The sequence below is a fragment of the Pseudomonas sp. N040 genome, from assembly GCF_015637705.1.
GTDB lineage: Bacteria > Pseudomonadota > Gammaproteobacteria > Pseudomonadales > Pseudomonadaceae > Aquipseudomonas.
Map to the genome: position 1 here is coordinate 1 of NZ_JADOBE010000001.1, position 57,671 is coordinate 57,671.

46 protein-coding genes, 2 tRNA genes and 3 rRNA genes (1 of these 51 running past the window's edge) are annotated in these 57,671 nt (G+C 62.7%); 23 read left to right on the plus strand and 28 right to left on the minus strand.

Features of this window, described 5'->3' with window-relative positions; all coding sequences use genetic code 11:
* Positions 1-65 precede the first annotated feature (65 nt).
* From rrf to tyrS, 6 genes are all read right to left on the minus strand, one after another.
* Positions 66-181: ribosomal RNA gene (gene rrf, locus ISX93_RS00005) — 5S ribosomal RNA — on the minus strand.
* Positions 182-323: 142 nt separating this feature from the next.
* Positions 324-3,216 (minus strand): 23S ribosomal RNA (locus ISX93_RS00010).
* Positions 3,217-3,458: 242 nt separating this feature from the next.
* Positions 3,459-3,534, minus strand: a tRNA-Ala gene (locus tag ISX93_RS00015).
* Positions 3,535-3,565: 31 nt separating this feature from the next.
* Positions 3,566-3,642 (minus strand) — tRNA-Ile (locus ISX93_RS00020).
* Between the two features lie 93 nt (positions 3,643-3,735).
* Positions 3,736-5,272, minus strand: a 16S ribosomal RNA gene (locus tag ISX93_RS00025).
* Together the 16S, 23S and 5S rRNA genes with 2 tRNA genes alongside form the textbook arrangement of a ribosomal RNA operon.
* A 547-nt stretch (positions 5,273-5,819) precedes the next feature.
* A complete protein-coding gene (gene tyrS, locus ISX93_RS00030) occupies positions 5,820-7,019 on the minus strand; it encodes a tyrosine--tRNA ligase (RefSeq protein WP_195776647.1) in 1,200 nt (399 codons plus the stop codon).
* A 179-nt stretch (positions 7,020-7,198) separates the two neighbouring features.
* On the opposite strand from tyrS, the gene ISX93_RS00035 reads away from it, so the two are divergent.
* On the plus strand, positions 7,199-8,629 hold the full coding sequence (locus tag ISX93_RS00035) for a peptidoglycan DD-metalloendopeptidase family protein (protein WP_195776648.1): 1,431 nt from the start codon (positions 7,199-7,201) through the stop codon (positions 8,627-8,629).
* A gap of 2 nt (positions 8,630-8,631) precedes the next feature.
* Positions 8,632-9,723: an anhydro-N-acetylmuramic acid kinase gene (locus ISX93_RS00040; RefSeq protein WP_195776649.1), complete on the plus strand. Its 1,092-nt coding sequence runs from the start codon at positions 8,632-8,634 to the stop codon at positions 9,721-9,723.
* A 19-nt stretch (positions 9,724-9,742) separates the two neighbouring features.
* On the opposite strand, the gene erpA is transcribed toward ISX93_RS00040, so the two are convergent.
* The 3 genes from erpA to ISX93_RS00055 all read right to left on the minus strand — a co-directional run bounded on the left by erpA (position 9,743) and on the right by ISX93_RS00055 (position 12,241).
* Positions 9,743-10,093 (minus strand): iron-sulfur cluster insertion protein ErpA, encoded by a 351-nt coding sequence (gene erpA / locus ISX93_RS00045; protein ID WP_195776650.1) that lies wholly within the window; start codon positions 10,091-10,093, stop codon positions 9,743-9,745.
* An 87-nt stretch (positions 10,094-10,180) separates the two neighbouring features.
* Positions 10,181-11,215 carry an N-acetyl-gamma-glutamyl-phosphate reductase gene (gene argC / locus ISX93_RS00050; RefSeq protein ID WP_195776651.1) on the minus strand — a complete coding sequence of 345 codons (1,035 nt, stop codon included), beginning with the start codon at positions 11,213-11,215 and terminating at the stop codon, positions 10,181-10,183.
* A gap of 189 nt (positions 11,216-11,404) precedes the next feature.
* Entirely contained in the window at positions 11,405-12,241 is an 837-nt protein-coding gene (locus ISX93_RS00055; protein ID WP_195776652.1) for a metal-dependent hydrolase, read from the minus strand.
* Between the two features lie 204 nt (positions 12,242-12,445).
* Here ISX93_RS00055 and hemJ point away from each other — a divergent pair, with 204 nt between their 5' ends.
* The 4 genes from hemJ (at position 12,446) to coq7 (ending at position 15,182) form a co-directional block, all read left to right on the plus strand.
* Positions 12,446-12,871, plus strand: a complete 426-nt coding sequence (gene hemJ / locus ISX93_RS00060; protein WP_195776653.1) for a protoporphyrinogen oxidase HemJ — start codon at positions 12,446-12,448, stop codon at positions 12,869-12,871.
* 118 nt (positions 12,872-12,989) lie between these two features.
* The gene (locus ISX93_RS00065) at positions 12,990-14,000 is read left to right on the plus strand and encodes a DUF805 domain-containing protein (RefSeq protein WP_195776654.1); all 1,011 of its coding nucleotides are present in this window, start codon (positions 12,990-12,992) and stop codon (positions 13,998-14,000) included.
* A gap of 130 nt (positions 14,001-14,130) precedes the next feature.
* Positions 14,131-14,469 carry a histidine triad nucleotide-binding protein gene (locus ISX93_RS00070; RefSeq protein WP_195776655.1) on the plus strand — a complete coding sequence of 113 codons (339 nt, stop codon included), beginning with the start codon at positions 14,131-14,133 and terminating at the stop codon, positions 14,467-14,469.
* 65 nt (positions 14,470-14,534) lie between these two features.
* Entirely contained in the window at positions 14,535-15,182 is a 648-nt protein-coding gene (gene coq7 / locus ISX93_RS00075; protein ID WP_195776656.1) for a 2-polyprenyl-3-methyl-6-methoxy-1,4-benzoquinone monooxygenase, read from the plus strand.
* A 16-nt stretch (positions 15,183-15,198) separates the two neighbouring features.
* On the opposite strand, the gene ISX93_RS00080 is transcribed toward coq7, so the two are convergent.
* A complete protein-coding gene (locus tag ISX93_RS00080; protein WP_195776657.1) occupies positions 15,199-15,687 on the minus strand; it encodes a DUF2505 domain-containing protein in 489 nt (162 codons plus the stop codon).
* Positions 15,688-15,714: 27 nt separating this feature from the next.
* On the minus strand, positions 15,715-16,137 hold the full coding sequence (locus ISX93_RS00085) for an OsmC family protein (protein WP_195776658.1): 423 nt from the start codon (positions 16,135-16,137) through the stop codon (positions 15,715-15,717).
* A 239-nt stretch (positions 16,138-16,376) separates the two neighbouring features.
* On the opposite strand from ISX93_RS00085, the gene crp reads away from it, so the two are divergent.
* A complete protein-coding gene (gene crp, locus ISX93_RS00090) occupies positions 16,377-17,021 on the plus strand; it encodes a cAMP-activated global transcriptional regulator CRP (protein ID WP_195776659.1) in 645 nt (214 codons plus the stop codon).
* Between the two features lie 205 nt (positions 17,022-17,226).
* Positions 17,227-19,278: a putative bifunctional diguanylate cyclase/phosphodiesterase gene (locus ISX93_RS00095; RefSeq protein WP_374987642.1), complete on the plus strand. Its 2,052-nt coding sequence runs from the start codon at positions 17,227-17,229 to the stop codon at positions 19,276-19,278.
* A gap of 36 nt (positions 19,279-19,314) precedes the next feature.
* Here the strand turns inward: ISX93_RS00095 and ISX93_RS00100 are convergent, their stop codons facing one another.
* Both ISX93_RS00100 and ISX93_RS00105 read right to left on the minus strand, forming a co-directional pair.
* Positions 19,315-20,214 carry a GIDE domain-containing protein gene (locus tag ISX93_RS00100; RefSeq protein WP_195776661.1) on the minus strand — a complete coding sequence of 300 codons (900 nt, stop codon included), beginning with the start codon at positions 20,212-20,214 and terminating at the stop codon, positions 19,315-19,317.
* Positions 20,215-20,217: 3 nt separating this feature from the next.
* The gene (locus ISX93_RS00105; RefSeq protein WP_195776662.1) at positions 20,218-20,790 is read right to left on the minus strand and encodes a LemA family protein; all 573 of its coding nucleotides are present in this window, start codon (positions 20,788-20,790) and stop codon (positions 20,218-20,220) included.
* 155 nt (positions 20,791-20,945) lie between these two features.
* Between ISX93_RS00105 and ISX93_RS00110 the strand changes: the two genes are divergently transcribed.
* The 6 genes from ISX93_RS00110 (at position 20,946) to ISX93_RS00135 (ending at position 30,599) form a co-directional block, all read left to right on the plus strand.
* Positions 20,946-22,256 (plus strand): imelysin family protein, encoded by a 1,311-nt coding sequence (locus ISX93_RS00110; RefSeq protein WP_195776663.1) that lies wholly within the window; start codon positions 20,946-20,948, stop codon positions 22,254-22,256.
* A 147-nt stretch (positions 22,257-22,403) separates the two neighbouring features.
* Complete coding sequence (locus ISX93_RS00115) at positions 22,404-23,822, plus strand: di-heme oxidoreductase family protein (RefSeq protein WP_195776664.1); 1,419 nt, start codon at positions 22,404-22,406, stop codon at positions 23,820-23,822.
* A 10-nt stretch (positions 23,823-23,832) separates the two neighbouring features.
* The gene (locus ISX93_RS00120) at positions 23,833-24,897 is read left to right on the plus strand and encodes an imelysin family protein (protein ID WP_195776665.1); all 1,065 of its coding nucleotides are present in this window, start codon (positions 23,833-23,835) and stop codon (positions 24,895-24,897) included.
* Between the two features lie 31 nt (positions 24,898-24,928).
* Complete coding sequence (locus tag ISX93_RS00125) at positions 24,929-26,023, plus strand: DUF1513 domain-containing protein (protein WP_195777169.1); 1,095 nt, start codon at positions 24,929-24,931, stop codon at positions 26,021-26,023.
* 364 nt (positions 26,024-26,387) lie between these two features.
* Positions 26,388-27,524 (plus strand): efflux RND transporter periplasmic adaptor subunit, encoded by a 1,137-nt coding sequence (locus ISX93_RS00130; RefSeq protein WP_195776666.1) that lies wholly within the window; start codon positions 26,388-26,390, stop codon positions 27,522-27,524.
* 27 nt (positions 27,525-27,551) lie between these two features.
* Positions 27,552-30,599 (plus strand): multidrug efflux RND transporter permease subunit, encoded by a 3,048-nt coding sequence (locus ISX93_RS00135; protein ID WP_195776667.1) that lies wholly within the window; start codon positions 27,552-27,554, stop codon positions 30,597-30,599.
* 17 nt (positions 30,600-30,616) lie between these two features.
* Here ISX93_RS00135 and trpC read toward each other — a convergent pair whose 3' ends face one another.
* The 15 genes from trpC to ISX93_RS00210 form a co-directional block, all read right to left on the minus strand.
* On the minus strand, positions 30,617-31,456 hold the full coding sequence (trpC, locus tag ISX93_RS00140) for an indole-3-glycerol phosphate synthase TrpC (RefSeq protein ID WP_195776668.1): 840 nt from the start codon (positions 31,454-31,456) through the stop codon (positions 30,617-30,619).
* Entirely contained in the window at positions 31,453-32,502 is a 1,050-nt protein-coding gene (gene trpD / locus ISX93_RS00145; RefSeq protein ID WP_195776669.1) for an anthranilate phosphoribosyltransferase, read from the minus strand. Before trpD ends, trpC begins: the two co-directional genes overlap by 4 nt.
* Complete coding sequence (locus ISX93_RS00150; protein ID WP_195776670.1) at positions 32,499-33,095, minus strand: aminodeoxychorismate/anthranilate synthase component II; 597 nt, start codon at positions 33,093-33,095, stop codon at positions 32,499-32,501. The genes trpD and ISX93_RS00150 overlap by 4 nt, the downstream gene beginning before the upstream one ends.
* Positions 33,076-34,596: an anthranilate synthase component I gene (trpE, locus tag ISX93_RS00155; RefSeq protein ID WP_195776671.1), complete on the minus strand. Its 1,521-nt coding sequence runs from the start codon at positions 34,594-34,596 to the stop codon at positions 33,076-33,078. Before trpE ends, ISX93_RS00150 begins: the two co-directional genes overlap by 20 nt.
* A 179-nt stretch (positions 34,597-34,775) precedes the next feature.
* Entirely contained in the window at positions 34,776-35,477 is a 702-nt protein-coding gene (locus tag ISX93_RS00160; RefSeq protein ID WP_195776672.1) for a phosphoglycolate phosphatase, read from the minus strand.
* Positions 35,474-36,148, minus strand: coding sequence for a ribulose-phosphate 3-epimerase (rpe, locus tag ISX93_RS00165; protein WP_195776673.1), 675 nt, complete (start codon positions 36,146-36,148; stop codon positions 35,474-35,476). Before rpe ends, ISX93_RS00160 begins: the two co-directional genes overlap by 4 nt.
* Before the next feature lie 173 nt (positions 36,149-36,321).
* The gene (locus ISX93_RS00170) at positions 36,322-37,152 is read right to left on the minus strand and encodes an ABC transporter permease (RefSeq protein ID WP_195776674.1); all 831 of its coding nucleotides are present in this window, start codon (positions 37,150-37,152) and stop codon (positions 36,322-36,324) included.
* 11 nt (positions 37,153-37,163) lie between these two features.
* On the minus strand, positions 37,164-38,411 hold the full coding sequence (locus ISX93_RS00175) for an ABC transporter permease (protein ID WP_195776675.1): 1,248 nt from the start codon (positions 38,409-38,411) through the stop codon (positions 37,164-37,166).
* A 154-nt stretch (positions 38,412-38,565) separates the two neighbouring features.
* The gene (locus ISX93_RS00180; RefSeq protein ID WP_195776676.1) at positions 38,566-39,597 is read right to left on the minus strand and encodes a polyamine ABC transporter substrate-binding protein; all 1,032 of its coding nucleotides are present in this window, start codon (positions 39,595-39,597) and stop codon (positions 38,566-38,568) included.
* Positions 39,598-39,635: 38 nt separating this feature from the next.
* Positions 39,636-40,748 (minus strand): ABC transporter ATP-binding protein, encoded by a 1,113-nt coding sequence (locus tag ISX93_RS00185; protein ID WP_195776677.1) that lies wholly within the window; start codon positions 40,746-40,748, stop codon positions 39,636-39,638.
* 244 nt (positions 40,749-40,992) lie between these two features.
* The gene (locus ISX93_RS00190; protein ID WP_195776678.1) at positions 40,993-41,622 is read right to left on the minus strand and encodes a response regulator; all 630 of its coding nucleotides are present in this window, start codon (positions 41,620-41,622) and stop codon (positions 40,993-40,995) included.
* Positions 41,623-41,638: 16 nt separating this feature from the next.
* Positions 41,639-44,041 carry a PAS domain-containing sensor histidine kinase gene (locus tag ISX93_RS00195; protein WP_308705262.1) on the minus strand — a complete coding sequence of 801 codons (2,403 nt, stop codon included), beginning with the start codon at positions 44,039-44,041 and terminating at the stop codon, positions 41,639-41,641.
* 91 nt (positions 44,042-44,132) lie between these two features.
* A complete protein-coding gene (locus ISX93_RS00200) occupies positions 44,133-44,897 on the minus strand; it encodes a DnaJ domain-containing protein (protein WP_195776680.1) in 765 nt (254 codons plus the stop codon).
* Positions 44,898-45,572, minus strand: a complete 675-nt coding sequence (gene murU, locus ISX93_RS00205; RefSeq protein WP_195776681.1) for an N-acetylmuramate alpha-1-phosphate uridylyltransferase MurU — start codon at positions 45,570-45,572, stop codon at positions 44,898-44,900. It lies immediately after the preceding gene.
* Entirely contained in the window at positions 45,569-46,594 is a 1,026-nt protein-coding gene (locus ISX93_RS00210; RefSeq protein WP_195776682.1) for an aminoglycoside phosphotransferase family protein, read from the minus strand. Before ISX93_RS00210 ends, murU begins: the two co-directional genes overlap by 4 nt.
* Before the next feature lie 129 nt (positions 46,595-46,723).
* Here ISX93_RS00210 and ISX93_RS00215 point away from each other — a divergent pair, with 129 nt between their 5' ends.
* The 9 genes from ISX93_RS00215 to ISX93_RS00255 form a co-directional block, all read left to right on the plus strand.
* Positions 46,724-49,399, plus strand: coding sequence for an LPS-assembly protein LptD (locus ISX93_RS00215; protein ID WP_195776683.1), 2,676 nt, complete (start codon positions 46,724-46,726; stop codon positions 49,397-49,399).
* The gene (locus ISX93_RS00220) at positions 49,380-50,672 is read left to right on the plus strand and encodes a peptidylprolyl isomerase (protein ID WP_195776684.1); all 1,293 of its coding nucleotides are present in this window, start codon (positions 49,380-49,382) and stop codon (positions 50,670-50,672) included. The genes ISX93_RS00215 and ISX93_RS00220 overlap by 20 nt, the downstream gene beginning before the upstream one ends.
* Positions 50,669-51,652 carry a 4-hydroxythreonine-4-phosphate dehydrogenase PdxA gene (gene pdxA, locus ISX93_RS00225; RefSeq protein ID WP_195776685.1) on the plus strand — a complete coding sequence of 328 codons (984 nt, stop codon included), beginning with the start codon at positions 50,669-50,671 and terminating at the stop codon, positions 51,650-51,652. Before ISX93_RS00220 ends, pdxA begins: the two co-directional genes overlap by 4 nt.
* A complete protein-coding gene (rsmA, locus tag ISX93_RS00230) occupies positions 51,649-52,440 on the plus strand; it encodes a 16S rRNA (adenine(1518)-N(6)/adenine(1519)-N(6))-dimethyltransferase RsmA (RefSeq protein ID WP_195776686.1) in 792 nt (263 codons plus the stop codon). Before pdxA ends, rsmA begins: the two co-directional genes overlap by 4 nt.
* Positions 52,441-52,546: 106 nt before the next feature.
* Complete coding sequence (gene apaG, locus ISX93_RS00235) at positions 52,547-52,927, plus strand: Co2+/Mg2+ efflux protein ApaG (protein WP_195776687.1); 381 nt, start codon at positions 52,547-52,549, stop codon at positions 52,925-52,927.
* Positions 52,928-52,939: 12 nt separating this feature from the next.
* The gene (locus ISX93_RS00240) at positions 52,940-53,764 is read left to right on the plus strand and encodes a symmetrical bis(5'-nucleosyl)-tetraphosphatase (RefSeq protein ID WP_195776688.1); all 825 of its coding nucleotides are present in this window, start codon (positions 52,940-52,942) and stop codon (positions 53,762-53,764) included.
* Positions 53,761-54,090 carry a thiosulfate sulfurtransferase GlpE gene (gene glpE / locus ISX93_RS00245; RefSeq protein WP_195776689.1) on the plus strand — a complete coding sequence of 110 codons (330 nt, stop codon included), beginning with the start codon at positions 53,761-53,763 and terminating at the stop codon, positions 54,088-54,090. Before ISX93_RS00240 ends, glpE begins: the two co-directional genes overlap by 4 nt.
* A gap of 74 nt (positions 54,091-54,164) precedes the next feature.
* Positions 54,165-55,436: a multifunctional CCA addition/repair protein gene (locus ISX93_RS00250; RefSeq protein ID WP_195776690.1), complete on the plus strand. Its 1,272-nt coding sequence runs from the start codon at positions 54,165-54,167 to the stop codon at positions 55,434-55,436.
* On the plus strand, positions 55,433-57,671 hold the 5' portion of the coding sequence (locus ISX93_RS00255) for a LuxR C-terminal-related transcriptional regulator (RefSeq protein WP_195776691.1). Its footprint extends 494 nt past the window's final position; the window shows 2,239 of its 2,733 coding nt (coding positions 1-2,239); the start codon lies at positions 55,433-55,435; the stop codon falls past the right edge of the window. The genes ISX93_RS00250 and ISX93_RS00255 overlap by 4 nt, the downstream gene beginning before the upstream one ends.

The following is a 57,671-nucleotide window of genomic DNA, read 5'->3' on the forward strand; positions in this document are numbered from 1 at the left end:
TATAACCCTATCCTGCAAAAGCAAACCCCCGACCCGCTTACGCGGATCGGGGGTTTGGGATAGGTGCTTGACGATGACCTACTCTCACATGGGGAAACCCCACACTACCATCGGCGATGCATCGTTTCACTTCTGAGTTCGGGATGGGATCAGGTGGTTCCAACGCTCTATGGTCGTCAAGCAATTTTGTTGCTGTCTCGGGGTTAGCCGCTACAGCGAATCGGGTATGTGATATCGGTTGGTAATGCGTGTTCTGGCAAACTTTCGGTTTGTTGTCGACTTCAACCATCGAGCACGCAAACTACAAATTGTTTGGGTGTTATATGGTCAAGCCTCACGGGCAATTAGTATTGGTTAGCTCAACGCCTCACAGCGCTTACACACCCAACCTATCAACGTCGTAGTCTTCGACGGCCCTTCAGGGAGCTCAAGGCTCCAGTGAGATCTCATCTTGAGGCAAGTTTCCCGCTTAGATGCTTTCAGCGGTTATCTTTTCCGAACATAGCTACCCGGCAATGCCACTGGCGTGACAACCGGAACACCAGAGGTTCGTCCACTCCGGTCCTCTCGTACTAGGAGCAGCCCCTCTCAAATCTCAAACGTCCACGGCAGATAGGGACCGAACTGTCTCACGACGTTCTAAACCCAGCTCGCGTACCACTTTAAATGGCGAACAGCCATACCCTTGGGACCGGCTTCAGCCCCAGGATGTGATGAGCCGACATCGAGGTGCCAAACACCGCCGTCGATATGAACTCTTGGGCGGTATCAGCCTGTTATCCCCGGAGTACCTTTTATCCGTTGAGCGATGGCCCTTCCATACAGAACCACCGGATCACTAAGACCTACTTTCGTACCTGCTCGACGTGTCTGTCTCGCAGTCAAGCGCGCTTTTGCCTTTATACTCTACGACCGATTTCCGACCGGTCTGAGCGCACCTTCGTACTCCTCCGTTACTCTTTAGGAGGAGACCGCCCCAGTCAAACTGCCCACCATACACTGTCCTCGATCCGGATAACGGACCAGAGTTAGAACCTCAAAGTTGCCAGGGTGGTATTTCAAGGTTGGCTCCACGCGAACTGGCGTCCACGCTTCAAAGCCTCCCACCTATCCTACACAAACAAGTTCAAAGTCCAGTGCAAAGCTACAGTAAAGGTTCACGGGGTCTTTCCGTCTAGCCGCGGATACACTGCATCTTCACAGCGATTTCAATTTCACTGAGTCTCGGGTGGAGACAGCGCCGCCATCGTTACGCCATTCGTGCAGGTCGGAACTTACCCGACAAGGAATTTCGCTACCTTAGGACCGTTATAGTTACGGCCGCCGTTTACCGGGGCTTCGATCAAGAGCTTCGCTTGCGCTAACCCCATCAATTAACCTTCCGGCACCGGGCAGGCGTCACACCCTATACGTCCACTTTCGTGTTTGCAGAGTGCTGTGTTTTTAATAAACAGTCGCAGCGGCCTGGTATCTTCGACCGGCATGGGCTTACGTAGTAAATACTTCACCCTCACCGGCGCACCTTCTCCCGAAGTTACGGTGCCATTTTGCCTAGTTCCTTCACCCGAGTTCTCTCAAGCGCCTTGGTATTCTCTACCCAACCACCTGTGTCGGTTTGGGGTACGGTTCCTAGTTACCTGAAGCTTAGAAGCTTTTCTTGGAAGCATGGCATCAACCACTTCGTCATCTAAAAGACAACTCGTCATCAGTTCTCGATCTTGAACGCCCGGATTTGCCTAAGCATTCGATCTACCACCTTAAACACGGACAACCAACGCCGTGCTGGCCTAGCCTTCTCCGTCCCTCCATCGCAGTAACTAGAAGTACAGGAATATTAACCTGTTTCCCATCGACTACGCTTTTCAGCCTCGCCTTAGGGACCGACTAACCCTGCGTCGATTAACGTTGCGCAGGAACCCTTGGTCTTTCGGCGTGGGTGTTTTTCACACCCATTGTCGTTACTCATGTCAGCATTCGCACTTCTGATACCTCCAGCCAGCTTCTCAACTGACCTTCACAGGCTTACAGAACGCTCCTCTACCGCATCACTTACGTGATACCCGTAGCTTCGGTGTATGGTTTGAGCCCCGTTACATCTTCCGCGCAGGCCGACTCGACTAGTGAGCTATTACGCTTTCTTTAAAGGGTGGCTGCTTCTAAGCCAACCTCCTAGCTGTCTAAGCCTTCCCACATCGTTTCCCACTTAACCATAACTTTGGGACCTTAGCTGACGGTCTGGGTTGTTTCCCTTTTCACGACGGACGTTAGCACCCGCCGTGTGTCTCCCATGCTCGGCACTTGCTGGTATTCGGAGTTTGCATCGGTTTGGTAAGTCGGGATGACCCCCTAGCCGAAACAGTGCTCTACCCCCAGCAGTGATACATGAGGCGCTACCTAAATAGCTTTCGAGGAGAACCAGCTATCTCCGAGCTTGATTAGCCTTTCACTCCGATCCACAGGTCATCCGCTAACTTTTCAACGGTAGTCGGTTCGGTCCTCCAGTTAGTGTTACCCAACCTTCAACCTGCCCATGGATAGATCGCCCGGTTTCGGGTCTATACCCAGCGACTAAAGCGCCCTATTAAGACTCGCTTTCGCTACGCCTCCCCTATTCGGTTAAGCTCGCCACTGAATATAAGTCGCTGACCCATTATACAAAAGGTACGCAGTCACCCAACAAAGTAGGCTCCCACTGCTTGTACGCATACGGTTTCAGGATCTATTTCACTCCCCTCTCCGGGGTTCTTTTCGCCTTTCCCTCACGGTACTAGTTCACTATCGGTCAGTCAGTAGTATTTAGCCTTGGAGGATGGTCCCCCCATATTCAGACAAAGTTTCTCGTGCTCCGTCCTACTCGATTTCACTTCTAAGACCTTTTCGCGTACAGGGCTATCACCCACTATGGCCGCACTTTCCAGAGCGTTCCGCTAAAATCAAAGAAGCTTAAGGGCTAGTCCCCGTTCGCTCGCCACTACTAAGGGAATCTCGGTTGATTTCTTTTCCTCAGGGTACTTAGATGTTTCAGTTCCCCTGGTTCGCCTCTTGCACCTATGTATTCAGTACAAGATAACCATCTTATGATGGCTGGGTTCCCCCATTCAGACACCTCCGGATCAAAGTCTGTTTGCCGACTCCCCGAAGCTTTTCGCAGGCTACCACGTCTTTCATCGCCTCTGACTGCCAAGGCATCCACCGTATGCGCTTCTTCACTTGACCATATAACCCCAAGCAATCTGGTTACTGTCTCGAACGTGAAGACGACATTCGCCGAAAATTTGCACTTGAGAACACGCAAATTTTACCTTGACTCAAACAATCACCAGTGAAAGAGATTGTTTGGTCACTTCTATCACATACCCAAATTTTTAAAGAACAGTTCTGGCGCAAAGACCAGAACTCAACATCTCAGCCTATCCAGGCAGATGCTCAGTTCTGAGCTTTCAGCGATTTCGAGTTAATGGTGGAGCCAAACGGGATCGAACCGTTGACCTCCTGCGTGCAAGGCAGGCGCTCTCCCAGCTGAGCTATGGCCCCATCTAATGATCTGGCCACGACCCTTGACAATTGGTGGGTCTGGGCAGATTCGAACTGCCGACCTCACCCTTATCAGGGGTGCGCTCTAACCAACTGAGCTACAGACCCAATCGTCTCTCTCGGGTCTATTAACCCAATCGCTTTTCGCAAGTGAATCAAGCAATTCGTGTGGGTGCTTATGAAGAAGCTGAAGTCTTCGATTAAGGAGGTGATCCAGCCGCAGGTTCCCCTACGGCTACCTTGTTACGACTTCACCCCAGTCATGAATCACTCCGTGGTAACCGTCCCCCTTGCGGTTAGACTAGCTACTTCTGGAGCAACCCACTCCCATGGTGTGACGGGCGGTGTGTACAAGGCCCGGGAACGTATTCACCGTGACATTCTGATTCACGATTACTAGCGATTCCGACTTCACGCAGTCGAGTTGCAGACTGCGATCCGGACTACGATCGGTTTTGTGGGATTAGCTCCACCTCGCGGCTTGGCAACCCTCTGTACCGACCATTGTAGCACGTGTGTAGCCCTGGCCGTAAGGGCCATGATGACTTGACGTCATCCCCACCTTCCTCCGGTTTGTCACCGGCAGTCTCCTTAGAGTGCCCACCATAACGTGCTGGTAACTAAGGACAAGGGTTGCGCTCGTTACGGGACTTAACCCAACATCTCACGACACGAGCTGACGACAGCCATGCAGCACCTGTGTTCGAGTTCCCGAAGGCACCAATCTATCTCTAGAAAGTTCTCGACATGTCAAGGCCAGGTAAGGTTCTTCGCGTTGCTTCGAATTAAACCACATGCTCCACCGCTTGTGCGGGCCCCCGTCAATTCATTTGAGTTTTAACCTTGCGGCCGTACTCCCCAGGCGGTCAACTTAATGCGTTAGCTGCGCCACTAAGTCCTCAAGGAACCCAACGGCTAGTTGACATCGTTTACGGCGTGGACTACCAGGGTATCTAATCCTGTTTGCTCCCCACGCTTTCGCACCTCAGTGTCAGTATCAGTCCAGGTGGTCGCCTTCGCCACTGGTGTTCCTTCCTATATCTACGCATTTCACCGCTACACAGGAAATTCCACCACCCTCTACCGTACTCTAGCTTTGCAGTTTTGGATGCAGTTCCCAGGTTGAGCCCGGGGATTTCACATCCAACTTACAAAACCACCTACGCGCGCTTTACGCCCAGTAATTCCGATTAACGCTTGCACCCTCTGTATTACCGCGGCTGCTGGCACAGAGTTAGCCGGTGCTTATTCTGTCGGTAACGTCAAATCAGCAACGTATTAAGCTACTGACCTTCCTCCCAACTTAAAGTGCTTTACAATCCGAAGACCTTCTTCACACACGCGGCATGGCTGGATCAGGCTTGCGCCCATTGTCCAATATTCCCCACTGCTGCCTCCCGTAGGAGTCTGGACCGTGTCTCAGTTCCAGTGTGACTGATCATCCTCTCAGACCAGTTACGGATCGTCGCCTTGGTGAGCCATTACCTCACCAACTAGCTAATCCGACCTAGGCTCATCTGATAGCGTGAGGTCCGAAGATCCCCCACTTTCTCCCGTAGGACGTATGCGGTATTAGCGTCCGTTTCCGAACGTTATCCCCCACTACCAGGCAGATTCCTAGGCATTACTCACCCGTCCGCCGCTCTCAAGAAAAGCAAGCTTTTCTCTACCGCTCGACTTGCATGTGTTAGGCCTGCCGCCAGCGTTCAATCTGAGCCATGATCAAACTCTTCAGTTCAATACTGATCGGGTTTTGAGAAAACCCTAAACTTGGCTCAGCAATCGCAAAAAACTCTCAAATTAACGAGTGTTACTTGTGATGCTGATAATCTTGCGATCCTCAGTCTTACTACACAAGCACCCACACGAATTGCTTGATTCAGTTGTTAAAGAGCGTTTGGCTGATTCGTTCGTCTCAACCAAGGCCGCGCATTCTACAGCAGCCTCTACTTCCGTCAAGCCTATTTCAAAGAATTTTTCGTTTCTTCTCAACCGCTTGCGCTACTAACACCAACACTGCATGCCGGTAGCGGGAGGCGAATTCTACAGCACTCAAAATCGCTGTCAACCACCCCCGTAAATCTCTTTGGCCATCTCCAGCCAAAGCACCGGCAAGCTCAAACCTCAACCTTGCCTGTCCGGCGAATTCTACTCAAATTCACCGCCCGCGCAACCCTTACCATCATCTAACCCTTTGTTTATAAAAGCGTTTATGATGATGCGGCACCGGAAGAGGTGCGAATTATAGGCCGCAAACTTTCATCGTCAACGCTTTTCTGAAACTTTTACTCGGCCCTCAGCGATATCCGCGCAAATGCCTTCTTGCCTGCCTGGCAGACGTGTACTGCACCGAGCTTGAATAAAAAGGTGCGCTCCACCACCACACCATCCACCTTGACACCACCCGAGCCCAGCAAATCGCGCGCAATCGCCGCATTCCTCACCAAACCTGCTTTGTTAAGCACCGAAGAGATAGGCATGTCCTCGGCAGACACCAGCTCAATTTCCGGCAAGTCATCTGGTAGCTGACCATCCTTCATGCGATTGCCCGCAGAACGGTGCGCCGTGACCGCAGCCTCTTCGCCATGGAAGCGCGCGACGATCTCCTCAGCCAGCTTGATCTTGATGTCACGGGGATTGGAGCCCGCCGCGACATCCGCCTTGAACCGCGCAATCTCCTCCACGGAGCAAAAACTGAGCAATTCGAAGTAACGCCACATCAATGCATCAGGCATCGAGACAAGCTTGTTGTACATGACACCCGGCGCTTCCTGGATACCTATATAGTTACCCAGCGACTTGGACATCTTCTTTACACCATCAAGACCTTCGAGCAACGGCATGGTCACAACACACTGAGACTCCTGGCCATAGGCACGCTGCAGCTCTCGCCCCATCAGCAAATTGAACTTCTGATCGGTACCACCCAACTCGACATCCGCCTTGAGCGCGACCGAGTCATAGCCCTGCACCAGCGGGTAGAGAAACTCATGGATCGCAATTGGCTGATTTCCTGCGTAACGCTTGCTGAAGTCATCGCGCTCAAGCATGCGCGCCACAGTGTACTGAGAAGCTAGCCGAATGAACTCGGCAGGACTTAGCTGATCCATCCAGGTCGAGTTGAATGCGACCTCCGTCTTGGCCGGATCGAGAATCTTGAACACCTGAGACTTGTATGTCTCCGCGTTCTCCAGAACCTGCTCGCGGGTCAGCGGTGGTCGCGTCGCACTCTTGCCACTTGGGTCACCAATCATTCCAGTGAAGTCACCAATCAGAAATACCACCTGATGACCCAACTCCTGAAACTGACGAAGTTTATTGATGAGCACGGTATGACCGAGATGCAGGTCCGGCGCGGTAGGGTCGAAGCCTGCCTTGATTCGCAGCGGCATGCCGCGCTTGAGCTTTTCTACCAGCTCCGCCTCAACCAGCACCTCATCAGCGCCGCGCTTGATCAGCGCCAGCTGCTCACTTACCGACATCATCACAGTTTTCAACCAAGCAAAATAAAAGGGAACCAACCATACAAGATCGGGGACTAATTTCAAAATTCGCGGAGCGGCCAGACAACCGATACAGCCTTGACGTCACTTTTGTGGTTGCCCGAAAGGGCTTTTGGTTATATTTTAAGCAGTTGGCCAACCCTTCACCCAATCGGTAGTTCATGACGCAATCAATAAAAAAAGCACCGATATACCCCAAGGCCCACCTCCTGGCCGCGAGCGGAATTGCTGCAATGCTGAGCCTTTCGCTGCTGGTCTTTCCATCAGGTGAAGTCGAAGCCAAGAAGACTTTCATGAACCTCGACCACGGCCGGGGCGAGTCCGCTACCGCAGATAAAACTCCGGGACTCCTGTCCTTTGGCGAGCCAGATGTAGACAGCTCATCTCCATTTCCGAGCGGAATATCACCGAACACACCTGCGTCCTCCATTGAGGCTGATACGCGCAGTGATAACCCCCTCAACCAGGCGCAAACGATAGCGCTTGAAGCCCGGAGCATTTCCGTCACAGCCGACAAGGGTGACACGCTCTCAACCATTTTCCAGCGCGCCGGCCTGACTCCGGAGACGCTTCACTCCGCGCTATCCAGCAGCAAGGAGGCGCGGCAATTAGCCCAGATCAAGGTCGGGCAAGTTTTTGAATTCGAGCTTTCCAGCAACGGCGACCTCGTGGAAGCTCGCTCCAAGCTCAACGAACTCGAGACCGTCAGCCTCAAGCGTACGCCCAAGGGGTTTACCTTCAAACGCGACACCATCAAGCCACTGGTCCGTAGCGTCTACTCGCACGGCGTCATCAACAGCTCGCTATTTGTTTCCGCAAAACGCGCCGGCCTTTCAAACAGCCTGCTGATGGACATGGCCAATGTATTCGGCTACGACATCGACTTTGCTCAGGACCTCGCCAAAGGCGACCAGTTTGAAGTTATCTACGAAGAGAAGGTCGTAAATGGCCGGATTGTCGGAACCGGAAACATTCTGGCCGCCCGCTTCACCAATCGCGGTAAAACCTATACGGCTGTTCGCTACACCAACAAGCAAGGCGTTTCGGGCTACTACAACGCCCAAGGCATGAGCATGCGCAAAGCCTTTCTGCGCACACCGGTAGACTTTGCTCGAATCAGCTCGCGCTTTTCCAATGGCCGCAAGCATCCGATTCTGAACAAGATCCGCGCCCACCAAGGTGTTGATTATGCTGCAGCCCGCGGTACGCCAATCAAAGCCGCAGGTGATGGCAAAGTAATCCTGGCCGGCCGCAAGGGGGGCTACGGGAATACCGTGATCCTGCAACACGGCAGCAACTACAAAACCCTTTATGCACACATGCAGGGCTTCGCCAAAGGCATACGCAGCGGCTCCGCAGTCAAGCAAGGCCAGATTATTGGTTACATCGGCACCACCGGGCTGTCTACCGGCCCGCACCTGCACTACGAGTTCCAGGTCAACGGCCGTCATGTCGACCCGCTGGCGCAGAAGAAGTTGATGGCCGATCCGATTGCCAGCAGCGAAAAGGCCAAGTTTCTCCAGCTGAGCCAACCGCTTATGGCGCAAATGGATCAGGAAAAGGCCAGCACGCTGGCGCTGAACAAGCCTTAAACATGTACCGCTACCTGGGCGTGATGTCTGGCACCAGTCTCGATGGCGTTGATATCGCACTGATCGAGCAGACAGGGCAATCAAAATTGGTTGCCTCTCTCTACATACCCATGCCGGAAAAGCTCCGTGAAGAGATTCTCGCTCTGTGCAGCCCAGGAGCAGATGAACTAGCACGCAGTGCGCTGGCCGAAAATCGCTGGGCAAGGCTGGTTGCTGCCGGGATAAACCAGCTGCTGGCCCAAGAGAAACTTGCACCAGACGCAATTCGTGCTATTGGCAGCCACGGCCAAACGGTGCGGCATGACCCCGCGCGCGGCTTCAGCATCCAGATCGGCAATCCCGCTCTGCTTGCCGAACTAACCGGGATCCGCGTGGTAAGCGACTTCAGGCGCCGTGACATTGCCGCCGGCGGGCAAGGTGCGCCACTTGTACCGGCATTCCATGCAGCCCTGTTTGAACGCCAAGGGCACAGCCCGGCGGTGCTCAACATCGGCGGCTTCAGCAATCTCAGTCTGATCGAGCCAAGCCAGGCGGTTCGCGGGTTCGATTGCGGCCCTGGTAACGTACTGATGGACGCGTGGATTCAGCGCTGCCGCGGCATGGCCTATGACCGCAACGGTGACTGGGCTGCCAGCGGGACAGTGCATCAGGACCTGCTGCAGTCGCTACTGGCGGCTCCCTTCTTCAAGGCAACCGGCCCGAAAAGTACCGGACGCGAGCTTTTCAACCTGCCATGGCTTGAGCAGCATCTGGCACAAGTCACCGTTGCGAAAGAAGAGGATATTCAGGCCACGCTACTGGAATTAAGCGCCCTGACCATCACTCACGCACTGCTGGTCGCACGCCCCGAGACAGACGAACTACTGGTGTGTGGCGGAGGCGCGCACAATCGCGCCCTGATGAAGCGGCTTGGACAATTGCTGCCAGGCTGCACGGTCGAGACAACTGCGAGTCGCGGGCTGCCGCCGGACTGGATCGAAGCGATGGCTTTTGCCTGGCTGGCGCACTGCTGCCTTGAGAACATTCCCAGCAACAGTCCCAGCGTCACCGGAGCGCGTGGCCCCAGGATACTCGGTGCCATTTACCCCGCCTGAGACGGCGTTCGCCAAGCAGTCAGATGGAGAAGGACGATCCGCAACCGCAGGTGCTTGAGGCATTTGGATTGTTGATCACGAACCGCGACCCCTCGAGACCTTCCTGGTAGTCCACTTCAGCACCCGCCAGGTACTGGAAGCTCATGGAGTCGACAACCAGATTCACGCCGTCCCGCTCTACCACGGTGTCATCGTCAGCCAGCTCATCATCAAACGTGAAGCCGTACTGGAAACCCGAACAGCCGCCACCGGTGACGAAAACCCGCAGGCGCAACCGCGGATTACCCTCCTCCTCTACCAGCGACTTCACCTTGTTAGCCGCCGCAGCCGAAAACACCAGCGGCGTAGGGATGAAGGTTTCAACGGTCATGCTCAGCCTCTCCACGGATAACGCTTACAGATCAACGCGAGCATTATCCTCTTTTCCGACAAAACTGGTCAACTATTAATCGGGCCGTCACGGCAACAGCCCGGCATGTGCCAGCCCCAGTCGCTCATCCAGCCCAAACATGATGTTCATGTTCTGCACCGCCTGCCCCGAAGCCCCTTTGACCAGATTGTCGATAACCGACAGCACCACCACCAGATCGCCATCCTGCGGTCGGTGTACGGCAATCCGGCAAACATTGGCGCCGCGCACGCTACGCGTTTCTGGATGACTGCCTGCAGGCATTACATCCACGAAGGGCTCGTCGGCGTAGCGCTGTTCAAACAGTGCCTGCAGATCTACTGCGCGGTCTTTGACCATCGCATACAGGGTGGCATGAATGCCGCGAATCATCGGCGCCAGATGCGGCACAAAAGTCAGCCCGACCGCCTGACCGGCAGCGCGCTGCAAACCCTGGCTGATCTCTGGCAGATGCCGGTGCCCCTTGACCGCATAAGCCATCAGACTTTCGCTGGTCTCGCATAACAACGAACCAACCTTGGCGCCACGACCAGCGCCACTGACGCCTGAAGCGCAATTGGCAATCAACTGCCGGGGATCGGCCAGGCCAGCCTCCAGCAGGGGGATCAGCCCAAGTTGGGTGGCGGTCGGATAACAGCCTGGCACGGCGATCAGGCGCGCTCCGCGGATGGCTTCGCGATTGACCTCCGGCAAGCCATATACGGCTTCGCCCAGCAACTCTGGCGCACCATGCGGCTGGCCATACCATTTGGCCCACTCGACTGGATCTGTCAGACGGAAATCGGCCGACAGGTCGATCACACGAGTCCCTGCCTGCAGCAATTCGCCGGCTAACGCATGAGCGACCCCATGCGGCGTAGCAAAGAAAACCACATCGCACGCACCTAGCCTGGCTACATCCGGGACACTGAAGCTGAGCTGATCATAGTGCCCACGCAGGTTGGGGTACATGTCGGCCACCCGGACACCCGCCTCCGAGCGCGAAGTAATCACCAGCACTTCCGCCTGCGCGTGCTGCGCAAGCAGCCTGAGCAGCTCCACCCCGGTGTAACCGGTGCCACCGACAATACCGACCTTGATCATGAGCCCAACCTCAAGCGAATGCGGAAAAGGCGCCGATGATAAAGCCAGCCAGCGCTGTGGCCAACCAGACAATTGTCATGTCAGGGCAAGCACGCCCGATCCAGCCAGGCCAGAGTCACGCACTGATACAAAACGCTCGACTACCCCTGCTGCGGCGATCAAGCCAAGCCCTGGATGCCAGCGCCGGAATCAGCTAGCCGCGGCGAGATCCTCGTCGAAGTCGCGCCTGTACTGCTGCACCAGATGCATATTGTCATGCTGCCAGGGGTGAAAGCCGCTGCGGTAGAAGTCCATGTACACGCCGATCAACGGACGGAAAACCCCGCGACTGCCCCACAGCCAGCTGATCCCGTCGCGCCACAAACGCCAGTTCCACAACTGGCCATCGCGCTTGAGCATGTGCAGCAGGCCCCGAGTGGTATCCAGGGTAAAGAAGAAGGTGCTGCGCAACATTGCATTGCGCAGCAGTTTGCGATTGCCACAGACCTGCATATACATGTCGAAGGCCACCGCCTTGTGCTCGGTCTCCTCCAGCGCGTGCCAGCGCCACAGGCGCGCCATTTGCGGATCGGCACCCTCAAGCACCCGCGGATTGGTCAGAAGCACATCGGCAATGATGGCCGTAAAGTGCTCGACGGCGCAGGTCGACGCCAGCATCACCTCGGGAGAGAGGTGCTTTTTGACAAAACCGATGCGTCGTTTGACGCCGCGTTCCAGGTAATCGATGTCATAACCCATTTCGCGCAGGCGTTGGTTGTACGCCATATGCTCATGGCTGTGATGACCTTCCTGGCCAATGAACCCGCGGATCTGCTCGAGCAGGCGCGGATCCTTGATCTGATCGCGGTACAGCCTGACCGAATGAATGAAGAAACGTTCGCCCTCGGGAAACAGCACCGACATGGCATTGAACAGATGACTCTTGAACGGATCGCCACCATGCCAATGACGCGGCATCGGATCGGGCAGTGCCGCCTCCAGTTGACGTGGGCGGATCTCAAGCCCCTCAGGGGTGGTACTGGTCATGGCATGCTCTCTTGAATTAGATACACCAACGTGTGGCCGCGAGGCCCATTTTTCTGACTATGCGCCACGCTTGCGAGAATGGACAAGGTTGTCATCTGACAGATAAAACGTCATTTTCTGCCAGCTGTGGTTCAGGATAATCCTGCTGCCGGCACCCCAGCGAAACAATTCGCCCGCAACAGCCAACACTTCGGGAGCGCACCAATGACCTACCTATGGATCAAAGCACTGCACATCATTGCCATGGTCTGCTGGTTCGCCGGCCTGTTTTACCTGCCGCGACTGTTTGTCTATCACGCCATGAGCACGGACGAACCGAGCAAGCAACGCTTCTGCGTCATGGAACGCAAACTGTACCGCGGCATCATGCTGCCCTCCTTGGTGCTGACAGTACTGTTGGGCCTGTGGCTGCTGCACCTCAATCCTGCCTGGCTGAAGATGGGCTGGATGCACATGAAACTGGTGCTGGTGGTCATACTGATCGGCTATCACTTTGCCTGCGGCGCCCAACTCAAGCGTTTCGCCAGAAATGAAAATACCCTCAGCCATGTGTTTTTCCGCTGGTTCAATGAGGTGCCGGTTATCTTTCTGATCATCATTGTAATGCTGGTGGTGGTAAAGCCCTTCTGATCGTCGCGCCAGCCGCCCGGGCACTGGAGTGGCTGCATCGCGTTTGCATTGCGCGCCAGGCCGGTATTAGTCTGCCCATACCAGCAAGTCGAGCACCTGCACCGATAAGGACATCCGCATGACCGAATCCCGCTTCAAGGTTATCTTCACCGGCGAACCGCTACCGGGCTTTGCCCTGGAAACGGTGAAAGACAATCTGGCCACGCTGTTCAAGAGCGACGCGGACAGAATCAGTAGCCTGTTCACTGGCGGACCAGTTGCACTCAAGCGCGCACTGAGCGAAACCGAAGCCGACAAGTATCTGCACGCCCTCGGCAAGGCTGGCGCGCGGGTGCATAAGGAGCTCGAGGAAGCCACCGCGCTGGTCCTGATGGACAGCCCAGAGCCGACCGGCACTCCGCCGATGAGCGCAGCCCGGGCTGACGCCCAAATGATCTGCCCGAAATGCGGCCATGCACAGGCCCGCGCTGCCGAATGCGCCGCATGCGGCGTCATCATCGAAAAATTCATCGCGCGCCAGGCCCAGCAGGCGGCGGCAACACCGCCAGCCATGCTGGCAGCGGCAGACTCGCACCCGGTCTCACCCTACAACCCACCGCAATCGGCCGTGGGTGAACCGCAGCCCGAGCATGGCGAACTGTATGTATTCAGCGTCCGGGGCAGGATCGGCCGCCTGCGCTATCTGGCATGGTCGGTAACCCTGACCCTGCTGGCCGCTGGCGCATTGCTCCTCGCCGGATTCGGCTACACCATCACCCCCGGACTTGGCGTACTGCTGATAGCCGCCGTGATAATCGCGGCGCTCGTTGTAGGCGTGCAGATCAGCGTACAGCGCCTGCATGATATCGGCTGGTCTGGCTGGCTCTGCCTGCTGGCGCTGGTGCCTTACCTTGGCAGCCTGTTCAACCTGGTCATTCTGCTGATTCCCGGCTCCAAGGGCCCGAATCGATTTGGTCCGCCACCGCCCGAAAACTCTCGCGCAGTGAAAATTCTCGCCGTTCTCTCGATTCTGGTGCCCGTGGTCTTCGGCATCCTCGCCGCACTAGCCATTCCCCAGTACCAAAGCTACATGGAGCGCGCCCAGCAGGCCGAGCAGCAAGGTACGGCACAGCCAACAGCCGGCGAATAAGCCCGGCGAGGACATCCCGCGCCCCGACCTGCAGGGTACACGCGCCCAGGCAGAATCTTGCAACGGGCCCCGCTCCCAGCCCTGCGGGAGGTTAAACTGCAACCACTTACCATCCAGAGGAGTGCCTCCCGTGGACTGCCTGTTCTGCAAGATCGTTGCCGGCACGATACCGGCACGTAAACTTTATGAAGATGATCAGGTGATCGCCTTCCACGATATCGGCCCGCAAGCGCCAGCGCACTTTCTGGTCATTCCGAAGAAGCACATCGCCACGCTCAATGACCTCGGCGAGCATGACAAGGAACTGGCCGGGCATATCCTCTTCACCGCCCAGCGCCTGGCCAAGGAACTGGGCTGTGATGAAGGTTTTCGCGTAGTGATGAACTGCAACGAAATGGGTGGCCAGACGGTCTACCACATCCACATGCATGTGCTCGGCCAGCGCCAGATGCACTGGCCTCCGGGCTGATGCCGGTCAATGAACAAGACAGCCAGTTGCTTAAACTGCTCGCCATAACTTACCGGAGGTGGCCCATGGCAACCGAGCGACATTACTCCCCGGCTGACCGCCTGCTGCTGCAGGCAGACTCGGCGTTGCGCACACTGGTCCCGCAGAGTGCCCATCCCAACCGGCCGTCACCGGCGCAGGGCGAGAGCGAAACGTCGTTGAGCAAGAATGAAACCGCGCATATCGCCGGCCTGATGCGCATTAATCACACCGGCGAAGTCTGTGCCCAGGCGCTCTACCAGGGGCAGGCCCTGACGGCACGCCTGCCACGGATCCGCGCGGCCATGGAGCACGCCGCCGAGGAAGAAATCGACCATCTGGTCTGGTGCGAAAAGCGGATTCGCGAACTGGGCAGCCGACCAAGCATTCTCAATCCGCTGTTCTACGGCCTGTCGTTCGGGGTCGGTGCCGTGGCCGGCCTCATCAGCGACAAGGTGAGCCTCGGCTTTGTTGCCGCCACCGAAGACCAGGTGTGCAAGCATCTCGACGAACATCTGCAGGAAATTCCGGCCACGGACCATAAGTCCAGGGCCATCCTGCAGCAGATGCGCACTGACGAAGAACGGCATGCCAGTAGTGCACTCGAAGCCGGCGGCCTGCGCTTTCCTGCGCCGCTTAAATTCGGCATGAGCCTGCTGTCCAAGGTCATGACCAAGAGTACCTACCGCATCTGAGTACCGCCCGCGTCGCTTAGCGTCGCTTCAGGTAACCCTTGATGAACTCGTATTCGAGGTTGGCGGTCCGTTCGGCATCCCTGCCGACGAAGTCGGCGATCTTGCCGCCAATCAGTGGAATGCCGCACCTGGCCTCGATCTCCACACGATTGACGCAGCCCTTGCCCCTGGCCAGCAACTCCATGCTGACGTGCAGCTGCACGGGGGTCCCGCTGATCTCGACCTGCATGTCGTTGACGTAGGGCCCGCCGGCCTCGCCACGCCAACGCTCGGTTTGCACAACGCGCGTGGTTGGCTGCATGAACTTGCGCAGAAAGGCCGGCACATCGACCTGCACTTCACGCTCCACGCGAATCAGCACCTCTTCACCTGCGCTTATCTCCAGTATCGCGGCACTCAGTGCACCGGTTTCCAGATAGCGTTCAAGAATGAAATCGGGCTCCTGGAACAGCGCAAAAAGGCTGTCCACATCGACACTGTACTTGTGCTCGAAACTGACTTTCACAGATCACCCCTGCGCCACAAGCGCCTTTCAGGCCAACTCGATGATTTCGTAGTCATGGCTGATGGCCACGCCCGCCCGCCCCAGCATGATTGAAGCGGAGCAGTACTTCTCTGCAGACAACTCGACCGCACGCTTGACCTGCGCCTCTTTCAGGCCGCGGCCCTTGACCACAAAATGCAGATGGATCCTGGTGAACACCTTGGGATCTTCGCTGGCGCGTTCCGCCTCGAGAAACGCCTCGCAACTTTCCACTGGCTGCCTGGACTTTTTCAGAATGCTGACCACGTCGTAATTGGAACACCCACCGAGCCCGAGCAAGAGCATTTCCATGGGTCGCACGCCCAGGTTGCGGCCACCGCTTTCCGGCGGACCATCCATCACCACTGCATGCCCACTACCGGACTCGCCGATAAACAGGGCTTCACCTGCCCATTGAATGCGTGCTTTCATCACCCCGACTCCGTACTTGAAACAAAGGCTGCGAAGCTTATCACGGCACCCGGGACAATCCGGGCAACCGCTTGTTGGCAAATGCACTGCCACAAGTGTGGGCCATGCCGCATCATGACTGCACGCAGAATAGCCACTAACTGGTAAGCTCATGCCTGCTTGCTGGCAGACCCTGCCACGCACTCCATTAGAAAGAGCCTGCCTTGCACGGGCTCAAAATAACGCAGCGGGAAACGGGAATGGTTGCGATAACCCTTACGCCGAGAATCAAGAATCTCGACAAGATACTGGCGCATTGCCAACGCCGGCGCTACACAGCCAAAAGCACCATCATCTATGCCGGTGATTGCTGCGAAAGCCTGTTCTTCATTGTCAAAGGCTCGGTCACCATCCTGATCGAAGATGACGACGGCCGGGAAATGATCATTGGCTATCTCAACCCCGGAGACTTTTTTGGCGAGATGGGCCTGTTCGGCAAGGAAGGCCAGGCGCAGGAGCGCAGTGCCTGGGTTCGCGCCAAAACCGAATGCGAGGTAGCGGAAATAGGTTATGCCAAGTTCCGCGAACTCAGCCAGCAGGATCCGGACATTCTCTTCACGCTCGGCACGCAAATGGCTGAACGCCTGCGCAAGACCACCCGCAAGGTAGGTGACCTGGCCTTTCTGGATGTGACCGGGAGGGTTGCCCGCACCCTGCTGGACCTGTGCAAGCAGCCGGACGCAATGACCCATCCGGACGGCATGCAGATCAAGATCACCCGCCAGGAGATCGGCCGCATTGTCGGTTGCTCCCGCGAGATGGTCGGTCGCGTGCTGAAAGCCCTGGAAGAGCAGGGCCTGGTGCATGTGAAAGGCAAAACCATGGTGGTGTTCGGCACCCGCTGATCCTTCGCAGTGCAGCGCCGGCAGGCTTTGCCGGCTTGTTCATCGCTGCCCTGGCAGCAGCCCGTCGCGCCTTGCCTTAAGCCCGCCGCGGCACCCTGGATAAATCAAGTTGCGTGTAGCGGCACCGCTGTTTTGACGATTAGCCCTTGGATGCCGATACTGCACCCGAACTGGAGCCAAACAGACAAGGAACCTTCTATTGAAGATGGAGCGTAAGCACAGCCTGTCGATGAAACTGCTGCGTGTAGTGCTTCTGTCGGCACTGGCGATTGGCATAGTGCTCAGCCTTGGACAGATCATTTTTGATGTGGCCAAGACCCGCCAGTTGGTAGCCAGCGATGCGCAGCGCATTCTCGGCATGTTTCGCGATCCCTCGACCCAGGCGGTTTACAGCCTGGACCGGGAAATGGGCATGCAGGTTATCGAAGGCCTGTTCCAGCACGATTCCGTCAGCTATGCCCGCATCGGCAATCCCGATGAGCCGCCCCTGGCCGAAAAAAATCGCCCGTTACAGGATTCCGCCACCCGCTGGATAACCGATGGCCTGCTCGGCCAGAAGCAGACCTTCGGCATCGAGCTTTCCGGCCGCGGCCCCTACAGCGAGCATTTCGGCGACCTCACCATCACCCTCGACACCGCACCTTACGGTCGTGATTTTCTCAGCAACGCATTGGTCATTTTCACTTCCGGGATACTGCGCTCGCTGGCCATGGGCCTGTTGCTGTACCTGGTGTATTACCTGCTGCTGACCAAGCCGCTGAGCAAGATCGTCGAGCACCTGAGCAACATCAACCCGGATCGTCCAGGCGAACACAAGCTGCCGATGATCAAGGGGCATGACAAGAATGAACTGGGCCTGTGGATCAACACCGCCAATCAACTGCTGTCCTCGATAGAGCGCAACGCTGCCCTGCGTAACGAAGCGGAGAACAGTCTGCAGCGCATGGCCCAGTACGACTTTCTCACCGGCCTGCCGAACCGCAAGCAACTGCAGGATCAACTCGGCCAGATCCTTGTGGATGCCGGGCGCATGCATCACCGGGTCGCCGTATTGTGCGTGGGGCTGGATGACTTCAAGAGCATCAACGAGCAGTTTGGCTACCAGATCGGCGATTACCTGCTGCAAGCCCTGGCAGATCGCCTGCGCTGCCACAGCGGGCGGCTGGGTGCGCTGGCACGTTTGGGCGGCGATCAGTTTGCCCTGGTGCAACCGAATATCGAGCAGACCTACGAAGCCGCCGAACTGGCGCAACTGATCCTCGATGACCTGGAGAAAGCCTTCCCCCTGGAGCACCGCGAGGTACGCTTGCGGGCAACCATCGGCATCACCCTGTTCCCGGAGGATGGCGACACCTCCGAGAAGCTGCTGCAAAAAGCCGAACAGACCATGACCCTGGCCAAGAGCCGCTCGCGCAACCGCTACCAGTTCTTCATTGCCAGCCTGGACGCCGAAATGCGCCGCCGGCGCGAACTGGAGAAGCACCTGCGCGAAGCACTGCCGCGCAATGAACTGCATCTGGTCTACCAGCCGCAGATCGACTACCGCACCCAGCGGGTCGTCGGGGTCGAAGCCCTGATTCGCTGGGAGCATCCGGAACACGGCTTCATTTCACCCGACCTGTTCATCCCGCTGGCCGAACAGAACGGCAGCATCATCGTCATCGGCGAATGGGTACTTAGCCAGGCCTGCAAGCAATTGCGCGAGTGGCACGACCAGGGTTTCAGCGGCCTGCGCATGGCTGTCAACCTGTCTACGGTGCAGCTGCGTCACCCCGAACTGCCGCGAATCGTGAACAACCTGATGCAGATGTACCGGTTGCCGGCCAAATCCCTCGAAGTCGAAATAACCGAGACCGGCCTGATGGAGGATGTCAGCACCTCTTCGCAGAACCTGTTGAGCCTGCGCCATTCGGGCGCGCTGATCGCCATCGATGACTTCGGCACCGGCTACTCATCCCTGAGTTATCTGAAAAGCCTGCCACTGGACAAGATCAAGATCGACAAAAGCTTCGTCCAGCAGATTACCGAACACGATGACGATGCCACCATCGTGCGTGCGATCATCCAGCTGGCGAAGAACCTCAAGATGCAGGTGATCGCCGAAGGCGTGGAAAATGCCGAGCAGGAGGCCTACATCATCAATGAGGGCTGTGACGAGGGGCAGGGCTACTTCTACAGCAAGCCCTTGCCAGCGCATGAAATGGCGCTGTTCCTCAAGCGCTCGCGGATGTTGGCCGAGCATCCCAGCTCTGCCTGACAGGCCCTCATCCAGCCCGCAGGCCGCAGTCACCCGCTAGCCGAAATGGCTATTGAGCAGCCAGGCTGTCGCCAGCGCGCCGGCCAGGCAGCCGACCGCGCCGGCCGCCGCCTGCCAGCGAAAGCGACGCACCAGATCATCCTCGGCGCGGCTCGACAGGATGAACGGCTGCGCCTCGCCCGGCTTGAGCAACTGATGCTGCGCCGGGGCCAGACTGGCCTGGCGCTGGCGCCGCGTCGCCGCTATCCCCGCCGCCTGCCGGACCTGTTGCCACTCGGCCGCATCCAGCTGACCACTGGCATCCCGGTCAAAGCGCTGCAGTAACCCGGCAAAATCCTCCTTCCACTCACGCACCAGCGCACCTTGCGCACTGTGCGGGTCAAAAGCCTGTTGCCCGCCGCCGGTGGTGCGGAATTCACCAATCGCATACAGCGGCTCACCGGCATGCAGGCGCTCTTCGGTGTAGCGATAGTGCCGGCCTCCGGTCAGCAGCCCCAGCAGCAAGTTCCGCTGTTCGTCGCGCCGCGGATGCCGTTGATTGCCCGTCCAGACCTCCCGGGTCAGTGGCCGGACTTCGGCGCCCTGCGGATTGATCAGACACTTGCCCGTGGCGTCGGCCAGCTCCAGCCAGACCTCGCTGCTGCCACTCTCGAGCGCCCGCCAGTTGCGCCGCTTGCCATCACGCTCCTGCGCCTCGATCTTGAAGCGCCACCAGACACAGGGCTTGCCCGTCAGCGGGGCAAACACCGGCGTTTCCGGCAACGCCTGGAGAATCCCGAACAGCTCCGTATAGCCCTGCGCGGCAGAGCGGATTTTCGACGTCGGAGTATCCAGCAGGTAGTGCAGTTGCGTCAGCCGCTGCAGGCACCACCAGGCACCGCCGACGCTGGCGGCAGTACTCAAGGCCAGGCCGATGGCCAGCTCGGATGCATCCATGGTTTAACCAAACAACGCCTTGAGGTTGACGTCCGCCGTTTCCGCTTCGGAGAACTGCAGCAACTCGGCGGCCTTGAAACCGAACCAGCGCGCCAGCAGCACATCGGGGAACTGCTCGATGCGCACATTGTTCAGGTTGACCGCTTCGTTATACAGCTCGCGCCGGTCGGCAATGCCGTTCTCCAGCCCGCTGATGCGCTCCTGGAGGAACTGGAAGCCTTGATTGGCCTTCAGCTCGGGATAATTCTCGGCCAGCGCGAACAGCTGCCCGAGGCCCGCACGCAAACCGCTTTCGGCCTTGCCCAGCGCGCCGACATCGGCGCGTTCGCGCGCACTGGCCACCGCATTGCGCGCGGCAATCACCTGTTCCAGGGTACTGCGTTCATGCTGCATGTACTGCTTGCAGGTCTCGACCAGCTTGGGCAGTTCGTCGTGGCGCTGCTTGAGCAGCACATCGATATTCGACCAGGCCTTGCCGATGCCGTGCTTCAGGCGCACCAGTGCGTTGTAGATGATCACGGCATAGGCGCCGCACAGCAGCAGAACAACCAGAAACGCGACACTGACCAGGCTCATGAGGCTCATCCTTTCAGGTAGGTCCGGCCATTCTAGCGAGGCCGGGCAACTTGTGCGTCAGCTGATTTTTCAGCTTTCAAATAATAATGTTTCGCATTACTATTACCGGAAATGCAATACTGCCTGCTGCCCCCTCTTTGCCCTGGAGCACCCCGATGTCGCGTATCCCGTTCGCCGCCAGCCTGCTGGCCATCACCCTGATCCTGACCGGCTGTGGCGACGAGCAAGCCACCGCGCCCAAGACGCCGGCCGCCAGCCAGCCGGCAGCCAGCCACATCGACCCGCAGGCTGCCAAGGCGGTAGTCACGCACTACGCCGACCTGGCCCTGGCCGTCTTCAGTGACGCCCTGAGCACCGCCCAGGCCCTGCAGAGCGCCGTCAACACCCTGCTCGCCACACCGAACGACGCCACCCTGAACGCTGCCCGCGAGGCCTGGCTGGCCGCGCGCAAACCCTACATGCAGAGCGAAGTGTTCCGCTTCGGCAACCCGGTGGTGGATGACTGGGAAGGCCAGCTCAACGCCTGGCCGCTGGACGAAGGCCTGATCGACTACGTGGCGGCGGACTACCAGCATGCGCTGGGCAACCCCGGCGCCCAGGCCAACATCATCGCCAACCGCGAACTGCAGGTGGGCGAAGACACGATCGACACCCGCACCATCAACGCCGAACTGCTGGCCAGCCTGAATGAACTGGGCGGTTCCGAAGCCAATGTCGCCACCGGCTACCACGCCATCGAGTTCCTCCTCTGGGGCCAGGACCTCAACGGCAGCAACCCGGGCGCCGGCAACCGCCCGGCCAGCGACTTTGCCCAGGGTGCCACCTGCACCGGCGGCAACTGCGAACGCCGTGCCGAATTCCTCCAGGCAGCCACCAGCCTGCTGGTCAGCGACCTGCAGTACATGGTCGGCCAGTGGCAAGCCGGCCAGGCCGACAACTACCGCGCCAGCCTGGAAGCCGAACCGGCAGAGGCCGGGTTGCGCAAGATGCTGTTCGGCATGGGCAGCCTGTCACTGGGTGAACTGGCCGGCGAGCGCATGAAAGTCGCGCTGGAAGCCAACTCCACCGAAGACGAGCAGGACTGTTTCAGCGACAACACCCACAACTCGCACTTCTATGATGCCAAGGGTATCCGCAACGTCTACCTTGGCGAGTACCAGCGGGTCGACGGCAGCACCCTCAGCGGCCCAAGCCTGTCCAGCCTGGTGGCCAAGGCCGACGCCCAGACCGACAGCACCCTCAAGGCTGACCTCGCCGCCACCGAAGCCCGGCTGCAGGCCCTGGTCGACAGCGCCAGCAATGGCCAGCACTTCGACCAGCTGATCGCCGCCGACAACCGCGCCGGCCAGCAACTCGTGCGCGACGCCATCGGCGCCCTGGTCAAGCAGACCGCCGCCATCGAGCAGGCTTCGGCCAAGCTGGGCATCAACGAACTGCAACCGGACAGCGCCGACCACCAGTTCTAAACTGGTCGTAGGGTGGGCCTTGGCCCACCGCTGCCAACCTCTGGCCCGACCTGCTGCGTGGCTGCTTTTGGTGGGCTGAAGCCCACCCTACGCCCACCCTGCGCCACCCACGACCAACCTTCCTCCCGCCCAGCCGGCTTGAACCACATGTCCGCATTATTCCCGCTGCGCCCTGCCCTGCTGCTGCTGAGCCTCTGCGGTCTGGGCGGCTGCGGACCCGGGCCCTTCGACCGCGCCGAGCCGGGTGAGGCGCTCTCCGCCGGCACGGCGAGCGTCCGGCAGTTCGACCACAACGCCTTCTCCCAGCCCTCGGCCAACCTGACGCCAAGCCGGCGCCTTGCGTTCAGCGTGGGCAACAGCTTCTTCCGCAACCCGTGGGTGATCGCCCCCTCGACCACCACCGCGCGCGACGGCCTAGGCCCGCTGTTCAACACCAATGCCTGCCAGAACTGCCATATCAAGGATGGCCGCGGCCATCCGCCGGCGGCCAATGCCGCCAGCGCGGTGTCGATGCTGCTGCGCCTGTCGATTCCCGCTCAACCCGGGCAGGCCGCGCAACTGCAGCGCCACGGCGTGATCGCCGAACCGACCTATGGCAGCCAGCTGCAGGACATGGCCATCCCCGGCCTCGCCGCGGAAGGCAAGATCCGCCTCGACTGGGAGTACCGCAACATCCGCCTGGCCGACGGCAGCCAGGTCGAATTGCGCCAGCCGCGACTGCAGCTGAGCGCACTGGGCTACGGCACACTGCACCCGCAGACGCAGTTTTCCCTGCGCAGCGCCCCGCCGATGATCGGCCTCGGCCTGCTCGAAGCCATCCCCGCGGCCGACCTGCTGGCCCGGGCCGACCCCGACGATGCCGATGGCGACGGCATCAGCGGCCGTGCCAACCAGGTCTGGGACGAGGCCCGCGGCGAGCCCGCCCTCGGCCGCTTCGGCTGGAAAGCCGGACAACCCAGCCTGAACCAGCAGAACGCCCACGCCTTTGCCGGCGACATGGGCCTGAGCACCGCCCTGCTGCCGGCCGATGACTGCACCGCGGCGCAAGTCGCCTGCCGGCAGCTGCCCGCTGGCGGTCGCCCGGAGGTCAGCGACGAGATCCTCGCCAGCGTGTTGTTCTACAGCCGCAACCTGGCCGTACCGCTGCGCCGCGGGGTGAACAAGCCGCAGGTGCTGGCCGGCAAGGCGCTGTTCCACCAGGCCGGCTGTGCCGCCTGCCACGTACCGACCTTCACCACCGCCAGCCAGGCCGCCGAGCCGGAACTGGCCAACCAGCACATTCGCCCCTACAGCGATCTGCTGCTGCACGACATGGGCGCCGATCTGGCCGATAATCGACCGGAGTTCCAGGCGGACGGGCGCGAGTGGCGCACCCCTCCGCTGTGGGGGATAGGCCTGACCCGCACCGTCAGTGGCCATACCCAGTTCCTGCATGACGGGCGTGCACGCAACCTGCTCGAAGCCATTCTCTGGCACGGCGGCGAAGGCGAGTCAGCCCGGCAACAGGTGATCCACTTCGATGCCGGGCAGCGCGCGGCGCTGCTGGCCTTTCTCGATTCGCTGTGAGGATTTGCCCATGATCCGCATCACCCGACTGGCCCTCGGCGGCCTGGCCCTGCTGCTGGCTGGCTGCACCCCGCCAGACCCGCAACAGCAGGTCAGCGCAGCACTCGCGCAGCAGGTCCTGCTGCCCGCCTACCAGGTCTGGGCGCAGAGCAGCCGGCAACTGGCCGAAAGCGCCGCCAGCTTCTGCACCGGGCAGCAGGATCTCGCCCGGGCGCGCCAGGCGCTGCTGGCGACGCAAGATGCCTGGGCGACCCTGCAGCCACTCGCCCTGGGCCCGCTCGGCGAAGGCAACCGCGCCTGGCAGGTGCAGTTCTGGCCGGACAAGAAGAACCTGGTCGCGCGCCAGGTCGAAACCCTGCTCAAGGGCGACAGCCCTTTGACCCAGGGCGCGCTGGACCAGGCCAGCGTGGTGGTCCAGGGCCTGAGCGCCTACGAATATGTGCTGTTCGACCCGGCCATAGACCTGGCCGTGCCCGCCACCAGAGCGCGCTACTGCCCCCTGCTGACAGCGATCGGCCAGCACCAGCGGCAACTGGCGGACAGCGTGCTGGCGCAGTGGCAGGCCAATGAGGGGATGGCGGCCCAGCTGCAGGCGTTCCCGAATGCGCGCTATGCCCTGCCGGCCGAGGCCGTTGCCGACCTGTTGCGCACCCAGGTCACCGCCCTGGATGGCCTGAAGAAGAAACTGGCCACCCCGCTGGGCCGGCAGAACAACGCCCAGCCGCAACCCTACCAGGCGGAGAACTGGCGCAGCGACAGCTCGCTGCGCAATCTCTCCGCCAGCCTGCGGGCGGCCGACAGCCTCTGGCAGGGTCACGCCAACGATGGCCTGCGCCGGCTGCTGAACACCGAGCAGCAGGCGCTGGCCAGGCGCATCGATGCCGCCTATAGCACTACCCGCCAGCAGCTCGACGGCATGTCCGCATCCATGCATGAACTGCTCGCCACGGCTGCCGGCCGCCAGCAACTGGGGCGCCTCTACGAGCAGCTGGACCAGCTGCATCGCCTGCATGAGCGCGAACTGGCCAAGGCGCTGGGCGTACAACTGGGCTTCAACGCCCACGACGGCGATTGAGGGCCTGGCGATGACGCACAGCAACCCGCGCCTGCACCGGCGGACCTTTCTCGGCCTGGGCGCAAGCGTCCTCGCCGGCGCCGCCCTGGCCGGCTGGAAACTGGCCAGCAGCAACGGCCAGCCCGTGCTCCTGTCGGCGCGCGACGATGCCGCCGGCCGGCACTACGCCGTCGCCTACCGCCTGGACGGCCAGCCGCTGTTCGCCACCGCTGTCAGCCAGCGCTGCCACGACATCGTCAGCCACCCGCGGCTGCCGCTGGCGCTGTATGTCGCCCGCCGGCCCGGCACCCAGAGCTACCTGCTGGACCTGCGTGACGGGCGCCTCCTGCAGACCCTCGACAGCCCCGCCGACCGCCACTTCTACGGGCATGCGGTGTTCGACCGCCGCGGCGACTGGCTGTACAGCACGGAGAACGACACCCGCGATCCCGGCCGCGGGGTGATCGGCGTGTACCGCCTGGCTGGCCAGCGCCTGCAGCGCCACAGCGAACTGTCCAGCCACGGGATCGGCCCGCACCAGCTGGCCTGGCTGCCCGACGGCGACACTCTGGTGGTGGCCAACGGCGGCATCCGCACCGAAGCCGACAGCCGCACGCCGCTGAATGCCGATGCCATGGACTCCAGCCTGGTGTTGCTGGATCGCCGCGGCCAGTTGCTCGGCAAGGAGCGGTTGGCCCAGCGGCAGAACAGCATCCGCCATCTGGCGGTGGCGGCCGACGGCTGCATCGTCACCGCCCAGCAGTACCAGGGCGACCCGGCGGACGACGCGCCGCTGCTCGCGATCAAGCGGCCCGGGCAGGCCCTGCAGGCCTTCGCCGTCGGCGAAACGCAGCGCCTGGCCATGCAGCAGTACTGCGCCAGCGTGGCGGTCAACAGCCAGCTGCGCCTGATCGCCCTCAGCGCACCGCGCGGCAACCGCCTGTTCATCTGGGACATGGACAGCGCCCGGCTGCGCCTGGAGGAACCCCTGCCCGACTGTGCCGGGGTGGCCAGCAGCGCCCATGGCTTTGTCGCCAGTTCCGGTATCGGCGGCTGCCGTGCCTACGACTGCCGTGGCGCCAGCATCCACGGCCAGCCACTGGCACTGCCGGCCGGACGCTGGGACAACCACCTGCGGCTGACCTGAGACGCACCGCCGCACGGGCAAACCAGCAGCCACTTTGGCGCAACAGATTGTTGCAGGAATAGCTCACCGCAATCTTTTGCAACCCTGCCGCACTTTGGCATTGCCCGCCAGACCGGCACTATGCCGCGAACTGCCAAGGGTTGCGGCCTGTTCAGGGCTTTTCAGCAGGCGCGGGAGACGCGCCCTGTGACTGGCCGCGCAGGCCGTTTGCCCGGCGGTGCGGCGCATGCCGGCCATGCACGATGGCACTCGGACGTTTATCATCGGCGGCAGTTTCACGCAGTTGCCTGGTTGCCGGGCAACCGCCTGCACAAACACCCGACACCCTCATTTGCACTCCATCTGTTTGCCAAGGAACCGGATCATGTTGCGACGCCGCATGCTGATCATGCTGGGTACCACGCTGGCCATTGTGCTGGTACTCGGCTCGTACAAGGGCTACTCGATCTACCAGCAACTGCAGAAACTCGCGGCGCCGCCCAAGCCGGTGTATGTCTCCGCGCAGCCATCCACAAGCCAGCCCTGGCAGTCCAGACTGACCACCGTGGGCAGCCTGACCGCGTTCCAGGGCGTCGAACTGACCTCGGAAACCCGCGGCCTGGTCAAGCATGTGTACTTCGACTCCGGGCAGAAGGTCGTGCGCGGCCAGCCACTGGTGCAGCTCAACAACAGTGTCGAGCTGGCCTCGCTGGCCACCGCCGAGGCTTCGCTGGGCCTGGCCAAGCTGGAGTTCGAACGCGCCCGTGACCTGCTCAAGCGGCAGGCGCTGGCCAAAAGCCAGTTCGACCGTCTGGCCGCCGAGCTGGCCAAATCTGCCGCGCTGGTCGACCAACTGAAAGCCGTACTGGCGAAAAAGCTGATCCTTGCGCCCTTCTCCGGCACCATCGGCATCCGCAAGATCGACGTCGGCAGTCAGCTTTCCAACGGTGCACCGTTTGCCACCCTGCAAGACCTGAGCAAGCTGTACCTGGACTTCTACCTGCCGGAGCAGAACCTGCCCCTGCTGCAAGTCGGGCAAAAGGTCCTGACCAAGGTCTCGGCCTACCCTGACGAACTGTTCGAAGCCAGGATCGTGGCCCTCAACCCCAAGGTCGAGAGCAACACCCGCAATGTGCAGATCCGTGCCAGCCTGGACAACCCGGACGGCAAACTGCTGCCCGGCATGTTCGCCGGCCTGGCCGTGCTGCATGGCGAAGAGGCGGATGCAGTGGTGGTGGCGGAAACGGCCGTCACCTTTACCCTCTACGGCGACTCGGTGTTCGTGGTCGAGCCGAAACTCGGCGAGGATGGCAAGCCGCTGCTGGACCTGGACGGCCAGCCACAGCTGGTCGCCCGGCGGCGCAACGTGGAGAGCGGCGAGCGCCGTGACGGCGTGGTCGAAATCCGCAAGGGCCTCAAGGCTGGCGAGCAGGTCGTCACCAACGGCCAGCTGAAACTCGAAGACGGCATGCTGATCAAGCTGGTTGCCGACCCCGCCACGCTGAAGCCCGCCACCAACTGATTGCGGCCGCCCAAGGACAAACACACGATGGCCTTTACCGATCCCTTTATCCGCCGCCCGGTGCTGGCCACCGTGCTCAGCCTGCTGATCGTGCTGCTGGGTGCGCAAGCCTTCAACAAACTGGCCGTTCGCGAATTTCCGCAGATGGAAAATGCCCTCATCACGGTGACCACCGTGTACCCCGGGGCCAATGCCGAAACCATCCAGGGCTATATCACCCAGCCGATGCAGAGCAGCCTGGCGAGCGCCGAAGGCATTGACTTCATGACCTCCTCCAGCCGGCAGAATGTCTCGACCATCTCGGTCTATGCGCGCCTGGGCACCGATAGCGACAAACTGCTGACCGAACTGCTGGCCAAGGCCAATGAAGTCAAGAGTGGTATGCCGCCACAGGCTGAGGACCCGCTGCTGGAAAAAGAAAGCGATGGTCATGCGCTGATGTACCTGAGCTTCTCCAGCAAAGAACTGAGCATCCAGCAGATCACCGACTACCTGTACCGGGTGGTGCAGCCCAAGCTGGCAACCCTGCCCGGCATGGCCAAGGCCGAGGTCATGGGCAACATGGTGTTTGCCATGCGGGTCTGGCTCAACCCGGCGCGCCTGTCGGCCTATGGCATCACCGCCAATGACGTGAACAACGCCATCCGCCAGTACAACTACCTGTCCACCGCCGGCGAGATCGAAGGCCAGCTGGTGGTCACCAGCCTGAATGCGCAGACCGAGCTGAAGAGCCCCGAAGCCTTTGCCCGCATCCCGGTGAAGATCAGCGGCGACAGCCGGATCCTGCTGGGCGATATCGCACGGGTCGAGCTCGGGTCGGAAAGCTACGACATGGTCTCGTCGATGAACGGCATTCCGTCGGTCTACATCGGCATCAAGGGCACGCCCAGCGCCAACCCGCTGGAACTGATCAAGCACGTGCGCGAACAGCTACCCGAGATCGAGGCGCAGCTGCCGCAGAACCTGCAGCTGAACGTGGCCTACGATGGCACCAAATTCATCCAGGCTTCGATCGACGAAGTGCTCTATACCCTGGCTGAAGCGGTGCTGATCGTGATTGCCGTGGTGTTCCTGTTCCTCGGCTCGTTCCGCTCTGTGCTGATCCCGGTAATCACCATCCCGTTGTCGATGATCGGCGTGCTGTTCTTCATGCAGCTGATGGGCTATTCGATCAACCTGCTGACGCTGCTGGCCATGGTGCTCGCCATCGGACTGGTGGTGGATGACGCCATCGTGGTGGTGGAGAACATCCACCGGCATATCGACGAGGGCAAGACGCCCTTCGATGCAGCCATTCAGGGCGCCCGCGAGATTGCCGTACCGGTAATTTCCATGACCATCACCCTGGCCGCGGTGTATGCGCCGATCGGCTTCCTCAGCGGCCTGACCGGCGCGCTGTTCAAGGAGTTCGCGCTGACCCTGGCCGGCTCGGTGATCATCTCCGGGATCGTCGCCCTGACCCTGTCGCCGATGATGTGCGCCCAGCTGCTGCGCCCGATGAACGACAGCAGCGGCCTGGCGCACCGCCTCGACCTGCTCTTCGACAAGCTCAAGCATCGCTACCAGCGTGCGCTGCGCAGCAGCATGGAGACGCGCCCGGTGATCCTGCTGTTCGCCCTGTTGATCCTGCTGTTGATTCCGGCACTGCTGAGCTTCACCAAGAAGGAACTGGCGCCGGACGAAGACCAGAGCATGATCTACCTGTTCGCCAGCTCGCCACAGACCAACAACCTCGAATACCTGAATGCCAACACTGACCAGTTCCTTGAGGTATTCAAGTCCATTCCCGAATACCAGCGCTACTTCCTGGTCAACGGCTCGGGCGGGGTGCATTCGGCCTTTGGCGGCTTCGGCCTGAGCGCCTGGGGCGAGCGCACGCGCAGCCAGATGACCGTCCTGCCGGAACTGCAGGCAAAACTGAACCAGATCCCCGGGATCAAGGTCTTTGCCTTCAACCGGCCGTCACTCCCGGGGGCCGGCAGCGGCCTGCCGTTCCAGTTCATCATCACCGCGCCAGCCTCCTACGAAACCCTGCTGGATGTGGCCGAACGGGTCAAGGCCAAGGCGCAGGCAAGCAACAAGTTCGCTTTTGTCGACATCGACCTCGACTTCGACAAGCCGGAACTGGTGATCGACATCGACCGCGAGAAAGCCGCGCAGATGGGCGTCTCGATGCAGGATATCGGCCAGTTGCTGGCGACCCTGCTGGGTGAAAGCGAGATCAACCGCTTCACCCTCGAGGGCCGCAGCTACAAGGTCATCGCCCAGGCCGATCCGCAGTTCCGCGACAGCCCGAACTGGATCAACAACTTCTCGGTGCGCAACGCGCAGGGCCAGATGGTCTCGCTGGCCACGCTGGTCAAGGTGAGCGAGCGGGCCCGTCCGGGCCAGCTCAACCAGTTCCAGCAGCTCAACTCGGTGACCATCAAGGGCTTCCCGATTGTCAGCATGGGCGAGGCAGTCAACAGCGTGCTGGAAATCGCCAAGGCCGAATCACCCAAGGGCTTCACCTTCGACTATGCCGGTGCCTCGCGCCAGTTCATCAAGGAAAGCGGGGCATTGACGGCCACCTTCGCCCTGGCCCTGGCGGTGATCTACCTGCTGCTGGCAGCCCAGTTCGAAAGCTTCCGCGACCCGCTGGTGATCCTGGTGACGGTGCCGCTGTCGATCTGCGGCGCGCTGATTCCGCTGTTCCTCGGCTTCGCCACGCTGAACATCTACACCCAGGTCGGCCTGGTGACGCTGATCGGCCTGATCAGCAAGCACGGCATCCTGATCGTCGAGTTCGCCAACCACCTGCGCCTGGAGAAAGGCCTGAGTCCGCGCGAAGCGGTCGAAGAGGCGGCGGCGATTCGCCTGCGGCCGATCCTGATGACCACCGCGGCCATGGTCTTTGGCATGCTGCCACTGCTGATGGCCAGCGGTGCCGGCGCGGTCAGCCGCTTCGACATCGGCCTGGTGATCGCCACCGGCATGTCGGTCGGCACGCTGTTCACCCTGTTCGTCCTGCCGAGCATGTATACCCTGCTGGCCAAGCCGGCGCGGCGCAGCGCGACGAGCGCGAGCGGCAGCTGAAACTGACCGGCAGCGACTCAGTCCGGGTCGCTGCCGACGATGACCCGCCGGCTCAACTCGGGGAAGAACAGGCGCTGCAGTTCCAGGCCCGGTTCTTCGGCACGCATGAAGGCTTCGCCGACCAGGAAGGCATGCACCTCGCTGATCTCCATCAGCTCGACATCGGCGCGGTGCAGGATGCCGCTCTCGGTGATCACCAGGCGCTCCGGCGGAATCTGCGGCAGCAGGTCGAGGGTGGTATCCAGCGACACCTCGAAGGTGTGCAGGTTGCGGTTGTTGATGCCGATCAGCGGCGTATCCAGCAGCGCCAGCGCCCGTTCCAGCTCGGCGCCGTCGTGCACCTCGACCAGCACATCGAGGCCGAATGCCTTGGCGGTCGCGGCCAGCTCGGCCATGCGCCCGTCGTCCAGCGCCGCGACAATCAGCAGGATGCAGTCGGCACCCAGCGCGCGCGCCTCGACTATCTGGTAGGGGTCGACCATGAAGTCCTTGCGCAGCACCGGCAGCCGGCACGCCGCACGGGCCTGCTGCAGGTACTCGTCGGCGCCCTGGAAGAAGTCCACGTCGGTCAGCACCGACAGGCAGGTAGCCCCGCCCTGTTCGTAGCTGCGGGCAATCTCGGCCGGCACGAAGTCCTCGCGCAGCACGCCCTTGCTCGGCGAAGCCTTCTTGATTTCGGCGATCACCGCCGGCTCGCGCAGCGCCACCCGCGCCTGCAGGGCACGGGCAAAGCCGCGCGGGGCATCCGCGGCACGCGCCAGCCCTTCGAGCTCGCCGAGGCTGACCCGCGCACTGCGCTCGGCCACTTCGGTGAACTTGCGGGCGATGATGTTTTCCAGAATGGTCGGCAGGCTCACGCTTGATTCTCCTGACGGAAGACCGCGGTGAAGGCCGCCAGCTCGTCCATTTTTTCCCGTGCCAGGCCGGTATGCAGCGCATCGTGGGCCAGGCGCACACCCTCCACCAGGCTGCTCGCCAGATCGGCGGCATACAAGGCAGCGCCGGCATTCAGCACGATCATGTCGCCGGCCTTGCGGCCGAGTTCGGTCTTGCGCCGGCCGAGGGCATCGCGGATCAGCTCCAGCGAGGCCTGCGGCCCGCTGACATCCAGCCCGATCAGGGTCTGGCTGTGCAGGCCGAGGTCTTCCGGGCTGACCTCGTATTCGCGGATCTCGCCGCCCTGCAGCTCGGCCACGTGGGTTGGCGCCGCCAGGCTGAACTCATCCAGGCCGTCGCGCGAATGCACCACCAGCACATGCTCACTGCCGAGGCGCTTGAGCACTTCGGCCAGTGGCCGGCACAACGCCTGGTTGAACACGCCGACCACCTGATGGCGCACACCGGCCGGATTGGTCAGCGGGCCGAGCATGTTGAAGATCGTGCGCAGGCCCAGTTCGCGGCGCGGTACCGCGGCGTGCTTCATCGCCTTGTGATGCACCTGGGCGAACATGAAGCCCACCCCGACGCTGTCGATGCAGCGCGCCACCTGTTGCGGCGTCAGCTCCAGGTAGACCCCGGCCGCTTCCAGCAGGTCGGCGCTGCCGCTCTTGCCGGACACCGCGCGGTTGCCGTGCTTGGCCACCTTGCCGCCCGCCGCCGCCACCACGAAGGCAGCGGCCGTGGACACGTTGAAGATGTTCGCCCCGTCGCCACCGGTGCCGACCACGTCGACCACGTGCGCCAGGTCCGGCAACTCGACCTTGCTCGCCAGCTCGCGCATCACCGACACGGCGCCGACAATCTCGTCGATGCTCTCGCTCTTCATGCGCAGGCCCATCAGGAAGGCGGCAATCTGCGCCTCGCTGCACTGGCCGGTCATGATCTCGCGCATGACGTCCTGCATCTCCTCGGTGCTCAGGTCGAGCTGCGCCACCACCCGATTGAGGGCTTCCTTGATGTTCATCCGCGTACGCCCCCGCTCTGCTTGAGGAAGTTGGCAAACAGTTCATGGCCCTGCTCGGTCAGGATCGACTCGGGGTGGAACTGCACACCTTCGATATTCAGCGTCTTGTGCCGCAGGCCCATGATCTCGTCCACCGAACCATCGGCCAGCTGGGTCCAGGCGGTGATTTCCAGGCACGCCGGCAGGCTCTCGCGCCTGACCACCAGCGAATGGTAGCGGGTCACGGTCAGCGGATTGTTCAGGCCGGCGAAGACGCCCTGGTCATGGTGGAACACCGGGCTGGTCTTGCCGTGCATCACCTGGCGCGCGCGCACCACCTCGCCGCCAAAGGCCTGGCCGATGCTCTGGTGGCCGAGGCAGACACCGAGGATCGGCAGCTTGCCGGCGAAGTGGGCGATCACCGCCAGCGACACGCCGGCTTCGGTGGGCGTGCACGGGCCGGGGGAAATGACGATGCGCTCAGGCTGCAACGCCTCGATCTCGGCCACCGTCAGTTCGTCGTTGCGGATGACCTTGACCTCGGCGCCCAGCTCGGCCAGGTACTGCACCACGTTGTAGGTAAAGGAGTCGTAGTTATCGATCATTAACAGCATGGTGTTCTCCCTGAGCCAGGTTCTGCTGCGTGTGTTCGGCCAGCGCCACCGCACGGAACATGGCGCGGCGCTTGTTCAGGGTTTCTTCCCACTCCAGCGCCGGTACCGAGTCGGCGACGATGCCGCCACCGGCCTGTACGTGCAGCTCGCCGTTCTTGATCACCGCGGTACGGATCGCAATCGCCGTGTCCATGTTGCCGTTCCACGCCAGATAGCCCACCGCGCCGCCGTAGACGCCGCGCTTGACCGGCTCCAGCTCGTCGATGATTTCCATCGCGCGGATCTTCGGCGCGCCGGACAGGGTCCCGGCCGGCAGGATCGCGCGCAGCGCGTCCATCGCGCTGAGGCCCTGCTTCAACTGGCCGTTGACGTTGGAGACGATGTGCATGACGTTGGAATAGCGCTCGATCACCATCTGCTCGGTGACCTTCACCGTGCCGGTCTCGGAGACACGCCCGGCATCATTGCGCCCGAGGTCGATGAGCATCAGGTGTTCGGCGATTTCCTTGGCATCGGAGAGCAGATCCTGCTCCAGCGCCAGGTCGGCCTCCTCGGTGGCCCCGCGCGGACGGGTGCCGGCAATCGGGCGCACCGTGACCAGGCCATCCTCGACCCGCACCAGCACTTCCGGCGAGCTGCCGACCACGTGAAAGTCGCCGAAGTTGAAGAAGTACATGTATGGCGTCGGGTTGAAGCAGCGCAGCGCGCGGTACAGGTCGATCGGCGCGGCGGAAAAGTCGATGCTCATGCGCTGCGACGGCACCACCTGCATGCAGTCGCCGGCGAGGATGTACTGCTTGATGGTGTCGACCGCGCGCTCGTAGTCCTCGCGGGTGAAGCTGGAGCGGAAGGTCGGCTCGGCGCTGGCCTCCAGCGCGGTGAAATCGAGGCCGCGGCGCGGGGTGATCGGCTGGCGCAGCTGCTCGAGCAGCTCGGCCAGGCGCGCCTGGCCACGTTCATAGGCATCAGTTTCACTCGGGTCGGCCAGCACGATGGCGTGCAGCTTGCCGGCCAGGTTGTCGAACACCACCACCGCGTCGGAGACCATCAGCAGGATATCGGGGTTGCCCAGCGGATCAGGGTTCGGGCATTTGGCCAGCTTGCGCTCGACATAGCGCATGCAGTCATAGGCGAAGTAGCCGACCAGACCACCATTGAAGCGCGGCAACCCGGCAATCGGCGCCACCTGGTAGCGCTCCTTGAACGCCTCGACAAAGGCCAGCGGGTCGGCACACTCGTGCTGCTCGGTTTCCTGGCCATCGACGCTCACCGTCACCTGGTGCTCGCAGGCGCGCAGGATGGTGCGGCAGGGAAGGCCGATGATCGAGTAACGCCCCCACTTCTCGCCGCCCTGCACCGACTCGAGCAGGTAGGAGTAAGGTGCATCGGCAAGTTTCAGGTACAGCGACAGCGGCGTATCGAAATCCGCCAGGGTTTCAAAGGCAAGCGGAATGCGGTTGTAGCCTTCAGCGGCCAAACGCAGGAATTCTTCGCGGGTCATGATCAGCCTCGTGGCTTGAGGGTATTTCGGTCAGGTGCAAACAGGCCGGCGCTGCCGGCCAGGGCGAGATCAGGTGCGCCAGCGCCAGCGGGCCACGGCCTTGATCACGTTCATCCAGTGCTTGCGGATAGCCGCCACGATCAGATCTCTTGCGGGGATTGGGTTGAGTTGGCGCAACACTACCCGAGCCTCCAGGCCGAATCAACCAGCTGGCGCAGGTCCGCCAGCACCAGCCGGGGGTTTTCCTCGCTGATCGGCCGCCCGTGGTTGTAGCCATAGCTGACCGCCACACAGGGCACGCCGGCAGCGCGGGCGGCCAGCACGTCATTGCGCGAGTCGCCGATAAACAGCGCCTGCTCGGGGGGCACGGCCGCCTGCGCCAGCACCCAGTGGAGGGCCGCCGGATCGGGTTTCTGCAGCGGCAGGCTGTCGCCGCCGACCATCCAGCGGAAGTAGCCGGCCAGGCCCTTCTCGGCCAGCAGCGGGCCGACAAACTGGCTCGGCTTGTTGGTCACCAGGGCCATCGGCACCGCGTGCGCCTGCAGCCAGTCGAGGCATTCGCGCACGCCCGGATAGACGCGGCTGAGTGCGTGGTTGCCGGCATAGGCCTGGAGGAACAGCTGATGCGCCTGCCCGGCCAGTGCGTCAGCCACGGCGGCGTGCTCCAGCTGACCGGCCAGCGCCCGCCGGACCAGCACCATGGAGCCATTGCCGACCCATTCGCGCACCCTGGCCACGCCCGCGGGCGGACGCCCCAGCTGCATCAGCATGCAGTCCACCGCCGCCGCCAGGTCGGGAACCGAATCGAGCAGGGTGCCGTCCAGGTCGAACATCACCAGCCGCGGCAGCTGGCCGGCAAACAGGCTTTCGAGTGGGGTCACCCGCGCACCTGGGCCAGTTCGGCGCGCATGGCGTCGATCACGGCCTGGTAGTCCGGCTGGTTGAAGATCGCCGAACCGGCAACGAAGGTATCGGCACCCGCCTCGGCGATGGCACGGATGTTCTGCACATTCACCCCGCCGTCGATTTCCAGGCGAATGTCGCGCCCGGAGGCATCGATCAGGGCCCGCGCCTCGCGCAGCTTGTCGAGGGTGCCGGGGATGAACTGCTGGCCGCCGAAGCCCGGGTTGACGCTCATCAGCAGGATCATGTCGACCTTGTCCATCACGTGCCTGAGCACATCCAGCGGGGTCGCCGGGTTGAACACCAGGCCGGACTTGCAGCCACCGGCGCGGATCAGCTGCAGGGAGCGGTCGACATGCTCGGAGGCTTCCGGGTGGAAGGTGATGTAGCTGGCGCCGGCCTCAATGAAGTCGCCGATGATGCGATCCACCGGCTTGACCATCAGGTGCGCGTCGATCGGCGCAGTGATGCCGTACTTGCGCAGCGCCGTGCAGACCAGCGGGCCGATGGTCAGGTTGGGCACATAGTGATTGTCCATCACATCGAAGTGGACGATGTCGGCGCCGGCGGCGAGCACCTTGTCGACTTCCTCGCCGAGGCGGGCGAAGTCGGCGGACAGGATCGACGGGGCAATGGCAAACGGCTGCATGGCGTACCTCGGGGCAGATTCACGATGGCGCGCATTGTAGCCTGAGCGCCCCGCAAGGCGGTTGTCCATGTAGGTTGGGTTGAGCGCAGCGAAGCCCAACAGGGAGACAGCCAATGCCTGCTGCTGGGCTTCAGCGCTGCGCGGTTCAACCCAGCCTGCCGGCCTGCAGGGGGTTATTCGTGACTGGCCGAGGTGCGCATTTTCTCGCTGCGCCCGCGCAGCCACTCGAGGGTCAGCAGCAGGACGATGGAGAAGCCGATCAGCAGGGTGGCCGCCGCGGCGATGGTCGGCGACAGGTTCTCGCGGATGCCGCTGAACATCTGCCGTGGCAGGGTGGCCTGCTCCGGGCCGGCAAGGAACAGGGTGACCACCACCTCGTCGAACGAGGTGGCGAAGGCAAACAGCGCGCCGGAAATCACCCCCGGCGCGATCAGCGGCAGGGTCACCCGGAAGAACGCGGTCAGCGGCGACGCGCCCAGGCTGGCCGCGGCGCGCACCAAGTTGTAGTTGAAGCCCTGCAGGGTGGCCGACACGGTGATGATGACGAACGGCACGCCGAGCACCGCATGCACCACGATCAGCGAGATATAGCTGTTGCCCAAGCCCAGCGGGGCGAAGAACAGGTAGCTGGCCACGCCGACGATGACCACCGGCACCACCATCGGCGAGATCACCAGGCTCATCACCAGCGCCTTGCCGCGAAACTCGCCGCGGGTCAGGCCGATCGCCGCCAGGGTGCCGAACACCATGGCCAGCACGGTGGCGGCCGGGGCGACGATCAGGCTGTTCTTCAGCGAACGCATCCAGTCGGCCGAGGCGAAGAAGTCCTGGTACCAGTGCAGCGAGAAGCCCTGCAACGGATAGACCAGGAAGCTGCCCGAGTTGAACGACAGCGGCACGATCACCAGCACCGGCAGGATCAGGAACAGCAGCACCAAGCCACAGAGGCTGCGCAGGGTGTAGAACCACACACGTTCGACGGGGGACATATAGGGACTGAGCATGTGCTTTCTCCTTAACTCAGGCGCAGCCGGCTGGCGCCGACCAGCCAGCTGTAGACCACGTAGAGCACCAAGGTAGCGAGCAGCAGCAAGCCGCCCAGCGCGGTGGCCATGCCCCAGTTGATGCTGGTGTTGGTGTAGAAGGCGACGAAGTAGCTGACCATCTGGTCGGTCGGGCTGCCGAGCAGCGCCGGGGTGATGTAGTAGCCGATCGCCAGGATGAACACCAGCAGGCAGCCGGCCCCGACCCCGGCCAGGGTCTGCGGGAAATACACCCGCCAGAAGCTGGCGAAGGGGTGGCAGCCGAGCGAGATCGCCGCGCGCATGTAGCTCGGCGAAATACCCTTCATCACGCTGTAGATCGGCAGGATCATGAACGGCAGCATGATGTGCACCATCGCGATGTACACCCCGGTACGGTTGAACACCAGCTCCAGCGGCTTGTCGATCAGGCCCAGGCCGAGCAGCGCGCTGTTGATCAGGCCGCCGGACTGCAGCAGCACGATCCACGCCGCCACCCGCACCAGGATCGAGGTCCAGAACGGCAGCAGCACCAGGATCATCAGCAGGTTGCTCTGCCGCGATGGCAGGTTGGCCAGCAGGTAGGCCAGCGGATAGGCCAGCACCAGGCAGAAGGCGGTGATCACCAGGCCCATCCAGAAGGTGCGGGCAAAAATGTCCAGGTAGATCGCCTGATCCGGGGTGGCCGCGGCCAGCTCACCGAGGTCGTCGATGCGATGGTCCAGCGCGGCCAGCAGGTAGTAGGAAGTCAGGCTGCTGCTGTTGCGGCGGATGGTCTGCCAGTAGGCCGGGTCGCCCCAGCGCTCGTCGAGGCCTTCCAGCGCTTCCTTGTAGGAGGCCGGCTCGCTCTTGAACGGCAGCGCGCGGGCGGTTTTCGAGAGCAGGCTGCGGTAGCCGGCCAGCTCCATGTTCAGGCGCTTGGACAGATCGCCGAGTGTCTGATTCTTGCGTGCGGCAGTCAGGTCGAGGCTCAGCGCCTGGTACACCGGCTCGGCGGGCAGGGCCTTGCCATCCCACTGCGCAATGGCTTCCACCGTGCGCGGCAGGCTGCCAACCACCTCCGGGTTGCCCACGCTCTTGTACAGCAGGGCGACAATCGGCAGCACGAAGATCAGCGCCAGAAACAGCACCAGCGGCAGGATCAGCACCTGCGCCTTGAGCCGGTTGACCCGCTCGGCACGCGCCAGGCGCTGTTTCAGACTGGGTCCGGTGACCGTGGTGAGAGGCTCTGCGATAGCCATAGTGAACTCCGCTGGAATAAGGCCGCGCGGACGCGGCCAGGGGTAAAGCGTTAACTCCCCTCTCCCGCGGGCGGGAGAGGGCTGGGGGTGAGGGGGTAGTGAGCAGCCCCTCTCCCCCAGCCCTCTCCCCAGCGGGAAGAGGGAACTCCCGACCCTACTTGGCCGCCCAGGCGTTGAAGCGCTGCTCCAGCTGCTCGCCATAGTCAGCCCAGAACACCACGTCCATCGGTACCTGGTTGGCGATGTTTTCCGGGGTAGTCGGCATGTCCTTGAGCAGGGCCGGCGGCAGCAGTGCCACCGCCTGCTTGTTGGCCGGACCGTAGGCGATGTTTTCCGAATAGGTCTTCTGCTGTTGCGGCTGCACCGAGAAAGCGATGAATTTCTGTGCCTCGGCGAGGTCTTTCGCGCCCTTCGGAATGGCCCAGGAGTCGAAGTCGTAGATCCCGCCGTTCCACACCACCTTGAGGTTGCTTTCGTTCTGCACGGCAGCGATGCGGCCGTTGTAGGCCGAGCTCATCACCACGTCACCCGAGGCGAGGTACTGCGGCGGCTGCGCGCCGGCTTCCCACCACTGGATGCTCGGCTTGAGCTGGTCGAGTTTCTTGAACGCGCGGTCAACCCCTTCCGGCGTGGCCAGCACCGTGTAGACATCCTTGGGCGCCACGCCATCAGCCATCAGGGCGAATTCCAGGGTGTACTTGGCGCCCTTGCGCAGGCCGCGCTTGCCGGGGAATTTCTGCGTATCCCAGAAATCGGCCCAGCCGGTCGGTGCGCTGGCCAGCTTGTCGGCGTTATAGGCGAGCACTGTCGACCAGACGAAGAACCCGACGCCGCACGGCTGGATGGCACCCGGGATAAAGTCCGCAGGATTGCCGAACTGCGCCGGCTCGAGGGTTTCGAACAGGCCCTCGTCGCAACCGCGGGCCAGTTCCGGCGACTCCACCTCGACCAGACTCCACGACACGCTGTTGGTATCGACCATGGCTTTCACCTTGGCCATCTCGCCGTTGTATTCGCCGGCGATGACCTTGCCGTTGCCGGCCGCTTCCCAGGGCGCATAGAACGCCTTGGCCTGGGCATTCTTGTTCGCCCCGCCAAAGGACACCACGGTCAGGTCGGCAGCCATGCTTGACGCGGCAAAGGCCAGCCCCAGGGTCAGGGCGGTAAGCTTGAGTGAGCTTTTCATTTTGTTCTCTCCACAATGCAGGGTTGATAACGAACGGATCAGACAGCTTCGAGTAACGGATCGAGCGCGCGCACGTGCTCCACTTGCCAGCCGAGCGGCACCACATCACCCACCGCGAGCGCCGGGTCGAGCTCGGCGATCGGTTGCTTGACGAAGAAGTCGGCCTTGCCACACACCTCCAGGCGCACACGCACGTGGTCGCCGAGATAGATGAATTCCTCCACACGCCCGGAGAAACGGTTGCTGCAGCTTTCGCTGGCCGCGTTCAGGCGCACGCGTTCCGGACGGATCGACAGGGTCACCGGCTCGCCGGGCTGGCCGACATTCACCGCCAGCGCCTCGACCTTCTCGCCGCGGCCCAGCTCGACCACGCAACGCTCGCCGCTGTGGCTGAGCAGGCGGCCGCTGAGGCGATTGTTCTCGCCGATGAAGTTGGCCACGAAGGTGTTGCTCGGCTCCTCGTAGAGCACCCGTGGGGCGGCAATCTGCTGGATCTCGCCCTGGTGGAATACCGCCACGCGGTCGGACATGGTCAGCGCCTCGCCCTGGTCGTGGGTGACGTAGACCACGGTCACGCCCAGGCGCTGATGGATGTGCTTGATCTCCATCTGCATGTGTTCGCGCAGCTGCTTGTCCAGCGCCCCCAGCGGTTCGTCCATCAGCACCAGCTGCGGCTCGAACACCAGCGCCCGGGCCAGCGCCACGCGCTGCTGCTGGCCGCCGGAGAGCTGCGCCGGATAACGGTTGCGGAACTTGTCCAGCTGCACCATCGACAGCGCGCGCTTGACCCGCTCGCTGCAGTCGGTCTTGTTCATGCCGCGCACCGTCAGCGGGAAGGCCAGGTTCTCGGCCACCGTCATGTGCGGGAACAGCGCGTAGTTCTGGAACACCATGCCGATGTCGCGCTTGTGCGGTGGCACGTTGTTGATCGCCTTGCCGGCCAGGAGGATTTCCCCGGCGGTGGGGGTCTCGAAACCGGCCAGCATCATCAGGCTGGTGGTCTTGCCGGAACCGGACGGCCCCAGCAGGGTTAGGAACTCGCCCTTGCGGATCTCCAGGTTGAGATCCTTGACGATGAGGTTCTCACCGTCATAGCTCTTCTGTACGCCACGAAAGCTGACCAGCCCCTCGCTTGCTTGCGAATCGACCATGACCGTGCCCTTTGTCTAGTTGTCTGTCGTGACTAAAGACTAGGACTGCCAGCCGCCAGCGCAAATCGGCAGCTATGAGAGATTGCTATAAGCCGTGCGGACGACTGCGGGTAGGGATTGCCCTACAGGCAGGCTAAACCGTTACGCGCTGGCTGCACCCGCAGGCGGGACGTAGGGTGGGCTTCAGCCCACCAAGCCTTTTAGCTAGCCGCGGTGGGCTAAAGCCCACCCTACTGACAACCGCTCAGAGCAGCTTGTGCTCCATCGCGTAACGCACCAGGTCGGCCATCGAGCTGACATTCATCTTCTGCATCAGGCGCGCCTTGTGGGTGCTGATGGTCTTGTTGCTGAGCGCCAGCTGCTGGGCGATCTCGTTGACACTGGCACCCTGCACCAGGCGCTCGAACACCGAGAACTCGCGCTCGGAGAGCAGGGCATGCGCCGGCCGCGCATCGGTCAGGCCGACCTCGAAGACCATGCGGTCGGCCAGTTGCGGATCGATATAGCGCCCACCGCCGGCAACCTTGCGGATCGCCGCCAGCAGCAGGGCCGGATCGCTGTCCTTGGTGGCATAGCCGGCGGCGCCGACCTTCAGTGCGCGGGCGGCCATCTGCGCCTCGTCATGCATCGACAGCACCAGGATCGCCGGCGCATTGGCCAGCGCGCGGATCCGCGGGATCGCCTCCAGGCCGTTGACCCCGGGCATGGAAATGTCCAGCAGCACCACGTCGCAGGGCACCTGGCGCAGGGTCGCCAGCAGCTGCTCGCCATTGCTCGCCTCGCCGACCACCTGCAGGTCCTTGGCCAGGCCGATCAGTTGCTTGATACCTTCGCGGACGATGGTGTGGTCTTCGGCCACCAGTACTCGAATCACGCCGCTGCCTCCTCGTTCAATCCAATGGAATCCGCACGTTCAGGGTAGTCCCTTCACCGGGCCGGCTGTCCAGCTGCAGGCTGCCACCGAGCATCAGCACCCGTTCGCGCATGCCGACCAGGCCGAAGGAACTCGGCCGTCCGGGCGCGGGAATGAAGCCGCAGCCGTCGTCACTGACCGTCAGGCACAACCAGCCATCCTCGAGCACCAGGCGCACGTCCACCGTGTGTGCCTGCGCATGGCGCATGACGTTGGTCAGCGCCTCCTGCAGGATACGGAACAGCCCGATCGCCTTGACGTCCGCCAGCGGCGGCAGGTTGTCCGGCACCTGCACCAGGCAGGGAATCTGCGTGCGGCTCTCGAAGCGCTGCGCCTGCCACTCGATGGCCGAGCTGATGCCGGCATCCAGGATCGGCGGGCGCAGCGCGGTGGCCACGTCGCGCACCAGCTGGAACAGGTTGGCGATCAGCCGCTTCATGCTGTTCAGGCGTTCTTGCAAACCGGCATCCAGCGCACCGTAGGCCAGCTCGCACATCGAGGTTTCCAGCTTGAGCACGGTGAGCACCTGGCCCAGTTCGTCATGCACCTCGCGGGCGATACGCGCCTTTTCCTCTTCGCGCACGCTCTCCAGGTGCGCCGACAGCTCGCGCAGCTGTGCCCGCGACTCGCTCAGCGCCAGCTCGATGCGCTTGCTCTCGCTGATGTCCCAGACAATCCCGTCCCACACCACCAGGCCGTCCTCCAGCCGGCGGGCAATCGCCTTGATGTCCGCCCAGCGCTGCTCGCCTTCGCGGGTCAGGATGCGCCCCTGCCAGTGCCAGTCGCGGTCGGCTTCCAGTGCCGCGCGCTGGCTCTGGTTGTAACCCGGCAGGTCCTCCGCATGCACCAGGCTGCGGATACCGCGACCCGGCTCGAGCAGGCTGGTGGCGCTGTAGCCGACCAGCTTCTGGCTGCCCTCGCTGATAAAGGCGAACTCCACCGGGCCATCCGCCTGCTCACGCTCGAGGCGGAACACCAGCCCGGGCACATTGGCCGCGATGCCCTGCAGGCGCGCCTCGCTCTCCTGCAGCGCCGCCAGGGCGCGGCGCCGCTCGGTGACATCGGTGAGGTAGACCACCAGGTACTCGGCCTGGCGAAAGCGCAGGAAACTCAGCGACACGTCCGCCGGCAACAGGCTGCCATCGGCGCGCCGGCAGTTGCTTTCAAAACTCAGCGGTTCCTCGCCGCCGGCGCGGGCGCGCTTCCACAGCGCCAGCCAGCGGTCCATGTGCAGGCTCGGCTCGAACTCGCTGAGCGCACGCTCGACCACCGCGCCGGAGGGGTAGCCGAGCATCTGCTCGGCGGCCCGGTTGGCATAGCGCACGCGGCTGTCCCAGTTGACCCAGAGAATCCCCACCGTGCTCTGGTCGATGGAAAACTGGGTGATGCGCAGCGCCTGCTCGGCCGCCTCGCGCTGCTCGATGGCCTGGCGCGCATCGAGCAACCGGCGTTCCAGCAGCGAGCGCTGCCGGCGCAGCACATAGAGAATGCCCAACGTCACCAGCAGCAGGATCCCCAGCAGCAGGCTGAGGTTGATCCAGAAGCCGGGCGTGTCGCCCAGTTGCGTTCGTTCCAGCTTCAGCCAGCGCCCGCGCAATGCTTCCAGCTGGCGTGCCGACAGGCTGCGCAGGGCCGTATCAACCAGCGTCGACAGCTCTGGCCAGTCACGCCGCGAGGCGACGCGCAGCAACTGCGGCAAGCCGATGTCGGCAACCACCGTCAGCCCGCTGAACTCGCCTTCGCGGGACAGCCGGCTGAACTGCGCCTCGTCGATCACCACATAGCTCACCCGCTGCTCGAGCAGTTGGCGCAGCGCCTGGCGCTCACTGCTGACGCCGTGCAGTTCCAGGTTGCTGTAGGTGCTGCGCAGATAGCTGGCGACGGCGCTGGGCTGCAGCACCGCGAGCGGATCCTGGCGACCCAGCTGCTCCAGCTCGACCGCAGTGCCGCCATTGCGCGGCCCCACCAGCAATTGCGGGACACGCAGGTAGGGGTCCGAATACAGCCACAGGCGCAAGCCGGCCGGGGTCTGCAGCTGGCCGGGAGCCAGATCGACCTGGCCGTTGCGCACAGCGTTGTCGAGGGCGGCCTGGTCCGCGTACTGCTGCCAGACCAGCTCGACCTGCAGGGCAGCGGCCAGCCAGTTCATCAACTCGACATTGGCGCCGGTAAGCTGCTGCACGCGCCGGTCGAACTGTGCATAGGGGGCTTGCAGGATCACGCCGACCCGCAACTGGCGGTGCTCCGCCAGCCACTGGCGCTGCGCTGCATCGAGCGCCAGGGGCGTCGCCGCCACGGGCGCGCCCTGGGCGGGCAGCAGCACCAGCCACAAGCAGCCAAACAGGCAGACCAACCGCCACCAACGCTGGAATCCGGACACTGTGCAATCCTGGGGTCGGGAAAAGACACTCACCGGGCATACCTTACCCCAGCGCGCCCCCGCCGGTACAAGGCCGGTGCTCTGCGCGGGTTCAGCGCAAGCCGTGCCGCTCGCGGAGCAGTGCATAGGCGCTGTGCAGGTTGCGCGTCATCTCGGTGGCGCGGCGCACCAGCTCGGGGTCGGCGCCGGCCTGCTTGTCCGGATGGTGCCGGCTGAGCAGGCGCCGGTAGGCCTGCTTGATGGTCGCGGGGTCGCTGTCCGCGCTCACGCCGAGCAGGTTCAAGGCCGCCTGATAGGCCGTGTCAGCCGCCTGGGCGCGGCGTCCGCGCAGCGAGCCGAGCCCGATGGTCAGTGCCTCCAGCTCGGCCACCGACCAGCCCAGCCAGTCACCCCAGCGCATGATCAGTTCGCGCTGCGCGGCGCTCGCCCCGCCCGTGGCACCTGCCAGGCGCCAGCAGCTGAGCAGCAGGCTCTGTGCTTCGCCACGCTGGTTGCGCAGTCGGCCGAGCCGGCCGCGCAGGTCATCCGCGCCATCCCGGCCGCGGTTGAAGGCAGCCTCGGCCAGCCGCTGCGCGCGCGGGTCCAGGCCGAGCCGGCGCATTTCGTCGCGCGCCTGCCGAATCTGTGCCGGCTGCACCCGCCCCGTGCTCCGCGCCAGCCGCCCAAGCAGGACAAAGCGCAGCTCGTCGACACCCAGCGGCGACCGCCAGCGCAGCAGGTTGAGCAGTGCCGGCCAGTCCGGCAGGCGCAAGCGGCTGTCGAGCAGACGCCCGAGCAAGCCGCCGAGCAACGCCCCCGGAACGCTGGCCAGGGCAAAGCCCGCCAGGGCACCCAGCCAGGTTGCCGGCCAGATCATCTAGCGCACCGTCTCGCCCAGCAGGCGCTCGACCGCCTGCAGGCGTTCGTGGGTACCCACATCCACCCAGTGGCCGGCAAAGTATTCGCCGCTGACCTGTTCTGCAGCCATGGCCTGGCGCAGCAGGGGCGCGAGCTTGAAGGCGCCAGCCGAACAGCCGGCGAACAATTGCGGGTGCAGCACGGCAATCCCGCTGTAGGTCAGCTGCGGCACGCCGGCAACCGCCTCGCGGACCGCCCCGGCACTCAGGCCAAAGTCGCCCTGGGGATGGTGTTGCGGGTTATCCACCAGCACCAGATGGGCCAGGCCGGCCAGCTCCTGCGGCAGGCCGGCAAAGGCAAAGTCCGTCCAGATATCGCCATTCACCACCAGGAAGGGTTCTTCCCCGAGCAGCGGCAGGGCGCGAAAGATGCCACCGCCGGTTTCCAGCGGCTCGCCTTCGGCGGAATAGCGAATGCGCAGGTCAAACTGCCGGCCATCCCCCAGATAGTCCTCGATCTGCCGGCCCAGCCAGGCGTGGTTGATGACCACCTCGGCAAACCCGGCAGCCGCCAGCGCCCGCAGGTGGTAGACGATCAGCGGCACGCCCGCTACCGGCAGCAGCGGCTTGGGCGTGGTCAGTGTCAGCGGTCGCATGCGCTCGCCCTTGCCGGCAGCCAGGATCATCGCCTTCATGCCGGCAGCGGCTCTTGCAGCGGCAGGCTGGCGAGAAACGCGCCGAGTTCCGCCAGCTCGGGACGGCGGCGGACGACCGCCTCTATATAGGCAAAGAAGCGCGGCACATCGCCCAGGTACTTCGGCTTGCCATCGCGATGACAGATTCGCGCAAAGATGCCGATCACCTTGAGGTGACGCTGCACGCCCATCAGGTCGGAGGCGCGCAGGAACGCTTCGAAGTCGGCCGGCAGCGCAATGCCGGTGGCCCGTGCCTGCTCCCAGTAGTCGCGCAGCCAGGCGTCCACCCGCGCCAGCGGCCAGCTGAGAAAGGCATCCTTGAACAGGCAGGTGATGTCGTAGGTCACCGGGCCGTAAACCGCATCCTGAAAGTCCAGCACGCCGGGGTTGGGCTGGCTGAGCATCAGGTTGCGCGGCATGAAGTCGCGATGCACCAGCACCCGCGGCTGCGCCAGCGCACTCTCGACCAGGCAGTCGCAGATGCGCTGCCAGCTGGCCAGTTGGCCGGCATCCAGCTCGATGCCGAGTTCCTTGCGCACGTACCAGTCCGGAAACAGCTGCAGTTCGCGGCGCAGCAGCGCGTCGTCGTAGACCGGCAGGCCGGCGTCCAGTGGCAACCGCTGGAAGGCCAGCAATGCCTGGATGGCATCGGCGAACAGCGCATCGGCATTCTCGGCGTGGATGACGTCCAGGTAGGTTTGCCGGCCCAGGTCATCCAGCAGCAGGAAACCGCGCGACAGATCTTCTGCCAGCACACGCGGCACATGCACACCGGCCCGCGCCAGCAGGTCGGCGATCCGCACAAACGGCCGGCAATCCTCCTGCGGCGGCGGTGCATCCATCAGAATCAGGCTGTGGCTGCCGGCCTGCCAGCGAAAATAGCGCCTGAAGCTGGCATCGCTACTGGCCGGAGAAAACGCCCCCGGCGGGACTGCGCCCCAGCCGCGGGCGGCGAACAACGCCGGCAGGCATTGCCCCAGCCATTCTTCCAGTTGCTCGAAACGTTTGTCTTGATCAGGCATTCCGCTCTCCGACGAGTCTATCCCTTGTGCAGGTCATGCTTTATTATCCAGCATCTTTTTCAGCCCTTCGAGCGCTTTGCGACTGTCGCGCAGCCCTGGAAGAGCGCGCAGGATGGCCGGAATAACAAGATGGCAGCAAAACTCCCCGTTTTCCGTAAAAAATTCCCTCTCTTGGTGACTGGCGGCCTGCTGGCGCTGCCCCTGCTGCCCGCACCTGTCGGGGCGGCCGAGCAGTTTGCCTGCCAGGCCGCGGCCAGCGGTGGCTGGGCCTGTGCGCCTACCAGCAGCAATGCCAGCCTGCCAGCGCGCCCGCAGAAGAAACAGGATGTTGCCGCTGCACCGGCAAAAGCCGGCAGCAGCTCCGCTGAAACCGTTACGACGATTGCCACCGGCGAGTCGCTGCGCGGCGGCCAGAGCCCGGCTGACTTCAGCCGCCTCGACTGGGTACCCAGGAGCCAGCTAAGCCCGGAGCAACTGGCGGAGGTGGGCCCTTACTGCAGCGGCGGCTACGTCGAGCCCAAGCGCCCGGGAATGAATGACGACACCCCGATGAGCCAGGCGCCGATGTTTGTCTCGGCGAAAGCCTCGCGCTATGCGGAGCAGGAGCAGGTGGCCACCCTCGCCGGTGACGTGGTGCTGCGCCAGGCCAACATCCAGGCCGAAGCCGATGAAGCCAACCTGTACCAGGCGGAGAATCGCGGCGAACTGAAGGGCGATGTGCGCCTGCGCAGCAATGGCATGCTGGTGGTCGGCGACCAGGCCGAGATCCAGCTGGACAGCGGCGCCGCCAAGATTGAAGACGCCGAGTACGTGATGCACGCAGCGCATGCGCGCGGCTCGGCCAAGTACGTGAAACGCGGCGAAGATGCCGTCATCCGCCTCAAGGATGGCACCTACACCACCTGCCCGCCGGGCAGCAATGCCTGGCAGGTCAAGGGCAACAACATCAAGCTGGACCCGGCCACCGGGATGGGCACCGCAACCAACGCCACGCTGCGGATCAAGGACATTCCGGTGTTCTATACGCCGTACATCCAGTTCCCGATCGACGACCGCCGCCAGTCCGGCTTCCTGGCGCCAACTGCCGGCTACAGCAACTCGGACGGCGTCACCCTGATGACGCCTTACTACTTCAACCTGGCACCAAACTACGATGCCACGCTCTACCCACGCCTGATGAGCCAGCGTGGCCTGATGATGTCCGGTGAGGGCCGTTACCTGACACAGAGCAGCGAAGGCAAGGTCTCGGGCTCCTACCTGGACGATCAGGATGACGAGAACAAGGGCCAGCCGAAGTACGAAAAAACCCGCACCCTGGCCTCCTGGCAGCACACCCAGGGCCTGGATGAGCGCCTGCTCGGCCAAATCGACTACACCGACATCAGTGATCCCTACTATTTCCAGGATCTGGGCACCGACCTGGACGTCACCAGCCAGACCTACGTCAACCAGCAGGGCCAGCTGACCTGGCGCGGCGACAGCTATACCGCAAGGTTCAACGCCCAGTCCTATGAGCTGGCGTCGGTCACCGACATCACGCCGTATGACCGGCTGCCGCAAATCAGCCTGGACGGCAGCCTGCCCTTCCAGCCCGGCGGCCTGAACTTCACCTACGGCACCGAGTACGTGAGCTTCGACCGCAACCTCGACGAGTACGTGTTCAACGGCATCGACAGCCCTGACCTGGCGCTGACCGGCCTGAACCGTGCCACCGGCGAGCGCAGCCATGTGCAGCCCGGCATCAGCCTGCCGCTGGAATCCAGCTGGGGCTACCTGACGCCGACGGTCAAATACCTGTACACCAATTATTCGCTGGACCTGGACAGCCAGGGACAAGCCACCCTGGATCCGGGCCAGGAATATGATGACAACCAGACTCGCGACCTCGCGCTCTACTCGCTGGACAGCGGCCTGTACTTCGACCGCAACACCACGCTGTTCGGCACCGGCCTGCGCCAGACCCTGGAGCCGCGGCTGTATTATCTGTATGTGCCGTACAAGGACCAGAATGACCTGCCGGTCTTCGATACCTCCGAGCCGTCCTTCAGCTACGCCTCGCTGTTCCGCGAGAACCGCTTCGTCGGCAAGGACCGGATCGGCGACAGCAACCAGCTGTCAGCCGGTACCAGCAGCCGCTTTATCGAAGACAATGGCTTCGAGCGGGCCAGTGTCGGCGTCGGCCAGGCCTTTTACTTCGAGGATCGCCAGGTCCAGATGCCCGGCATCGAAACCCAGAACGCCTCGGTATCACCGACCGCCTTCACCGGCCAGTATCGCTTTGACCGCGACTGGCGCCTTAGCTCCGACTATGCCTATGACGGTGACCGCGGCGAAACCAACTCCGGCAACCTGATGTTCCACTACCAGCCGGAAGCTCAGCCGAACAAGGTATTCAACGCCGGCTACCGCTACCGCAACGATGCCATCGTGTTCAACCAGCAGACCAACCAGTACCAGTACGGCGACGAGCAGTACAAGATCGAACAGTCCGACGTATCGATGATCTGGCCGGTGGTGCCGCAATGGAGCGCGATTGCCCGCTGGCAGTTCGACTACAACCGCAGCCGCACCCTGGAAGCCTTCGGCGGCTTCGAGTATGACTCCTGCTGCTGGAAGCTGCGCCTGGTCAACCGCTACTGGATTGAACCCGACGACTTCAACCTGACCAACAACGAGCAGGGCGACCATGGTGTGTTCCTGCAGATAGTGCTGAAAGGCTTGGGCGGCGTTGTCGGCAACCAAGTAGACAGCTTCCTCGACCAAGGCATTCAAGGCTACCGTGAACGTGAAGACCAAGCTCTCTGATTTCCTCCGCCCGCTCCTGCTGGGCACTCTGTTACTGGGTTCACTGGCACAGGCTGAAGTACAGTCCCTCGATCGCGTGGTAGCGATCGTCGATACCGACGTGATCATGCAAAGCCAGCTCGACCAGCGCCTGCGTGAAGTGCAGAAGAGCATTGCCAAGCAGGGTGGCAACCAGCCACCGGCGGACGTGCTGCAGCAGCAGGTGCTGGAACGCCTGATCCTGGAGAATATCCAGCTGCAGATTGGCGACCGCGCGGGCGTGCGCATCACCGATGAAGAGCTGAACCAGGCACTGGAAACCATCGCCCAGCGCAACAACATGACCCTCGACCAGTTGCGCATGGCGCTGCAACAGGACGGCCTGTCGTTCAACGCCGCCCGCGAACAGATCCGCCGCGAGATGATCATCAGCCGCGTTCGCCAGCGCCGGGTGGCCGATCGCATCGAGGTGAGCAACCAGGAGCTGAAAAGCTTCATGGACTCCGAGCACGGCAAGGTCCAGCTGTCCGAGGAGTACCGGCTGGCCAATATCCTCCTGCCGCTGCCCGAAGGCTCGACCGCCGAGGTCATCGAGAAAGCCGCCATCCAGGCGCAACAGGTCTATCAGCAGCTGCAGCAGGGGGCGAGCTTCACCGACCTGGCGGTCAGTCGCTCCGCCAGTGAAAACGCGCTGGAAGGTGGCGAAATGGGCTGGCGCAAGGCGGCACAATTGCCCCCCCCCTTCGACGACCTGATCCCGCCACTGGCGCCCGGCCAGGTCACCCAACCGGTGCGCACGCCCGGCGGCTTCATCATCATCAAGCTGCTGGAGAAGCGTGGCGGCAACAACCAGTTGCGCGATGAAATCCACGTCCGCCACATCCTGATCAAGCCCAGCGAAATTCGCAGCGACGCCGAAGCCGAGAAGCTGGCCGAACGCCTGTATGAGCGGATTGTCGCCGGTGAAGATTTCGCCGAACTGGCGAAGACCTTCTCCGAAGATCCGGGCTCTGCGCGCAACGGCGGCGACCTCGACTGGATTGACCCGGGCATCCTGGTGCCGGAGTTCCAGGCGGTCATGCAGAACACCCCCAGCGGCGAGCTGTCCAAGCCGTTCAAGACCGGTTATGGCTGGCATGTCCTGCAGGTTCTCGGGCGTCGCGCCACGGACAGCAGCGAGCAACTGCGTGAGCAGCAGGCGATGAATATCCTGCGCAACCGCAAGTACGAAGAAGAACTGCAAGGCTGGCTGCTGGAGATTCGCGGCGAGGCCTACGTGGAAATCAAACTGTGAAGCCTCGGTGCTTCGCAGTTACCGCCGGCGAACCCGCCGGCATTGGCCCGGATCTGTGCCTGTTGCTGGCGCAGCACAGCCAGCCAGAAATCCTCATCGTGATCGCCAGCCGCGACCTGCTGATCCAGCGGGCCGCGCAACTCGGTCTGTCGCTCAACGTACAGGCAGTGACCGCGGAGGCCTGGCCCGAGCTGCCTGCCAGCCCCGGCAGCCTGTACGTCTGGGACACCCCGCTGGGCAGCCCGGTCAGCGCCGGCCAACTCGACAAGCGCAACGCCGGCTATGTCCTGGAAACCCTGCGGCGGGCCGCGCAGGGCTGTCTGGATGGGCGCTTTGCCGGCATGGTCACCGCGCCGGTACACAAGGGCGTGATCAACGATGCGGGCATCCCCTTTACCGGCCATACCGAGTTTCTTGCCGAGCTGACCGGCACCGCCCAGGTAGTGATGATGCTGGCCACCCGCGGCCTGCGGGTGGCCCTGGTCACCACCCATCTGCCGCTCAGGGACGTGCCGGCGGCGATCACTGGCGAACGCCTACTGCGCGTGACACGCATCCTGCATGCCGACCTGGTCGGCAAATTCGGCATCGCCCGGCCACGCATCCTGGTCTGCGGACTGAATCCGCACGCTGGCGAAGGCGGACATCTGGGGCATGAGGAAATCGAGATCATCGAACCGGCGCTGGCCCGGCTGCGCAACGAAGGCCTGGACCTGGTCGGCCCGCTGCCGGCCGACACCCTGTTTACCCCGAAGAACCTGCAGCACTGCGATGCGGTGCTGGCGATGTACCACGACCAGGGTCTGCCGGTACTCAAGTACAAGGGCTTCGGCGCGGCCGTCAATGTCACCCTCGGCCTGCCGATTATCCGCACCTCGGTCGATCACGGTACCGCCCTGGAGCTGGCCGGAACCGGCCGCATCGACACCGGCAGCCTGGCTGTCGCCCTGGAAACCGCCTACGAAATGGCCCACGCATGACCGAGCACTACCAACATCGCGCGCGCAAGCGCTTCGGCCAGAACTTCCTGCACGATGCCGGGGTCATTCATCGCATCCTGCGCGCCATTCACGCGCTGCCGGGTGAGCATGTGCTGGAAATCGGCCCCGGCCAGGGGGCACTCACCGAAGGCCTGCTGAGCAGCGGCGCCCGGCTCGACGTGATCGAACTGGACAAGGACCTGATTCCGCTGCTGAACCTGAAGTACGGCAGCAACCCGCAGTTCAGCCTGAACCAGGGCGATGCGCTGAAGTTCGACTTCAGCCGGCTGGGTGCCGAACCGCACAGCCTGCGCGTGGTCGGCAACCTGCCGTACAACATCTCCACCCCGCTGATTTTCCACTTGCTGGACAACGCCGGGCTGATCCGCGACATGCACTTCATGCTGCAAAAGGAAGTGGTCGAGCGGCTGGCCGCCGAGCCGGGTGGCGGCGACTGGGGCCGCCTGTCGATCATGGTGCAGTACCACTGCCGGGTGGAGCACCTGTTCAATGTCGGGCCGGGGGCCTTCAGTCCGCCGCCCAAGGTCGACTCGGCGATTGTCCGCCTGGTGCCGCATACAGTCCTGCCGCATCCGGCCAAGGATCACCGCCTGCTCGAACAGGTAGTCCGCGAAGCCTTCAACCAGCGCCGCAAGACCTTGCGCAACACGCTCAAGACGCTGCTCAGCGCCGCCCAGATCGAAGCTGCCGGGGTTGATGGCAGCAAGCGCCCCGAGCAACTTGACCTGGCTTCCTTTGTCCGCCTGGCTGACCAGCTCGCCAACTGAGCCGCAAGCTCCGGCGTGCGATCTTCTCCGGAAATATGCCCGCAGGCACGGCCTGCGTCAGCCCAAATAGGGCCTAGACTCAGAGTTGCCCAGCAGAGAGGTTCGCGTGTCCGACCCCCGATACCAGGTTGACGTCAGCGTCACCAGCCGTTTTCTTCCCGAGCAGTCCCAGCCCGAGCAGAACCGCTTTGCCTTCAGTTACAGCGTGACCATCCATAACACCGGCAGCCTGGCGGCAAAACTGCTGTCACGGCACTGGGTAATCACCAATGGCGATGGCCAGGTGCAGGAAGTTCGCGGCGCCGGCGTGGTCGGTCAGCAGCCACTGATCGAGCCCGGGGCAAGCCACAGCTACAGCAGCGGCACCGTGATGAGCTCCCGCGTGGGCACCATGCAGGGCAGCTATCAGATGCTCGCCGCGGACGGCAAGAAATTCGAGGCCGTCATTGCCCCCTTCCGCCTGGCCGTACCCGGCTCGCTGCACTGAAGGAGCGCCCGCTTGAGTACCTACGCCGTCGGCGACATCCAGGGCTGCCTGCAGCCACTCAAGTGCCTGCTGGAACGAGTCCACTTTGATCCGGCGAAGGATCATCTGTGGCTGGTCGGCGACCTGGTCAACCGGGGACCGCAATCCCTGGAAACCCTGCGCTTCCTGTTTGCCATGCGCGATTCCCTGACCTGCGTGCTGGGCAACCATGACCTGCACCTGCTGGCGGTGGCACACAACATCGAGCGCCTGAAACGAAACGACACCCTGCAGGAAATTCTCGAGGCCCCCGACCGGGCCGACCTGCTCGACTGGCTGCGCCGGCAGAAGCTGCTGCACTATGACGAACGGCGCGATATTGCCATGGTGCATGCCGGTATTCCGCCGCAATGGACCTTGCGCAAGGCCATGCGGCTGGCCGCCGAAGTCGAGGAAGCGCTGCAGGACGATGCCCGCCTGCTGCCATTTCTGGACGGCATGTACGGCAACGAGCCGGCCTGCTGGAGCAGGGACCTGCATGGCGTGGAGCGCCTGCGGGTGATCACCAATTACCTGACCCGCATGCGCTTCTGCCAGCCGGACGGCACCCTCGACCTGAAGAGCAAGGAAGGCGTGGAAACCGCCCCCCCGGGCTTTGCCCCCTGGTTCAGTTACCCGCAACGGCGCACCCACGGCCAGAAGATCATCTTCGGCCACTGGGCGGCACTGGAGGGGCGCTGCAATGAAGCCGGACTGATGGCCCTGGACACCGGGTGCGTCTGGGGCGGGGCCATGACCCTGCTCAACATCGACAGTGGTGAGCGACACCTGTGCCAGTGCCAGGAGCCCGGCGCATGAACAGCTTCACACGCATCCCGCCCCAGCAGGCGCTGCTGTTGCGCGCGCAAGGTGCGCTCGTGGTGGATATCCGCGATTCGCAAAGCTTCGCCATGGGGCATATCAGCGGCTCGCGGCATCTGGACAACTTCTCCCTGGCCGACTTCATCGCCACTGCAGACCCGGACCAGCCACTGATCGTCAGCTGCTATCACGGCAACTCCAGCCAGGGCGCGGCAGCTTACCTGTGCAGCCAGGGCTTTGCCGAGGTCTACAGCCTGGACGGTGGCTTTGAGCTGTGGCGCAGCACCTATCCCGCGGAAATATCTGCTCAAGATCACGAGTAGCCCCCGACTCCCGGCCTATCGTCGGCAAAAACCGCAACAGGTATGCTGTGCACTGAACACTCGAGGGGGCCGGCATGCAGATTTACCAGGTGGGCGGTGCCGTACGTGATCGTCTGCTCAACCGTCCGGTACATGAGGTGGACTGGGTGGTGGTCGGCGCCACTGCCGAGGAAATGCTTGCGCGCGGCTTTCGCCCGGTCGGCGCCGACTTCCCGGTATTCCTGCACCCGCAGACCGGCGAGGAGTACGCGCTGGCCCGCACCGAGCGCAAGAGTGGCCATGGCTACGGCGGCTTCACCTTCTTTGCCTCGCCGGAAGTCACCCTGGAAGAGGATCTGCAGCGGCGCGACCTGACCATCAATGCGATTGCCGAAGATGCCGAGGGCAACCTGATTGATCCTTACGGGGGCCGCCGCGATCTCGCCGCGCGCCTGCTGCGCCACATTGCCCCGGCCTTTGCCGAAGATCCCTTGCGCGTGCTGCGGGTGGCCCGCTTCGCCGCGCGCTATGCCCCGCTGGGCTTCCGCATCGCGCCAGAGACCCTGGCGCTGATGCGCCAACTGGCCAGCTCGGGCGAATTGCAGGCGCTTACCGCCGAGCGCAGCTGGAAGGAAATCTCCCGCGCCCTGATGGAGCCGCGCCCCGATGTATTCATCCAGGTCCTGCAGGAGTGTGCAGCCCTGCAGGTCCTTCTTCCCGAGGTGGCCGCCCTGTTTGGCGTGCCGCAGCCGGCCGCACATCACCCGGAAATCGATACCGGCCTGCACGTGCTCGCCGTGTTGCGCCAGTGCGCCGAACACGAGCAGCCGCTCAGCGTACGCTGGGCCTGCCTGTTGCACGATGTTGGCAAGGGCCTCACGAACCCGGCTGAATGGCCGCAACACCGTGGCCACGAGCAAAAGGGCCTGCCACTGGTACGCGCCATCAACCAGCGCTGCAAGGTGCCGCGGGACTGCCAGGAGCTGGCACTGCTGGCCTGCCAGTATCACACCCACGGCCATCGGGCGCTGGAGCTGAAAGCATCGACCCTGCTCGAGTTGCTGCAGAAAATCGACGTGTATCGCCGTCCCGAACGCTTCGCGGAGTTCGTCGCCACCTGCACCATGGACGCCCGCGGACGCACCGGCCTTGAACAGTGTGCCTACCCGCAAGCCGACCACCTGCTCGCCGTCGCGGCCTGCGCGCGCGCGGTCAGCGCACAGCCATTGCTGGCGCAGGGCTTGCAAGGGCTGGAGCTGGGTGCTGCACTGAACCGCTCGCGGTTGAAGGCCATCACGCTATTCCTGCACGATCAGCGCCGCGGCGCAGCAACCGCCCTCGCAGCACAATCACGGACTGACGGATGACAACTGCTCTGACCCTGAATACCAGCAGCCCGGTACTCAACGTGCTGGATACGGTTACACCCGGGCTGATCCTGAAACTGACGCCACCACGCCTGCGCAAGAGCCTGTTGCCGCGCGAACGCCTGCGCCAGCTGCGCGAAAATGCCGATGATGTCGAAGTGATACTGGTCGAAGCTCCGGCCGGCTACGGCAAGACCTCGTTACTGGCGCAATGGCGGCTGGACTGGCTGCATAGCGGTGCCGTGGTGACCTGGTTCGACCTGGACAGCGACGACAGCGTCACCAGCCTGGGGGCGGGGATTATCGAGGGGCTGCGCAGGGCATCCGGGCGTGCCGATTTCGGTCACGATGCCATGGAAGCCATATTGCGGGGTGGCGGCATTACCCAGGCGGCCACCGCACTGCTGGCTGAAATTGCTGACTACGCCCACCCGATGGTGATCATCCTGGACAACGGGGAACGTCCAAGCGGCACAGAACTGCTGGAACTCTGCAACTATCTGCTGCACAACCTGCCGCCCAACCTGCAGATCGTGATCGGCTCGCGCACGCGCTTGCCGCTGGCTACCGGCGATCTGCTGGCGCACGGCAACCTGCTGCAGGTGAACAGCAAGAACCTGCAGTTCGACCTCGACGAGACCCATGCCCTGCTGAGCCAGAAACTCGGCAGCAAAGCCACCGTAGAGCTTGCGGCTCGCCTGCACGACCTCACTGAAGGCTGGCCGATGGGCCTGCAGCTGGCGATCACGGCGATCGGGCAGGCGACTGATCCGGAGCAGGCCTTGCAGCAGTTCTCCCATTCGGGAGACGAGGCAACCCAGCAGCTGTTGTCCGGATTTCTCGCCCATCTGCCGGCACAGCTGGCCGATTTCACGCTGCGTTGTTCATTGCTGGACGCCTTGCACCCGGACCTCTGCGCGGCGATCAGCGGCAAGCCGGATGCCGCGCAGCTGCTCGAACAGCTGCGCAGTGAAACCCCACTGCTGACTTCGATTGAAAACAGCGAATGGTTGCGCCTGCACCCGCTGATCCGCGAATACCTGCGCAACCGGGCCAGCAGCAGCCTGGCAGACGCGGAACAGAAGGACATCCATCATCGCGCCTGGCAATGGCTGAGTGCCCACGGGGATGCCGAGCAGGCAGCGCGCCACGCCCTGGCTGCCGGGCATGCCGAGGAGGCCTTCGCCCTGATTGCCGACAGCCTTTATGACAGCTGCATGAAGGAAGGTCACTACGGCACCGTAAGCGACTGGCTGTCGCGCCTGCCCGAAGCGGAAATCTTCCGCAATAACGCCTTGCGCCTGACCGCTGGCTGGCAAGCCGCGCTGAGCGGCAACTGGAAACGTGCCGAGCATTATGTCGGCGGCCTGGTAGAGCCGGCTTGCGCAGATCAGCCACTGTACCAGGAAGCGCTGGCCATTCTCGCCGTGGCCAATTCCCGCGCCGAGCGCCTGGACGTTGCCGAGCGCTATGTCGCCGCCTTTCCGGCGAATGCCCCGGACTCCCTGGCTGCGCGAAGCATGATGCATATCCAGGCATTCTCCGCACTGTTTCGCGGCGCCAGCGAAGAAGCCCGACATCTGCTGATGAGCATCCCCAGCGACAATCGTTTTTTTGCCCAGGAGGCCCTGCACGCCCGCAGCCTGGGACATATTTATCTGTGGGAGGGTCGCCCCGCCCTGGCCGATGCCGCAGTGCGCCGGCGCTATGCGGTGTGCGAAACAGTCGCTGGCCGGCGCAATGAGCTGACCATGGCCTTGGCCGGCGTGCTTGCCGCTGCCTGCTGGGAGCAGGATGCGCGTGCTGAGGCGCGCGCCCTGCTGGCGTTCCGCTTCAACCTGGGTGATCGACCCGACAGCCTGATGTGGAGCGAGCGCAGCTATCTGATCCAGGCCAGCATTGCCGTCAGCGAAGGCGATGAAACACGCGCCTTTGCCCTGCTTGAGGCACTGACCAGCGTAGGAACCTCGCAGGATATCCTGAGCATCCGCCTGCTGAGCCTGGTTGAGCGAATTCGGCTGCATGCGGCACGTCACCGTGTCGGCCAATGCGCCGCTCTGCTGGCTGACATGGACAGCCTGTTTTCCCAGGAGTCGCATCTGACTCCGGCAAAACTGCATCCACTGCTACAGCTCTATCGCAATCTGGCCCATAGCTATACCGCCCTGAGCAGCGATCAGCCGGGCAGCGCCAGTGCATGGCTTGAGGCGGCATGGCCGCTGGCCCAGCAGCTCA

What these genes read in the sequence shown, in the direction of transcription:
- ISX93_RS00085 (WP_195776658.1), bottom strand. Translation starts at nt 16,137, where the DNA reads ATGAAAGCACGCATTCAATGGGCAGGTGAAGCCCTGTTTATCGGCGAG.
- ISX93_RS00055 (WP_195776652.1), bottom strand. Translation starts at nt 12,241, where the DNA reads ATGACCAGTACCACCCCTGAGGGGCTTGAGATCCGCCCACGTCAACTG.
- ISX93_RS00210 (WP_195776682.1), bottom strand. Translation starts at nt 46,594, where the DNA reads ATGCCTGATCAAGACAAACGTTTCGAGCAACTGGAAGAATGGCTGGGG.
- crp (WP_195776659.1), top strand. Translation starts at nt 16,377, where the DNA reads ATGGTTGCGATAACCCTTACGCCGAGAATCAAGAATCTCGACAAGATA.
- ISX93_RS00040 (WP_195776649.1), top strand. Translation starts at nt 8,632, where the DNA reads ATGTACCGCTACCTGGGCGTGATGTCTGGCACCAGTCTCGATGGCGTT.
- ISX93_RS00130 (WP_195776666.1), top strand. Translation starts at nt 26,388, where the DNA reads ATGTTGCGACGCCGCATGCTGATCATGCTGGGTACCACGCTGGCCATT.
- ISX93_RS00100 (WP_195776661.1), bottom strand. Translation starts at nt 20,214, where the DNA reads ATGGATGCATCCGAGCTGGCCATCGGCCTGGCCTTGAGTACTGCCGCC.
- rpe (WP_195776673.1), bottom strand. Translation starts at nt 36,148, where the DNA reads ATGCAGCCGTTTGCCATTGCCCCGTCGATCCTGTCCGCCGACTTCGCC.
- tyrS (WP_195776647.1), bottom strand. Translation starts at nt 7,019, where the DNA reads ATGATGTCGGTAAGTGAGCAGCTGGCGCTGATCAAGCGCGGCGCTGAT.
- ISX93_RS00200 (WP_195776680.1), bottom strand. Translation starts at nt 44,897, where the DNA reads ATGATCTGGCCGGCAACCTGGCTGGGTGCCCTGGCGGGCTTTGCCCTG.
- rsmA (WP_195776686.1), top strand. Translation starts at nt 51,649, where the DNA reads ATGACCGAGCACTACCAACATCGCGCGCGCAAGCGCTTCGGCCAGAAC.
- trpD (WP_195776669.1), bottom strand. Translation starts at nt 32,502, where the DNA reads ATGAACATCAAGGAAGCCCTCAATCGGGTGGTGGCGCAGCTCGACCTG.
- trpE (WP_195776671.1), bottom strand. Translation starts at nt 34,596, where the DNA reads ATGACCCGCGAAGAATTCCTGCGTTTGGCCGCTGAAGGCTACAACCGC.
- ISX93_RS00105 (WP_195776662.1), bottom strand. Translation starts at nt 20,790, where the DNA reads ATGAGCCTGGTCAGTGTCGCGTTTCTGGTTGTTCTGCTGCTGTGCGGC.
- ISX93_RS00150 (WP_195776670.1), bottom strand. Translation starts at nt 33,095, where the DNA reads ATGCTGTTAATGATCGATAACTACGACTCCTTTACCTACAACGTGGTG.
- ISX93_RS00170 (WP_195776674.1), bottom strand. Translation starts at nt 37,152, where the DNA reads ATGCTCAGTCCCTATATGTCCCCCGTCGAACGTGTGTGGTTCTACACC.
- ISX93_RS00095 (WP_374987642.1), top strand. Translation starts at nt 17,227, where the DNA reads ATGGAGCGTAAGCACAGCCTGTCGATGAAACTGCTGCGTGTAGTGCTT.
- ISX93_RS00115 (WP_195776664.1), top strand. Translation starts at nt 22,404, where the DNA reads ATGTCCGCATTATTCCCGCTGCGCCCTGCCCTGCTGCTGCTGAGCCTC.
- erpA (WP_195776650.1), bottom strand. Translation starts at nt 10,093, where the DNA reads ATGACCGTTGAAACCTTCATCCCTACGCCGCTGGTGTTTTCGGCTGCG.
- ISX93_RS00180 (WP_195776676.1), bottom strand. Translation starts at nt 39,597, where the DNA reads ATGAAAAGCTCACTCAAGCTTACCGCCCTGACCCTGGGGCTGGCCTTT.
- ISX93_RS00175 (WP_195776675.1), bottom strand. Translation starts at nt 38,411, where the DNA reads ATGGCTATCGCAGAGCCTCTCACCACGGTCACCGGACCCAGTCTGAAA.
- murU (WP_195776681.1), bottom strand. Translation starts at nt 45,572, where the DNA reads ATGAAGGCGATGATCCTGGCTGCCGGCAAGGGCGAGCGCATGCGACCG.
- ISX93_RS00135 (WP_195776667.1), top strand. Translation starts at nt 27,552, where the DNA reads ATGGCCTTTACCGATCCCTTTATCCGCCGCCCGGTGCTGGCCACCGTG.
- ISX93_RS00035 (WP_195776648.1), top strand. Translation starts at nt 7,199, where the DNA reads ATGACGCAATCAATAAAAAAAGCACCGATATACCCCAAGGCCCACCTC.
- ISX93_RS00215 (WP_195776683.1), top strand. Translation starts at nt 46,724, where the DNA reads ATGGCAGCAAAACTCCCCGTTTTCCGTAAAAAATTCCCTCTCTTGGTG.
- ISX93_RS00110 (WP_195776663.1), top strand. Translation starts at nt 20,946, where the DNA reads ATGTCGCGTATCCCGTTCGCCGCCAGCCTGCTGGCCATCACCCTGATC.
- ISX93_RS00120 (WP_195776665.1), top strand. Translation starts at nt 23,833, where the DNA reads ATGATCCGCATCACCCGACTGGCCCTCGGCGGCCTGGCCCTGCTGCTG.
- argC (WP_195776651.1), bottom strand. Translation starts at nt 11,215, where the DNA reads ATGATCAAGGTCGGTATTGTCGGTGGCACCGGTTACACCGGGGTGGAG.
- ISX93_RS00065 (WP_195776654.1), top strand. Translation starts at nt 12,990, where the DNA reads ATGACCGAATCCCGCTTCAAGGTTATCTTCACCGGCGAACCGCTACCG.
- glpE (WP_195776689.1), top strand. Translation starts at nt 53,761, where the DNA reads ATGAACAGCTTCACACGCATCCCGCCCCAGCAGGCGCTGCTGTTGCGC.
- ISX93_RS00250 (WP_195776690.1), top strand. Translation starts at nt 54,165, where the DNA reads ATGCAGATTTACCAGGTGGGCGGTGCCGTACGTGATCGTCTGCTCAAC.
- coq7 (WP_195776656.1), top strand. Translation starts at nt 14,535, where the DNA reads ATGGCAACCGAGCGACATTACTCCCCGGCTGACCGCCTGCTGCTGCAG.
- hemJ (WP_195776653.1), top strand. Translation starts at nt 12,446, where the DNA reads ATGACCTACCTATGGATCAAAGCACTGCACATCATTGCCATGGTCTGC.
- ISX93_RS00185 (WP_195776677.1), bottom strand. Translation starts at nt 40,748, where the DNA reads ATGGTCGATTCGCAAGCAAGCGAGGGGCTGGTCAGCTTTCGTGGCGTA.